The following is a 55873-nucleotide window of genomic DNA, read 5'->3' as shown; positions in this document are numbered from 1 at the left end:
CCGAACTCGTCGACCCATTCGCTCGCTGTCTGCTCGAACCGTCCCCCCCATAGTTTACTCATGGGGCATCAATCCTTTCTCGGCTAACACTTCGGCCTGGACTTTTGTCGGTAGGCCCCAAAGTTTGATGAAGCCGACGGCAGCCTGTTGGTCGAACGTATCGGCTGACGTGTACGTGGCAAGTTGTTCATCATAGAGCGAGATTGGCGACTTCCGTCCGTCGACGATGGCTTGACCTTTGAACAGTTTCATCCGCACCGTTCCGGTCACCGTCTGTTGTGTCTCATCGATGAAAGCGAGGAGTGCTTTCGTGAGCGGTGAATACCACAGGCCATTATAGATCGTCTCGGTCAATTTTTGTTCGACGATCGGCTTGAAATGGGCGACTTCACGAACGAGCGTCAACGCCTCGAGCGCGTGGTGTGCCGTGATCAACGTCATCGCCCCAGGTGCCTCATACACTTCACGCGACTTGATACCGACGACCCGGTTCTCGATATGATCGATCTTGCCAATCCCGTGGGCGCCGGCGGCGATGTTCAATTGTTCAAGGATCGACGTGAACGTCGCTGGTTTCCCATCGAGGGCGACCGGGACGCCTTGTTTGAATTCGATCTCGACGTACGTCGGTTCATGCGGCGTATCCTCGAGCGGCGCCGTCAATTCATAGGCGCTTGCTGGCGGAGCGGCCCACGGGTCTTCGAGGATGCCACACTCGACGGCACGACCCCAAATATTTTGGTCGATCGAGAACGGTTCTGCTTGCACGATCGGAATCGGGATATCGTGTTTGGCGGCGTAGGCGATCTCTTCTTCCCGCGACCATTTCCATTCCCGGACCGGTGCGATGATCTCGAGCGACGGGTCGAGCGCGTGGATCGATACTTCGAACCGGACTTGATCGTTGCCTTTGCCGGTACAGCCGTGAGCGACAGCGACGGCTCCTTCGGCTTGTGCGACCTCGACTAGCTTTTTCGAGATGAGCGGCCGTGATAAGGCGGAGACGAGCGGATAGACACCTTCGTACATCGTGTGAGCCTGCATCGAGTAACGGGCGAAGTCATTGACGAACTCATCAACGGCATCGATGACGACTGATTTGACGGCGCCGACCTTGAGCGCTTTCTGTTGGATATGCTCCAAATTTTTGCCTTCCCCGACGTTCAAACAACAAGCGATGACGTCATACCCTTGTTCGTTCAACCATTTGATGGCGACCGAAGTATCCAATCCACCTGAATAAGCTAATACGAGTTTTTGTTTCATTTCGTTGCACCCCTTATACATAATTATTCATCTGTTTTTATAAATATACAACTTACATTAAAGGATGCTGGGGTGGAAAGCAATGGTTTTCCTAAAAAAAAAAGAACCACTTATGAAAAGTGGTTCGTCACTGAATGATCTCGAGTTCTGGCATCCATTGTTTCATATGCTCGCTCGTCTCGTTGAATAGCTCAGGTTTGGCGGACTGGAGAGGGACGACCTCGAAATGGCCCGCGCTCGATTGCCGTGTGAACGTCGGATAGAACATCGGGTTCGTGAGCTCAAACGTCGATTCGCCGTCGATGGTCGTCTTGACGATGTCGATACCGACGATGCCGCCCGTATTCCGCTCATCGCCTTGCTGGCCAGACAAGAAGTTTCCGAGTGAGTAGGCGACGAACGTTCGATTGCCTGCAGCGCCGTCGACCCAGGCCGTCGGCTGCAGGACGTGCGGATGATGGCCGATGATGATATCGACACCAAAATCGGACAGTTGTTGGACGAGTGTTTCTTGCGATTCGTTCGGGAGCGGCTCGTACTCATTCCCGAAGTGGAGTGCGACGACGGTCAGCTCGGCGGTTTGTTCGGCTGCCTCGATGTCTCGTTTCATCGCTTCGACGTCAATGTAATTGACGTGATACGGCTGCTTCGGTACGACACCGTTCGTCCCATACGTGTAGGCGAGGAACGCAAACGAGATGTCGTTCGCGGTCAGCGTCCGGACGTTGGCTTTATCTGCTTCGGATAAGAACGAACCGGTATACGGCATATCAATTGAGTTCCAGTAGGCGATTGAATTCTCAATCGCTTTCACGCCGCGGTCGAGCGTGTGATTGTTCGCTGTCGTCACGAGGTCGATGCCTGCTTCTTGCAACGCATCACCGATCTCGTAGGGGCTATTGAAGGCGGGGTAACTCGACAACCCGATGTCACTGCCGCCGATCATGCTCTCTTGGTTGGCAACGGTAATGTCGGCCTCGGCCAAAGCGGGCGCAACTTTTTCAAACGCGGGGGTGAAGTCATAGCCGTCACCGCTCTTGGCGGCGTTGTAGACGGAGTCGTGCAATAAAATATCGCCGATCGCGTAAATGGACGTCGTCGTCACGACCGGTTCCGGTTCTTCGGGCACGGTCTCAAGCGGTTGTTCCGTCTCGACCGGCGGATTCTCAGTTTGCTCGGGTTGCGTAGTTTCGACATCGGCTGAGGTGCAGCCGAACAGGAAAAGGAGGGACAAAAGTAGGGCAGGTTGTTTTAGCAAGATCACTCGTTTCAAGTGAGTGGTCACTTCCTTTCGTTTAAAATCGAATGTGTATATAGAGGAGTTCGGCAAAAGCGCTAAATCTCCTTTTGTCACGACAGACAAAAAAGTACCGGGGTAGTGGATCCCGGTACTTTGTGCGGTTCAGATGCCTTCTTTTTTCAATATGTGCTCCATCTGTTCAAACTCGTTCGTGATTGTCGTGCTCGGTGGCGGTGTCATCAAGCTAACGACATAGATGGCAAGCGCCGATAAGAAGAACGCTGGAACCATCTCATACAGTTCACCGACGGTCCCGAACCAGTCGCTGGCGAAGTTCTTCCAGACGATGACGATGAACGCGCCCGTCAACATGCCGGCGAGTGCGCCTTGGCGCGTCGTCCGCTTCCAAAACAAGCTGAACAAGATGAGCGGACCGAACGAGGAACCAAAACCGGCCCAAGCGTAGCCGACGAGGTTCAAGATCGTATCATCGGCACCGAAGGCGAGCCAAATCGAGACGACCGAGACGAGAATGACGGTGATCCGGCCGACCATGACGAGTTCACGGTCACCTGCCTGTTTGCGGAAAAACTTCTGATAGAAATCGGTCGTCGCCGCACTAGACGAGACGAGCAACTGCGACGAGATGGTCGACATGATGGCGGCAAGCAGTGCCGCGAGTAACACGCCCGTGATCAAGTCGATGAATAATAGGTCTGATAGATTGATGAAAATATTTTCTGGATTGTCGATCTCAAGTCCTTGCTGCGTGTAGTAGGCGAGACCGATCAATCCGGTCGCCATCGCCCCGACGACGGTGAAGAGCATCCACGAGATGCCGATCCGGCGGGCCGTCTTAATATCTTGTAATTTTTTGATGGCCATAAAGCGGACGATGATATGTGGTTGTCCGAAGTAACCGAGCCCCCAGGCGAATAAAGACACGATCCCGATGAACGATTGGCCCGTCCACGGATCGAGCAGCGCCGAATCGATATCACCGATCGTTTGGAGCGCGTTCGAGACGCCATCGGTCGCCGTGATCGCGATCGCCGGGACGAAAATGAGCGCGAACAACATGATCAGTCCTTGGACGAAGTCCGTCCAACTGACAGCGAGGAACCCGCCGATGAACGTATAGAGGATGATGATCGACGCTAAAATCAAGACGCCCGTCACAAATTCGATGCCGAAGACGGCGTTGAACAACCGGCCGCCGGCCACGAAGCCGCTCGTCGCGTACAGTGTGAAGAAAATCAAGGTGACGGCGGCTGAGAACGTCCGCAGTGTGCCCCGAGAATCTTTGAACCGCTTCTCGAAGAAGTCTGGGATCGTGATCGCATCCTCCGACAAATATGAATACGTGCGTAAACGCGGGGCGACGAGGAGCCAGTTCAAGTAGGCGCCGATCGTCAACCCGATGACGATCCACCCACTCGAGAGGCCGGTCGCGAACATGGCGCCCGGCAAGCCCATCAGTAGCCAACCGCTCATGTCAGATGCCCCGGCCGACAAGGCGGCGACGCCTGGACCGAGCCCTCGTCCTCCGAGCATATAGTCGCCGATGCTCTCTGTCCGGCGATAGGCGACGACGCCGAGTACGACCATGAGCACCATGTAAATCGTTATGGAAACTAAAATCCCGTTCATGTAACAGCCCCCTCATTCAGTTGTGAAAACGTTTTCAAAATCTATATCTTATACCTTGACAAGATTTTGTCACAAAATTGAATCGGCTGCACGTTTATTTTTCGTCATTGACTAAAATAACAAAAAATCATTTAGCGGGGCAGTTGATCAGATGGTCGTTGACGAGACCGGTCGCTTGCAGATGGGCGTAAACGGTCGTCGGGCCGAGAAATTTAAAGCCGCGTCGTTTCAAGTCTGTGCTCAAGCGATGCGATAGCTCCGTCGTCGCCGGAACCTCTTCGACCGACGTCCAGTCGTTGTTGATGACGCTCCCGTCGACGAACGACCAGATGTACGCATCGAATGTACCGAACTCGTGCTGGATCTCGAGAAATCGTTTGGCGTTGTTGATCGACGCTTCAATCTTGCGGCGATTACGGACGATGCCATCGTTTGACAGCAGCCGTTCGACGTCGACATCAGTATAGTCGGCGACGCGCGTGACATCGAAATCGGCATACGCGCGCCGATAGTTCTCACGCTTCCGTAAGATGGTGATCCAGCTGAGCCCTGCCTGCGCGCTCTCGAGCGTCAAACATTCAAAGTGTTTTTTGTCATCATGAACCGGCTTGCCCCATTCCTCGTCATGATACCGAACGTAGTCCGGGTCTGTGCCGCACCAAGGGCAGCGTGTTGTCTCTTCCATGTCGGTTCAACTCCTTGTCGTTGTCGATTCATTTTAGCACGTCGGAACGATTGCCGACGTTCATGGACGGGTATAATACGTCATATTGGAGGTCGATGGATTTATGCGAGATTGGATGATCAGTATCATTGAACAATACGGTTATTTCGGCATCGCGTTCATGATCTTTATCGAGAACGTGTTCCCGCCGATCCCGTCAGAGGTCGTCTTGCTGTTCGGTGGGTTCTTTGCTGTCAAAACAAATTTGATCGTCTGGGTCGTCGTCTTGGCGGCGACAGTGGGCGCCATTTTAGGAGCGGTCTTGTTGTATGGGATTGGAGTGTATTTAGACGTCGAACAGATCGAACGGTGGACGAAACGGCACGGGAAGTGGATTCGACTCGATATCGATGACGTCCGAAAAGCGGACGCGTGGTTTGACCGCTATGGCGGCTGGATGGTCTTTTTTGGTCGGCTGATGCCGGTCGTTCGGAGTTTGATCTCACTGCCGGCTGGTATGTCGAACATGCCGTTCCTTAAATTTTTGCTGTTGAGCACGGCCGGAACGTTGATCTGGAATTCGATTCTGATTTATATCGGAATTCGGGTCGGGGAGAACTGGGAATCGATCTTAGACTATCTCGACGTGTATTCATACGTGATGTACGCGCTTCTCGTCATCGCGATCATCGCTTTCGTCGTGTGGCGGAAGCGGAAACGGTCAAACAAAGCGTCATCGTTTTGACGGCGACTAAAAAACGGGTCCTCCTAAGAGGGCCCGTTTATTGATGAAGTTCAGGATGGTCGTTCAGAATCTGTACGCGCAACTGCTTCATCTTCGTGATGATTTGCGAACGTGTCTCCCGGAACGCTTCGATCGGCTGACCGGAAGGGTCATCGAGCCCCCAGTCGTCCCGATATGTCGTCGGTACGTACGGACACTCGACCCCGCAACCCATCGTGATCAAATAGTCGAGCCGGTCCGGAATCTCGTCAAGCCGTTTCGGATGTTGTCCCGACGGATCAAGACCGATCTCCCGGACGGCCTCGAGTGCGAGCGGCTTTACTTCCGGATAATCTTCCGTGCCGGCTGAATGGACGCGGGCGATATCTCCGAGCACATCGCGTCCGATTGCCTCTGCCATTTGAGAGCGGCATGAATTATGAATACATACGAATGCAACTTCAACCATGAGTTTTCAGTCTCCTTTATCGGTTTGGTCAGATTTTCTATCGGTTTCCTCGGGCAAGACTCTTTTGAGCGTCTGCTCCATCTTCGCTGCTAAACTTTCAGAGAAGCGGAACAAGACGATGCCGATGATGGCGGAAACGAAAATGTATAACCCGACGAACAAGTTGATGGCCCCGTTCGAGAGGGCGGTGAAAAGAATCGAGAATTCGCCTCGAGGTGCGAGCGAGAAACCGGCCTCGTTCGCTTGAATCCGCGTCAAGCCGTACAGCCTGCCGCCGACACGCCCGACGATCCACTTCGACAGCACGCCCCAGACGATCAACACAAAGAAGAGAGTGTTGATGATCACTCCTTGCTCGAGGTTGATTGAGATTCCGAATGAGATGAAAAAAATCGGTAAGAATAAGTCGCGGACCGGCACGGTCAGACGTTTTAACGGTCTGACGTCGTGAATGCCGGCCAACATGATTCCGGCGATGAACGCCCCGAGTATCTCCGATAATCCGAATATCATGCCGATGCCCGCGAAGAACAAGATCAAGCCGATCAAGCCGATGCTCGCATCGTCCTGAAGTAGCATATGCTTCGCGATCTTCGGTTGTTTCGTGACGAAGCGTGAGCCGACAAATAACAAAACACCGAACACGAGAAAACCGACGAACACTTTGCCGATGTCAGAGAAAGCGATCGGTTCGTCTTGAATGATGAACGGAGCGACGGTCAAGATGAGCGGTGCGAAGATGTCTTCAAAGATGAGCAAGGCGAGCACGAATTCTTTAATATCTTCGTGCTTGTCCGTGTTCCGTTCGAGCAACCGGGCCGAGATGGACGAGCTCGTCGCATAAAGGACGGCCCCGATCAAGAAAGCTTGCGAAAAATCGAGCCCGAACAGCAAAGCGATGCCGATGGTGACACCGAACGCGAGCGCGATGTCTAAAACGCCTGCTTTCCACACTTGTTTCATCCGCTTGACGAGCTCTGTTAACGGGAACTTCAGTCCGAGCAAGAAAAACAATAAGATGATCCCGATCTCACCGGCGACCTTGAACACTTCGTTCCCATCCCAGAAGAAGCCGACGGCGACCCCAATCGCGATAAATGCCAATATACTCGGGAAGAAAAATCGCTCGAAGATGAGGCTAAGAACGGAGATGACGGTCAGTCCTAAACCGAGTAAAATGATAATATTCAATAAATCCATACGTCACCCCTTTGTGACTAGTCGCCGTCCGCGGCGACTAGTCTTGATTCCACTGATATTCCATGCCGACCGATTCCGGCCGCGAGTAGTCAAAACCGAAATGTTTGTACAGCCCGTCGGCCGGGATATCGGCAATTAAGCTGATGATGGCCGTTTCGTCCGCTTCTTTCAAGATCCAGTCCATCAAATGTTCCATAATCAGCTTCCCGAGCCCAAGGCCTTGGCAATCCGGGTCGACGACGATATCGGCCAGATGGAATACCATCCCCCCGTCCCCGACGACGCGACCCATGCCGACCATCTCATCGTTTCTATATAAGCACACACCGAATAGCGTGTTGGCCAGTCCTTTGATTGTCCCTTTGTCTGAACGCTTTGGCATTCCCGCCTTGACCCTGAGCTGTTGATGTTGCTCCGGTGTCGGTGTTTCAATCCTTACCTCGACTTCGTTTACCATAAGATGAGTCCCCCTCCACACAAGTTGTAATCGTTTTCCCGCTATATTGAATTCATAAACCTTGATTTCATAAAGCCTTTGTCCGAATAATGAAAGAAAATGGAAAGGGTGTGGCGGCTAAATGTTTGAGAACCAATCGATTTTGCCCGCGCTTCGTGATATGCGAGATGTGGAAATTTTTCTAAAAAGTGAATTCGCCATCGGCGTCTTGCTCGAGATCCACATATCGCGTCTCGATGCGGTCTTTCAGTTGCTTGAGACGCACGGCAAGCAGGTCTTCGTCCATCTCGACTTGATCCAAGGATTGAAGGCCGACGAGTTCGCGACCGAATATATTTGTCAGTCGTATAAACCGTACGGTATCATCTCGACGAAAGGAAATGTGATCCTAAAAGCGAAACAAAAACATGTCAAGACGGTGCAACGCCTATTTTTGATTGATTCGAGCTCGCTCGAAAAAAGCTATCGGTTAATCAATCGGACGCAACCTGATTATATCGAGGTCTTGCCGGGACTCGTCCCTAAGTACATCCGGCTCGTCAAAGAACAGACGGGGATCCCGGTGTTCGCGGGCGGCTTGATTTCGTCGCTTGACGAAGTTGAGCAAGCACTCGCGGCCGGAGCGACGGTCGCGACGACGTCCGATCAAGCACTTTGGCGTGCGGCAGGACTTAAGTAAGCACATTCCGGGTAAATGATGTCGAGGAGGGATAGAAGATGAAACAGACAATGATCATTACAGGAGTCAGTCAAGGGATTGGTTACGCGCTCGCGCATCATTTTGCGGAGTCTTATCGCGTCATCGGACTCGACATCGGAGAGGACCCGTTGCTTCGTGATGTGACGTTCATGCAGATGGATTTAGGCAACCATGAGGACGTGTCCAACACTTTCAAGAAGATTGGACAAGACTTTGGTGTCGCGCATATTCTCATCAATAATGGGGGCGTGTCGTCACTTGAGACCCCGATCGAAGAGTTGGACGTCGAGACGTTTAAACATGTCATCGATGTCAACCTTGTCGGGACGTTTGCTTGTTCAAAAGCATTTTTGACGCTAAATAAAGGCGCGGAGTATGGACGCATCATCAATCTCGCTTCGACGCGTGCGCACCAAAACGAACCGGACTGGGAAGCGTACGGAGCGTCAAAAGGTGGGATTGTCGCATTGACCAATTCGATGGCCGTCTCGCTCGCGGCTCGACCGGTCACGGTGAACGCGATCAGCCCAGGTTGGATCCATACGTCCGACGACCCGTTGCGAGACGTCGACCATCGTCAACATCCGTCGGGCCGGGTCGGTACGACGACAGATATCGTCCGTGCCGTTACGTACTTGATCGATCCGATGAACGATTTCGTGAACGGACATAACCTCGTCGTCGATGGTGGAATGACAAAGAAAATGATTTACGAGTCTTGATGAAGTCTGCCGGTAGGACCATTACCCTATATTTTAAATGCGGATGTGAGTGATAAGTCCTAGTCATGGGTATAACAGGAAGGAGTGAGTAAACAAATTTGAAGGGGGAAACGTCGTGCACCAGCTGATCGAAGAGGCTTTACGCTTTGCGGCCGTCCGTCATGACGGGCAGTTTCGCAAAGGGACGAACATTCCGTATGTGACCCACCCGGTCGCCGTCTCGATGTTGCTCGTCGAAGACCGACAACCGATTCCGGTCGTAGCGTCCGGACTGCTCCATGACTTACTAGAAGACACGCTGACGACGGCCGAGGAGATTGAACAGGAGTTCGGACGAGAAGTCGCCCGGTTAGTCCAAGCCGTCTCGGAACCGGGGAAGCATCACTCGTGGGAAGAACGTAAGCGGATGACGATTCAGAAAGTGCACACGCTCCAGTATGATGAAGTCGCGCTTCTAGCGGCAGACAAGTTACATAATCTGCGCTCGATCCGACTCGACATTGAGCGTGAAGGCAAGCAGGTGTGGGGACGGTTCAAGCGACCGCTTCGTGATCAGTCTTGGTACTATCATGAGCTGCTCCACGCGCTCCAACCTTTCAGTCAGACGACGAGTTTGATCGATGAATTTGAGATCGAGTTGAATTTGCTGTTCTACGGTGTCGAAGAAGGCCGTGACGAGAAGTTGAACAAACTGTTCGATGTGATCGGGCATGGGTTCCACGAAGACGATTGGCTCCAAGAGTCGTCGACGCTTTGTCAAACTGCTTACGAGTTGAACGAGTCGATGCGGGAAGGCTATCGTCACGGCTCTGAAGCGGAACAGGTCGAGCTCGAGATGCTGAAAGACCAACTGCAAGCAAGCGGTCTTAGACAAGACTTGTCAATTCCCGTCTTGCAAGCAATCAACGAATTATCTTACCGGGCCGCGCTCCGGTCTGAGGACGTCATCACGTTGTTGAAGTGAAATGATTGTCAAGTGACCTTGAACGTGTTATATTCATCGTGAACATGAGAAGGGGAGTAGCGACCACGAACGTGGTCGATGGGTCGTCATTACGGTGCATGTGCACTCGGTCCATCGAGCTTCTTACCAAGTCCGCAAGACCTTTTTATGGATGCTTTTTTGGCGTCCATAAAAAGGTCTTTTTGAATTCATGAAAAGGGGAGAAAAATTTATATGGTATTTATTTACTTTATTTTGGCCGCTGCGATTACAGTGTATGCTGCCATCAAATTATCGACGTACGCTGATGTCATCAGTGAGAAGTCGACGATGAGCGGGATGCTCGTCGGGACGGTCCTGTTAGCCGGGGCGACGTCACTTCCGGAAGTGACGACGAGCGTATCCGCCGTCTTGATCAACAACCCAGATATCGCCATCGGGAACATGCTCGGTTCGAACTTGTTCAACATCTTCATTTTGGCGATGTTCGATCTATTTTATCGTCAAAAGCGGCTGTTCAATGACGCGAGTCGAGACCACCTATATACGGCCAGTCTCGGATTGATGTTGACGCTCGTCACGATGGTCGCGCTTCTGATCCGGATTGATTATACGGTACTAGGAATTGGCATTGACGCGATATTAATTGCCGTCTTGTATGCGATTGGGATTTACTATATCGGGAAGCGGCCTCAAGAGCCGACGGCCGAACGCGAAGTCGAGCAAGAAGTCGGTGCGAGTGTCACTGATACGATTTCAGTGAAACAAGCCGGCGTCGGGTTCGTTATCGCGGCACTCGTCATCATGGCGGCCGGGACGGCGCTGTCGATCACGGGTGACCAGATCGCTGTCGTCACAGGACTCGGCTCAAGCTTCGTCGGTAGTTTCTTGATTGCGGCGTCGACGTCGCTGCCTGAAGCGGTCGCGGTATTCGTCGCCTTGAAACTCGGTAACGTCAACTTGGCGTTCGGCTCGATCCTAGGGAGTAACATCTTCAACATGCTCATCATCGCCATGTCGGACGTATTTTATCAGAACGGGTCGATTTTAGCGGATGTGTCGGCATCACACTTGGTCACGGCCATCGGGATCACGATCCTATCGATTTTGGTCATGTACAGCGTGCTTCGACAAGACGTGACATCGAAAGTCAGATACGCCCTTCCTTCGGTTCTCGTCGTTTTTGTCTACGCCGTTTCTTCCTATCTCATCTTTACCGGATGAATCATCAGCTCGTTGATTTGACGTGATGGCGCAAAGCCATCACGTTTTTTTCTTGTCCCGGTATCACTTTCGTCTGACTGGGGTATAAGAGGAAAGAAGGAGGGGTGGCGATGCAAATGCATGCCGTGGAACGTTTAGACGACTATGTCGTGTTAATACCGGCCTATAACCCTGACCAGGCGCTCGTCACACTGGTCCGGGAGTTGAAAGACAAAGGGTTCGTCCATGTCATCATCGTGAACGACGGTAGTGCCGATACGTGCCGCGTCGTGTTCGATGACGTAAAGGCGGACGTCTCCGCTGTGCTCGAGCATGAACAAAACGCCGGCAAAGGCGCAGCGCTAAAGACCGGGCTCCGTCACATCGTCGACGCATATCCTGAGACGACCGGCGTGATCACCGTCGATGCGGACGGACAACATCTGCCGGCGGACGTCTGTAACCTGTACGATGAAGGGGTGAAGTGGCCGCATCATCTGATCATGGGCTGTCGTGATTTCTCGTCGCCTGCGATTCCGTTCCGGAGCCGGTTCGGCAATCAAATGACGAGATTTGTTATGTTGCTCGGCAGCGGTCTCCGGCTGAACGACACACAGACCGGACTTCGGGCGATTCCGCTCCGCTACGCCAAGCAACTGATTGATATTCCGGGCAACCGCTATGAGTTCGAGATGAACATGTTGACGTTCACGAAACGACTGCAAGTACCGATTCATCAAACACCGATCGAAACGGTATACATTGACGAGAACGCGTCCTCACATTTTCGTCCAGTCATCGATTCGATTCTTATTTATCGAATGTTTTTGGCCTATTCCCTATCATCAGTCGCTTCATTCTTAATGGACATCGGCGTCTACGCGTTGTTGATCTTCTTATTGAATCCATGGTTCGAATCAGTCCATGTCATCGTGGCGACGGTTTTGGCGCGCATCGTGTCTTCGTTATTCAATTATTACGTCAACCGGAAAGTCGTCTTCAAATCGAAAGCGAAGCGCTCGATGTTGAAATACTTTGGGTTGGTCGCTGTGCAGATGGCGCTGTCGGCGAGTCTCGTCTACGTGTTGTTCCTTGTGTTTCGGGACGGCGAGGTCATCCTCAAGGTCGCCGTCGACAGCGGATTGTTCGTATTGAGTTACTACGTCCAAAAGAGATGGATCTTCAAACGCTGAAAGGCCCGACAGCTGTCGGGCCTTTCGTCAATAAGCGAGCGTTCCGAGTTTGACCGACGTGTAGCGGTGCAACTCGCGCACGTCGGCGATCCCGGTCTTGACCATCATATCGCGCATGAGCAGGGCGCAGACGCGGGCGTCCTCGGCGGCATCGTGGTGGATGAACGGAACGTTCAAATGCTCGGCCATCGTGTTCAACTTATGGTTCGGTAGCCCCGGATAGAGCTTGCGGGACAACTTGACGGTACAGCCGTATTCAATCGTCGGGAAAGAGAACAAGTCGTACTTGGCGATCGCTTTTCGGAGCGCGCCCATGTCGAACGCGGCGTTATGGGCCATGACGACGTCGACGGCGTTCAGAATCGGGTAGAGCTGTTCGAGCACTTCGGGTAATGCTGGGGCGTCCCAGACGTCGCTCGGGCGAATCCCGTGGACGCGAATATTGCCTTGGTCAAAGTCTTCCTCAGGATTGACGAGCCATTGGTTCGTCTCGACGACTTCACCGTCTGTCAGTAGACTCCAACCGACAGAGCAGATGCTCCGACTGTCGCGATTGGCCGTCTCGACATCGATGGCTAGAATAGAATGTGGCATAAAAGTTCCTCTCTTCTCAAAAAATCTGTACAAAAAAAGTCTAACACAAGGTTAGACGGGAAAGCGATCATGCGGCCGAGAGATGCCGGCACGCCTCGGCGCAGCGCAAGCAAGCTTCAGAGCAACGTTGGCAATGGTCGTACAAGTGACGCCCGCATTCGACGGCACACGTATCACACACTTGCGCACAGAGCGCCGCGATCGGTCTTGTGAACGCCGAGTCGGTTTCGAGCGCGTTCAAGGTGAGCGTGGCGACTTCGGCGCATTCTTTCGTCAACCGGATGCATTCCGAGACCATCAGCAGATCTTCTTCTTGTAAACATTTCGAGAAGCAATGATTGCTCGCTCGGATACAATCGATCACGGCCAAAATCGTCTCTTCGACAGCGGCTCGGTTCATTGGAAGTCCCCCTTAAGATAAATGATGTCTTACAATCATTACCCGGTTCGTGTCGACTTAAACCGAGGCGGGGACACGAAAAAAGTCGGTCCACATCAGTGGACCGACTTAAGGAATGGAGCATAGCGGGCTCGAACCGCTGACCTCCACGCTGCCAGCGTGGCGCTCTCCCAGCTGAGCTAATGCCCCGTTGGAAATTATTATATCATTCTAATAAATGATTTGGCAACAAGAAAAACGAAAGAACTTTGAAAATCATTTTTGAAGTTTATTGGGCGCTAGAGCCGGGAAGAACAGACAGAATGTTATATTAAGAAAGCAGGTGCAACATATGGAGATGATTTTGCTGGCGCTACTGCCCGCACTCATGTGGGGGAGTATCCCGCTTATCGTATCTATTGTCGGCGGCAAGCCGATTCAACAATTGGTCGGCACGACGATCGGCGCGATGGTAATGGCGACTGTCATCGCGCTCGTCTTCAAACCAGAGTTCACGACGCTCGCGATCGTGACTGGTTTCATATCGGGTGTGTTCTGGGCGCTCGGACAATACCTTCAATTCCAGTCATTCCAAATTTTGAGCGTCTCGAAAGCGATGCCAATCAGTACAGGGATGCAGCTTGTCGGGACATCACTGTTCGGGGTCATCGTCCTTGGGGACTGGAAGACGCCGACTGAACTATGGCTCGGCTTCTCGGCCCTCGTCTTGATCATCATCGGGGCCGTCATGACGTCATATCAACAACATAAAGAATCTGACAGCAGTAGTGCTTTGAAAAAAGGGCTACTCGTGCTGCTCGTTTCGAGCATCGGTTACGTGACGTACGCCGTCCTCACCAACTACTTTGAGGTCGATGGCATCACCGCCATCCTACCGCAGTCACTCGGGATGTTCATCGCCGCGCTCTTGTTCAGTCTTCGTGAAAAAGATGTGAAAAAGTTTGATCCGAAGACGTTCAAGAACATCTTCGCCGGGCTTGCCTGGGGGATCGGGAACTTCGGGTTGTTCGTCTCGAGCGGAGAAGTCGGCATCGCCACGTCGTTCGCACTGTCTCAACTGAACGTCGTCGTCGCGACACTCGGTGGCATTTACTTGCTAAAAGAAGAAAAGACGTCGAAAGAACGCGTCTTCGTGTTTATGGGGATCGGTCTGATCGTGGTCGCCGGTTTTATGTTAGGGCTCGCGAAGAGCTAAAAAAACGACGGGTATGAGGCCCGTCGTTGTCAGCTTGTCCACGTCTGGTCGATGAACTCGTCACGGCCAGATTGTTTCCGGTCCGCTTTATAGTGGGCCGGATTTTTTTTATGATAATCTTGATGATAGTCTTCGGCCGGGTAAAAGACGTCAGCCGGTAAGATTTTCGTCACAATCGGTTGTTTGAACTTTCCGCTCGCAGCGAGCGCGTCGCGGCTCTGTTCTGCTTTCACGCGTTGTTCTTCCGTATGATAGAAGATGGCGGGCGCATATTGTTGCCCGCGGTCTTGGAACTGGCCGCCGTCGTCGGTCGGGTCAGTCTGAATCCAATACAGTTCGAGCAAGCGCTCATACGCGAACTGAGACGGATCGAACGTGATCTCGACGACCTCGTAATGACCGCTCGTGCCTGTCTTGACGTCTTTATACGTCGGATTGTCGACGTGTCCGCCCGTATAGCCGGATACGATGCCTTCGATGCCTGGCTGTTCCTCGAACGGTGTCACCATGCACCAAAAACAACCGCCTGCGAATGTAGCTTTTTCCAAAATAAAATCCCCCTCATGTTCATTCCAAAAAAAGCGCCCATGTCATCGACATGAGCGTTTTGTCATATCGTCCAAGGCGATGCCTTGCTGGAAGTAGCACCTTGCCGAAGCAGGTTGCTGTGAAGTCATAGAGCCAGGTCTCTCGTTCACTCAAGATATCGATATGTAGTTGGTGACAGCATCATATCATCTGTCTCGTTTAAACGTCAACGATTTGGTGTGCGCCGAAGTTGAAATAGCGTGGCACCAACAATCAAGATAATGAGGGCGATGGACGCAGGGAATGCCCACGGCAAATCATCCCCGAACAATTGTAGAAAGAACAGGGCGAACACGGACAGTAAAACAAGGATGTAAGAGCGGGACATGGCTACCTCCAATAACGTTTCTTCTAGTGTATCAAGTTGCACATCCAATGGCGATAAAAAGAAGGGGATTCGATGCATTCAGCGAATACCGAATAACATTGCCTATAAGGAGGGAATTGGATGCAAGACTTATTTGAACTAGACATCGAGACCGCACAGTGCGGCTATAAAGAAGGGACGTTCACGGCCCGGGACGTGACGGCCTACTATTTGACACGGATCGCTAGCTTGAACGATAAACTGAAAGCGGTCATCCAAGTGAACCCGGACGCGTTGTTCGAGGCGGAGGCGGCCGACCGTGCCTACCGACGCGGAGACCGGCTGCCACTCCTCGGTATTCCCGTTTTACTCAAGGACAACATCGAGACGGCGGGACTCATGAGGACGACTGCCGGCGCCGTGGCGCTCGAGCATCACTTTGCGGGTCGTGACGCTGAACTCGTCCGCCGCCTCCGTGAGCATGGGGCGGTCATTCTCGGCAAAACCAACTTATCGGAATGGGCCAATTTTTTGACGGAGGACATGCCGAACGGATGGAGCGGGGTCGGTGGCCAGACGCTCAATCCGTATGGTGACAATCTCGACGTCGGCGGTTCGAGCTCTGGCTCGGCGGCTGCCGTTGCGGCGAACTTGACGATGCTCGCCGTCGGCAGCGAGACGAGCGGGTCGATCATCCATCCGAGCGTCCATAACGGCATCGTCGGCATCAAACCGACGGTCGGGCTCATCAGCCGGAGTGGGATTATCCCGATTTCGCGGTCGCAAGATACGGCCGGTCCGATGGCGCGGACGCTCCGCGACGCGGTGCTCGCACTAGAAGCGATGTGCGGGGAAGACGACTCGGACCCGGCGACGACACATCTGCCGGCCGGTCCACCGTACCGGACGTGTCTCGACGAGCGTCAAGCCGTCGGCATGCGCGTCGGTTTCGTGAAGGCGGAACTGTCGGATGAAGAACAGACGCTCTATCAAGAAGCGCTGGCGTTACTCAAAGCGAGCGGGGTCGAGCTCGTCGAAGTCGACCTGCCGTCAAACGACGGACTTGACCAAGGCGACGTCCTCTACCATGAGTTCAAGCTCGGGATTGAGGCGTATTTGGCGACGACAGCGCTCCCATATGAAACGCTCAAGGACTTGATGGACTGGAACAAGCGTCACCCGGAAACGATCCCGCATGGACAAGTTACGTTCGAGAAAGCGAATCAGTTATTAGGGCGTTTGACCGAGTCGAGCTACCTAGAGCGACGCTTAGCCGACGTCCGGCACGCGAAAACGGACGGCCTCGATCGTTTATTGATGGAACAAACGCTTCACGCCCTGGCGTTGCCACACGACTTGAATTACGATATGGCGGCGAAGGCAGGGCACCCGACGGTCACGATCCCATACAAGCTCAAACAGAGCGGGGCACCTTTCGGGCTGTCATTCACGGGTACGAGCTATGCGGAACGAGACCTCATCCGCATCGCCTACGCGTTCGAACGCCACGTGACGCGTCCGATCCCGCCTATGTAAGAACGTTGCACCTGTCGCTCACGTCCGCTACAATGGTACGTATGCGGATTGAAGAAAGGACAGATTACAATGAAATCATCTATATATGGGCTGACATTTGATCAGCTGTCGGACGCTTGCGTATCTTGGGGATACAGTGCCTACCACGCCAGACAAATATGGGACTCGCTTTACATCGACCGTGTCAGACGGCTCGACGAGATCGCGGTTCGTCCCGAAGTGCGCGAACAGCTTGAGGCGAACTATGCGCTGACGACACAAGAACTGTTCGTCAAACAAGAAGCGGGTGACGGCACGGTCAAATTCTTACTTAAACTGCACGACGGGCATTATATCGAAACGGTGCTCATGCGCCATAAGTATGGACGTTCCGTCTGTGTGACGACACAAGTCGGGTGCAACATCGGCTGTAGTTTCTGTGCGAGCGGCCTCTTGAAGAAAACACGCGACTTGACGGCCGGCGAGGTCGTCGAACAGATCATGACCGTCCAACACTATTTAGACGAGGTCGGTGAAGATGACCGCGTCAGCCACATCGTCGTCATGGGAATCGGGGAGCCGTTCGATAACTTTGATAACTTGGTCGACTTCCTCCGTGTCGTCAAAGACGAGCGCGGTCTCGCGATCGCTCCTCGTAAAATCAACGTCTCGACGAGTGGGCTCGCCGACAAGATCTACAAGTTCGCGGACCTTGACCTGCGCATCAACTTGGCCCTCTCGCTGCACGCGCCAAACGATGCGCTGCGGACGAGAATCATGAAGATCAACCGGGCGTTCCCGCTCGATAAACTGATGCCGGCGATCCGTTACTACGTCGAGAAGACGAATAAACGGATCACGTTCGAGTACATCTTGCTCTCGAAAGTGAACGACTTGCCAGAACATGCCGAAGAACTCGCGGCGTTGATCAATGACATCAAAGACAAGTCTTACGTCAACTTGATCCCATACAACCCGGTCAACGAGCACATCCAGTACGAACGGAGTACGACCGAGGACATCATGGCGTTTTACGACGTCTTGAAAAAACGGGGCATCAATACGGGCGTGCGTCTCGAGCACGGGACCGATATCGATGCGGCATGCGGTCAATTACGCAGTAAACAAATGAACGTCGAAGGCGCCAAATAAACGAGCGCTCCGAATCGAAACCGATTCGGAGCGCTTTTATCGTGCCCGGGCGTATAATGCGTCAAACGAGAAATATCTTTAAACATTTTTGTGAATGATGAATAGTCCTTACCCCCTCAGGGAATAGTCTTTTGATATCAAAGCAGAGAGTGGAGGCAATTCAATGGAGACAGTAAACGCTACGTTATGGATTCGAGTCAGAAACACGCTCGGGGAAGGGCCTTGCTGGGACGCTGAACTGAAGCGGTTCTACTGGGTCGATATCGAAGGGCACGCGCTCTGGTGGTACGATGAGAAAGAAGATGAATTATCTTCGTTTGATATGGGACAGCAGGTCGGGTTTGTCGTCCCTAAAGTGACCGACGGCGTGATCGTCGGATTGAAGGATGGTATCTATGAGTGGGATGAAACGTCGAAACAACTCGATAAACTCGTCGAACTTGATGACCCGGAAGGTGTCCTTCGCTTCAACGATGGGAAAGCCGACCCGTACGGTCGTGTCTTCGCCGGGACGCTCCACTTAAAAGACGAGTCTGAGCAGGCGACGTTGTTCCGCTTGAACCGCGACGGCACGACCGAGGTCATGTTGAGCGGATTGACGTTATCGAACGGGTTGACGTGGTCACCTGACCATACGTCGTTTTACCATATCGATACGCCGACCGAGACGGTTCGCAAGTTCCCGTTCGATTTGAAAACGGGCACGCTCGGGGAAGGTGAGGTCGTCATTGATTTCAAGAATGAGGACGGGTTCCCGGACGGCATGACGTCGGATGAAGACGGCTTTTTATGGATTGCCCACTTTGCAGGCGGGCGCGTCACGCGGTGGAATCCGGAGACGGGTGAAAAAGTGCTTGAAGTCATCGTCCCGGCGCCGAACGTCACGTCGTGTAGTTTTATCGGGGATGACTTAAAACAATTGGCAATCACGACGGCACGGGAAGGCATGGACGACGAGGCGCTCGCCGCTCATCCGGATGCGGGTTCGGTCTTCAAGATCGATACGGACGTGAAAGGGATGCCACTTTATCGGTTTGGTCGTTAAGGAGGGAAGGCTATGGTGAAGCGATTGCTCGTGCGAGCGGGAATCGGATTGGCACTAGCGGCGGTGGCTCGGGTCGGGATTCAAAAGATATTGGACGACCGGGCCCGGAAAGAAGACCATACGTATCTTGAACCAAAGTGGGACGAGACGCCGAGTGTGGATGCCGATAAGGATGATGACGAGGTCGGATTGACGCAACTTGATTCGATTTACCGGGCCGATTGGCAAGCGAACACGTATCCTCGCTCTGAGGCAGAACGGAAAGCGTTAGAAGAATAACCGGTACGAAGAACATATCCAGAGCTTTTTCTTCGGCCGTCGAGGCCTCAGAAAAAGACATATGGCCGCTAGATGGCGACCGTTTGCGTTGCTCGTTCGATGGCGCCCCGACTCCCGCAGGAAAGCAATCCAACGGAGACCCAGCAGCGACGCGAGTCGCGATGCGGCTCCGGGATTGCCTGCGGAAAGCATGGGCGCCGGAAGGACGAGCGATAACAATCATGTTAGTCAACAAGAAAACACGCTCCTTTTGAGCGTGTATTTTTGTTGACAACGGACGTGATCCCGTTCATTATCTAAAAAGTAATGATTACGATTTAAAGGTGGTATACATCATGAAACGAATTCCGATCACAGTCTTGTCCGGATATTTGGGAAGTGGCAAGACGACGTTGCTCAATCATATGTTGAACAATCGGGACGGTAAAAAATATGCCGTCATCGTGAACGATATGAGTGAACTGAACATCGATGAGCGATTGATTGAAGGGGCGGGCTTTTCGCGGACGGACGAGAAGTTGGTGGAGCTGTCTAACGGTTGCATCTGCTGCACGTTGCGAGAAGATTTACTCGAGGCGGTCAGCGAGATCGCGACTGACCGACAGCTCGACGGCATCATCATCGAGTCGTCAGGCATCTCAGAACCGATCCCGGTCGCGCAGACGTTTACATATGCGGATGAAGCCTTGGGTATCGACTTGACGAGCCGGGTGTATGTTGACGCGATGGTGACGGTCGTCGACGCATATCGATTTTTAAAAGATTTCAATTCGGGCGAATCGCTGCATGAACGTAAACAGGCTGTCGGCACGGATGACGTCCGTGAAGTCGTCGATCTACTCGTCGACCAAGTCGAGTTTGCCGACATCATCGTCCTCAACAAGGCGGACCGGGTCACGGAAGCCGAACTGAATGAGATTGCGGGTCTGCTTCGTGCGCTAAACCCAGCAGCGAGGTTACTGACAAGCACATACGGCAACGTGAGTTTGTCTGACATTTTAAACGTGAACCTGTTCGACTTTGACCAGGCGATGCACGCCGCCGGATGGATCCAAGAGCTCGAGACAGACGACCATACCCCTGAAACCGAAGAATACGGCATCAGTTCATTCGTCTATCGCCGCCGCCGTCCGTTCCATCCCGAGCGGTTGCTCGCGTGGATCGAACAGTTCCCGGAAGAAATCGTCCGGGCCAAAGGGTTTTTATGGATCGCTTCTCGGAGCGACATCGCCTGCTTGTTCTCACAAGCGGGGTACGCGTCGACGCTCGAACACGCCGGCCGCTGGTTGGCGACACTCCCGGAAGTAGAGCGACAGCAGATGTTTGCCGCCGAACCAGAGCTCGAGACGGATTACATCGAGCCGTATGGGGATCGACAGACCGAGCTCGTGTTAATCGGTCAGCGGATGGACCGTGAGCCTGTCGAGCGTGAACTCGACCGTTGTCTGCTGTCGGATGAGGAGATGGCGTCAGATTGGTCGACGCTCTCGGACAACTTGCCGGGATATGACGCGGTACGGACATACGAATAAGAGACAAAACAGGACGACTCATTTCGAGTCGTCCTGTTTTGTCTCTTTCAAGATCTTAAATTTCGGTTTGATCGATTCGTTATTGAACGCTTCGAGTATCGTATTTTCGTTGGCCATGCGAATTTGTTGCGGTTCGCCTTTTGACGTCGTACCGATACAATACATGCTCGCCTCATGCTCGGCGAATAACGTCTTGTACAGTGTGGAATGGTGCATGAGGCGTCCGGGTGAGCCCCAACCGACGATGATCATGCCGCCGCTCGTCTCGACCTCGTCGAGCGTCTCTTCCACGTAATGAAAATTCACTTCGTCGAGTTGGGACTCGACGTAGGGTAGGTTGTCATTGATGGCGAGCGTCGGGACGAGACTGATGACGCGCATCTCGCGGATCGGTTTGTCCAAATGGTTCCGCATGAGCATGTAGGCACGTTGAGATGTCGTACCTGATAAGAACGCATCGCTCATCCGTGGAGAATAGATGATGACGGCACAAATTACCCCATCGACGACATCGGTGAATTCATACGTTCGCATGTAACGCTTTGTCTTGTCTTCGTTAAATATCGATTTGACTCGAATCGTCACTTCCTCGATATGCGTGTTCATGTTGTTTCCTCACTTTAACCAAATAGTGCCGGGTCATGCCCAGCCTGCGAACCAATCGAGATACCGGATCGTATACCGGGCGACCTGCTGCGTTGTCGTCGTCGCGTCACCAGGCAGTAACGACAGCTCGTCCTGGTACTGCTCATAAAAGGACATGACGTCTGACACGTACTGGTCACTCCGGTTGTATTCAAAGATGGCGTTTTGAATCGAGTCGACCGAATCAGTCGTCTGCCCGCCGTGCTCGCTCAAATAGTAAGCGGCGGCATGGGCCGAGTCGACCAAACTATGAGGGTCGGCCTTGCCGTCATCATCCCCGTCTCGGCCTAAGCCGCCGTACTGCTCAATCAGCGTCAAGTCGGTCAAATCGACTTCGTCTTCCGGGACATCACCTTTTTGGTCATCCGTATCGTACTGCCAACCGAGCCACGTCCGCGGCATAAATTGGAACGGTCCGATCGCGCCGACCGAAGAGCGCATCGATGAACTGTGCGAGAAGATCGTCTCGACACGGTGGACGGCGGCGAGTAGCCGCCAATCGACGTCATAGGTGGCCGCGGCTTCCTTGTAGACGTCTTGGTGGACCGCCGGGATACCGTGGTCACCGTAATAGGCCCGGTAGAGGGCGTTGTTCACTTTATCATGTTGACCAAACCAGCCGATTGCGCCGAGGCACAGCACGATCACAAGCATTACGCCGGTCAGTCGCAGCATCATTCGTTTCAAGATTCCGCCTCCTAGCTTTCTAGACAATACCCGAATAGTGTAGCATATAGCTAACAGGAAGGACAGGAGAGGATATAGATGCTTGAACAGGTCGTCTTTACGATTATTCTTGCGTATTTATTGATCGTACAACTATTCAACGCCCGGCTCGTGAAGCCGATGATCGAGGCGCTCGGGAGAACCCGTGTCTATGAAGAGACGATCAAGTCGGCATGGGGGCTGAGCCTGCTCTTACTAGCGCTCGTCTTCTTGTTCCAAGTCCCGCCGGAAGCGGTCGGTCTCGGGTTCGCGCCGCCGGATGGGGACGGGCGCGCCTGGCAGTATTTCTTCTTTTCGACCATAGTCATCTCAGGTCTCATCGCGTTCTATTTGCTCGTCAAGACGTCGGCCGCGTTACGGACAAAGCTTCGGCCGTTTTACGGGCTTGAGATTGAACGGTTGCTCCTTCCGCGCACGACCGACGAAGCGAGGGCGTGGGGCGCAGTATCGTTCACGGCCGGGGCGACCGAAGAGTTCATATTCCGCGGCGTCCTCTTGTATACGATTTCTTTATACACGGACGTCCCGGATGCGACGCTCGCCATCATCGGGGGCGGGCTGTTCGGTCTGGCCCATGCGTACCAGGGTCCGAAAGGGGTTGTCACGACGGGCCTTGTCGGTTTCCTGTTCGGCTATTTATATTTGGCGATGGGAATGTTGTGGCCGCTGATCCTCATCCATACGTTGCTCGACTTGATCGCCGGGCCGATTCACGTCACCGACGCAAAAACTGACTGACAGCGTTCTCGTAGGCAGGTTGGTCTTTTAAGATGCAATTCGTATGCTCGGCACCGTGAATGAGTGCGAGCGCGTTCTGACGGTTGAGTGCGTTCATCTCGACGGACATCCAGGTCGGGACAAAGTCGTCTTTCGTGCCATGGATGAACAGCACCGGTGCAGTGATTGATGCGAGCGCTGCTTTTGGTCGGACTTGCCGCATCGTGAACCGGGCCCGACTCCACAAGAAGTAATCGATACCGGGCAACAACAAGTCACCCGGTAAGCGATGCAGCACGTTCAATTGGTAGCGCATGAGTTGCCTCATGTCATCGAACGGGCACTCGGCAATCAAAAAATCCACATCAGTGAGCGGGCCGGCCTGAAGAATCGTCGCGGCACCCATCGATACGCCGTGGAGCCCGACTTGATCGACCGTCTCATGGTCACGTAACCACTCGACCCAGTCGACGATGTCATGTTTCTCGTGGTATCCGTACGAGGCGTACACCCCTTCCGACTCTCCGTGTGAGCGCAAGTCGACCGCAAGCAAGTTATAGCCGAGCCGGTGGAACATCGCCAAGTGCGGTGCCATAAAGCTGTGGGAGGCCGTATAACCGTGGACAAAAACAACCCACTTTTTATGATTATTGTTCCGATAGACCCGGCCATACAGACGGTAGCCGTCACGGGAACGGAGGGAGACGTGCTCGAACGGCACGTCGTGATAAAAGGATTGATCTTCTTTCGTATAGGGTGCTAAGAGCATCTCGGGCGTCTTACGTTTTCCGCGAGTCATCCGCTTGAACGCGTAATAACTGACGGCGTAATAGCCTGTGAACAAAGTCGCGAGACCGTACTTCCATTTTTTCTGCATATAAAACCGCTCCCTTCTCCATTATTGTACCCGAAACGAATCGTTTCGTTCACGTTCGAGTTACTAATGTCCGAGCATATGTGACCGAATTGTCTATGGAAGTGTGAACAAGGATATTTGCCCCGTGAGTCGTTTGACATTATGCTGAAACGGCAGAAACGAAGGAGGCGGATGGACGTGACGCGTGAAGCGATGTATCGGATGATTCAAGCTTGTTTAATGGGGCGGACGGATTACGTGACCGAAGAGGGGATCAGCATCTATCACCGGGGGACGCACGAGACCACACATTTGTCGCCTGTGCTCGATGCGTTGATCGAATGTTACTTGACCGGGACAACTCGCAGCATTCATCTGTCGCTACATACGCTCGCGGTAACCGCAGGCGTCAAACCAGATGAGGCGATGCGGGCGCTCCTGGCGTTATCCGACGTCTTCCTCGTCTCACACCATATCGAAGAGAGGCTCCTGAAGATTCAACAGATTGACACCGATGTGATGCGTACGTTATCCGTTCACATCACGTTCAGCGCCTGGTTGTCCTATCATCTCGACCTCATCCGTCATCCGGAAAAGCATCGGGTGGGTTGATGAACACTTCAACACGCGGTCATAGATACTGAAAGAAGAGGAGCGTCATCCCTTCCGGGTCGGCGCTCCTCTTCTCATAATCAGTTAAAGTTTTTCAATCTCCCCGATCAGAAGCGGGGATTCCCCATGCTAGCGCCCCCGATTAAGCCGTTAGTGTGCGAGCATGTTACAGCGTTTCGAGCTGACCGTCTCGTAGACGGAGCACCCGGTCGCACACATCAAGCATGCGCTCATCGTGGGTGATGACGATCACTCGTTTGTTCCGTTCATGCGCCGCTGCGGCGAGACGCTCCATAACGAGGCGGCCGTTCGTATAATCGAGACTTGCTGTCGGTTCATCAGCCAACAGGAGCAACGGGTCATTGATGAGCGCGCGGGCCACAGCGACCCGTTGCCGTTCGCCGCCGGAGAGACGATTCGGCAACTCGTTCAATCGATGGCCGAGTCCGAAATCTGTCAACAGCTGTTTCGCGTCGCCGTCTGTGTCACTTTCCGCCTGAATGAGTGCAAGTTGTTCAATGACCGTCAAATACGGGACGAGGTGGGCGTCTTGAAAGACGAACCCGATCTCATTGAGGCGTAACTTCCGTCTCGCTTCTTCGTCGAGTGTAAATACATCGACCGTATCGAGATAGAGTGCCCCGGCATCCGGCTGTTTCAATAACCCGAGAATTTGCAGGAGCGTACTCTTCCCGCTACCGCTCGGTCCGACGATCCCGATGCACTCACCAGGAGAGACGGTCAAGTCGATCCCAGACAAAATCGGTTGTTCATATGCGTGATGAATGCCAGTCAGTTTCATGTCATTCGACCTCCTAAGGCGTCAGCTGCGTCGAGCCGGCGTAGTGTTTGTAGTGGCAAGATCGTCCCAAGGAGCGAGATGAGGACGAAGAGTGCGCTAAAGAGCATCACGTTCGCAAGCTCAAATTGAAATGGAATCGCTTCTGGGACGATACGTGTCGACAGCCATGTGATCAATGACGCGACGCCGCTCGCAAAGACGACGGTGACGAACACTTGGCTGACTAGCGCTGTGCCGATCGAACGTGTCCGAATGCCGATTGCTTTTAAAATCCCGAGCTCTGGCAACTTTTGTAGCGTCACCATATAGAAGAATGCTGTCAAGATGAATGCGCCGATTACTAATAGAAAACCGCGCATCATATCGAACGTGCCTTGTTCGGCCGAATAGCCAGGAACGGACTCGATGATTTCTTGTTTCGTGTACGCGGAGAGGGACGTGTCGCCTTCTCCAAGTAAAGCAGACACGTAAGTCGGACCACCGGCCGCCTGTTGATAGGCGGCCCATGTCTCCATCGTCGTCCAGACGACCGGGGCGTGGCTGAACCGTCCATCCGTCACGCCGGCGATGGTGAAGCGATACCCACTCGTGAAATCTTCGACCGTATCTCCAACGACAAATGTCTCAAGAAAACTCGGGTCGACGAGCACTTCCCCGACGGCGAGGTCGAGTGACGGTCCAACCGACGAATCGGCCGGCAAGGCGAAAACGGTCGCATCGACTTTCGTCTCGTTCACGAACGTGAGCGGTTTGACGGCAAGGGGTGTCAAACCGTCCGTTGGCGCTTGTTCGATGAACGATCGCGTCAATTGACCTTCCGCGTCAGCGGACAAGTGAAACGTGTCTGTATCAAGTTCACGTACGGTCGCACCGTTATCGTAAGCGAGCCCATCGGCGAGTCCGGTGATCAGCGTCGTCAACAAGACGATGAGCAGCGTGATCACAAAAATGAGCGAGAACCTCCGTTTTTGACGCCACATTTCTTTCAGTCCTAACTCCATAAAAAAACCTCCTTCATGTCGATGAAGGAAGCATAGCTGACGAACATGAACGGAATATGAACAAACCTACAAGCGAACGATAAAGACGCTGCCACGCCCGAGCTCTGAAGTGACGAGGAGCTCCCCGCCGTGCAAGCGGACGATGTCATTCGCGATCGCGAGCCCGAGTCCGGTGCCGCGACTCGTCCGGGACAGATCGGCTTTATAGAAGCGTTCGAACAAGCGAGCCTTTGTCGCATCGTCCATGCCGACACCTTCGTCTTGGATCGAGACGGTCGGACGTGTCTCCTCGTAGGCCCGGATCGTGATCATCCCGCCCTCATGTGAGGCATGAATCGCATTGGACAACAAGTTGGACCAAACTTGCGACAACAAGACGGGGTCGCCTGTGACGACGAGCGACGCATCGAGATCCGTCGTGACGGCGACTCCTTTTTGATCGAGTTCGAACGCGTGCATGCGAATCACGTCTTCGATGGAGCGGCTAATCGCGACCTCGGTCTGGAGAGACACGTTGGCCTCATCTAGACGGGCGAGCATCAACAGCTGTTTGGTCAACCCTGACAGACGTTCCGTCTCATTCCGGATGATCGTCGCATATTCTTTCGCCTCGCCTGTGGACTGATCGGCCAGAATATTCGCATAGCCTGTGAGTGAAGTGAGCGGTGATTGGAATTCGTGCGATACGTTCGAGACGAATCGTCGACGTTCACCTTCTGACTTTTCGAGTGAATCGACCATGTGGGCGAAACGACGTGCGAGCGTACCGATCTCATCATGACGATTGAGCGGGAGCGAGCTCGGGCGCTCTCCGGAGGCGACAGAGCTCGTCGCAGCCGTGAGGATTTTAAGCGGCCGGACGAGCAGCGTGGTCGCCAAGGCGATCAAGATGAAAGCCGAAGCGGTCAGAACGGCGAAAAATAGTCCGACGAACAGATGAAGCTCACGAATTTGGGCACCTAAGTCCGGACGTAGGAAGACGGCATCATCCCCGTCAGCCCCTGCGACGTTGAAGCCGTACGTATTGATGACCTCGTTATCGAACAGACCGAGCAAAAACAAATGGAACGGGTAATCGCGCATCCCTTCATAGGCGATGCCCGAGCGGACCGCATCGATCGTTTCGTCATCGATCGTCTCGTCCCGGAACGTGCCACCGTAACGCATGATGCGATCGTCAGGTTTGACGACGAACAGTTGGTAGCCGCTTTGAGCGAGCAACGAATAAAATGCGGTCTCGTCCTGATCGGTATGATTGTCAAAGTAGCCGCGCGCGGAACTTGCCATCTGTTCAGTCTTCGCGCTATACGATGGCTGCCACCATGTGTAATAGGCGACGTTACTGACGAGCAGGGCGATGGCACCCGACAAGAGTAAAATCATGAACACGGTCACGACGATTCGCGAATAGAGCGATCTCATGGCTTCACCTCGAGCGTGTAGCCGATGCCCCGGACGGTTCGGATCATGACCGTCTCATCAGGTAGGCGGCTACGGAGCCGTTTGATGTGGACGTCGATCGTCCGGTCGTCACCGTCAAACTCTAACCCCCACACGTTCTCGATCAGCTCGTCGCGACTGAACACGCGTCCCGGAAAGGCCGCGAGCTGATACAACAGCTCAAATTCGCGTTTTGGCAGGTGAATCGTCTCTTGATTAAAGGTGAGGCGATGTTCCCGGAGATTTAACGTGAGCGGCCCGGCCTTGATCAATGAGGCGGCGACTTTTTCATACCGTTTCGCCACGGCTTGAAGCCGGAATAATAGTTCTTCCGGAATGAACGGTTTTGTCATGTAGTCATCGGCGCCATGCTCGAACCCGCTCCGTTTGTCTTCCCATTCCCCGAGCGCCGTCAGCAAAATGACGGGGATGTCCACGAGCTCCTTCAAGCGATGACACAACTGTCGCCCGTCCATCCCGGGCAACATGATGTCGATGACGGCGGCGTCGGCCGGGTTCGATAAAAACAATTGCTCAGCCGCGTGTCCGTCCATGGCGACCGACACGTGATGTCCGGCCTGCCGCAGCGTCCCTTCAATGAGGCGCAAGATGGCCGGGTCGTCTTCTACGATCAATACGTGCATATCCCTCTTCCTTTCCATATGGCGACCACGGTGAAAACAGGTGGCTTCGGATTACCCGAGGCCACCTGTCAAGACACGGTCACGTCGCTTTCGTCAATTCGGTGTGAAGTGATCGCAGCGCCCGTAAAAAGGCGTCTTTAAAGTATTTGTCTTCTTTCACTTCGAGTGTCTCGACGGCGGCCGCGTCACCGGCGCTTGCTTTGACGAGCAGGTTGACGACCGTATTCCAGCGTTTCACATGTTCAGGTCTAGGATGGTTCAATGCTTGGGTCAGTGTGAACCAATACGGCTGGTCGCGTCGTTGTAGCGTGGCGATCATTTGTTTGGCCGTCTTCGCTTCGTCTTCGGTCGGCAGGGTGGCCGTATCGAACCAGCCGAGCAGTCCCGCGCTCATCGCCTCGAACTGGACCAACATGTCGGCGTCAATCGGTTCGCGCCCGAACTCGGAAATATTGACGAAAACGAGCCGGTCTTTGCGGTCGAGATGGGTGATCCAGCCTTTGACGGATTTAAGCTTGTCTTTTTCTTTCGACTGGGCTTTGATCGTGTACCCGTTCAATTTCCCGATATAGATGCGGAATTGCCCGCGATCGAGTTGTTTGTCGACTTTGAATTCGACATCTTGTCCGATCGTGAACGGTGAGTTTTGCTTGTTTAACGTCTCACCTTTCTTCAATTCCGGACGTCTGACGATGTAACGGAGCGCTTCCTGCTCGGTCCGGTCGTCGAGCGTCCATAAGTTATGAGGGGTAACATTTTTAAAGCGATGGCGGCGTACGAAAATGTACTGGTCGAGCGCCTCGACGGCGTCCGCGGCAGGACGTTTTCCGGACAAGTAGTCGTCTGCGATGTCGCGAAGTGTCAGCGATTCGAGCCGGTCGATATGTCCGGCGTAAGGGACGCTCCCGACGACAAACAGGGCGGTCGCGATCAATTCGCTTTCACGAGGGGTCAAAGGGCGTTTGGCCATAGTGCACTTCCTCTCTTGATTCATATCTTTAGTATAACAAAAACAGATTTCATCATGTTGTGCGAATCGAGCCGTTGGAAAATTTGTACAGGTATACAGGATTTCGGCATTTTATTCCGAATAGTTGTTAACATAGACGGATCAGTGGAGATTGAGATGAGGTGAAGAGATGAAGCTGTCGATTGAGTCTGGGGATTATGTCGTATTGATCGAAATCAATAAAGAAGTGTTGAAATGTACGTCGCTTGAACAAGCCGATTATGTGGACCGGGATCGCTATGAATTGGTCGGACGGATGAGTGAACGGCTCCCGGCTGAAGTGATCGTCCCTTCGATCATCGACTATATCCGCTTTGGAAGTGGCTATATCGGTGACAATATCGTCTGGAATAAAGAGACGGAGTCATTCTTCTGTCAACAGTTTGAAACGATTGACGGTTCGCCGCTCGGTGAAGATTTAGATGGTTTTACACCGGACCCTTACCGGACGGAGTTGGCCCGGTATTATACGTACTTGACGATCGGTAAAATTATCGATTTTGAGATGGAACATCCTGATGAGCCGGACTACTGGTAAACCGTCAGAAAAATGTCACAACCTTTTTTTAAGAAAAAAGGGAAATCCGTCGTAAAATTTGAGATAATGGGTAAATCTTAGGAAGTTTGGAATGGAGCGTAAGGCGATGAAAAAAATTCTTCTACTGACGGCTTTGACGTTACTCGTGCCTTCGACTGCCGGTGCGTCTAAGCCGGTGTTGTTAGAGAAGCATGGGTACGTTGTGACAGAGCCGCGGGTCGGGAACCAATATTACATCAAGCAGACCGGTACCGATTTAGCGTGGAACACGACCCGTGGGGCGTCAGACATTGTCGTCGCCTTGATCGATTCATCTGCAGACCGGAGCCATAAAGAGCTCTATAACGTACCACGAGTCGTCAATTCGATTAAAGGGCCATACAGTGTCGACTATCACGGCACGCACACGGCCGGAATCATGTCGGGACTGCACAATAAATTTGGGATGGCCGGTCTCGCACCGAACGTCCGCTATCATTTCTATAACGTCTTCTACGGGAAGAACTCAGAGTTCACGGATTCGTGGACGGTCGCCAAAGCCGTCGACACGGCCGTTGCCAAAGGTGCGAACATCATCAATTTGTCACTCGGGGGACAGGATTACGATAAAGTGCTCGCCGACTCGATCCGCCGGGCCCGGGCGAAAGGTGTCGTCATCGTCGCCTCGTCTGGAAATGACGGCGCGAAGACTTCTTTCCCCGCCAATATGAAAGAAGTCATCGCCGTCGGAGCGGTCGATGCGAATCGCCGTGTCGCCTCGTTCAGCAACATGGATAGCCAAGTGAAAATCGTCGCACCGGGCGTGAACATTTTATCGCTCGGCGTCAAGAACAGTTTTATCTACATGGATGGGACATCGATGGCGGCGCCGATGGTCTCGTCTGGGCTTGCGCTCGTCAAGTCGGTCAATCCGTATTTGACACCGGCTGAGATCGAGGGACTGCTTCAAAAAATGCCTCGCGTCAGCGGGAAGACGTACACCGAACTGAACACGAAGCGGTTGCTTGACGCGACGCCGCGTCCGGTCACGATCACGTCACCAGCGACGCTACGGAACCGTTATGTGACGGAGGCGAAGCTGGCTCTTTCGAACAAACCGAACTTGAAGACGTCTTATTACCTCTATCAGGGAACGCGCAAAGTGAAGACGTTGACCGCAAACAATCCGGCTTTTACCATGTTCGCCGGTGGGGACTGGCTCCCGAGCGGGCAGTACCGTCTAGCCGCGGTCGTGACGGACGGGAAATTTAAACGTTCAGCCAGTCGTTCGTTCACGTACGTGAACCCGGTCAAACCGTCCGTGGCGATCAAAGTGGCCGATGCGCAGACGTTCGAACTGACGACGACGCGCAAAGGGACCGTCACCGTGCTCGATAAAGACAATCAAGTCGTCTATGAGGCACTGCATATACCGGGAACGTTTCCGGTTCGTAAAAGTACCGCCGAAGGCCTTACCGTCCTCTTGAAACCGACCGACATCTCCGAAAAAGTCGTCTCGACGAAGTATGCCCCGGCATTACCTGTCGTCGAAGAAACGACGGACACGACTGAAGAGATATAAAAAAATGCCCGCATCTCCGACAGACGAGTCGAAAGATGCGGGCGTTTTTCATTCAATCCATTATTGGTCGATCGTGATGGCTTCACCGCTCCAGCGGATATTCGCTTCTAAGACGTTGCCGTTGTCGTCGATGTGTTCAAAACTTAGCTTCCCGTCGATGATGATTTCACATAGACCGACGCGAACGGCGTCGCTCCAAACGCGTCGCGTCTGTTTCGACGCGTCGAATAAAGGAATCGATTCAGGAAAACGTTCCTGTAAATGGGCCAAGTTATGGTGATCGAAGTGATAAGCGCGTTTAGACAATTCATTCGGTCCTTTAATGTCAAACGGCTCAAATCCTCGGACGAGTCGATTTTTACGGTAGAAGGCGAATACGCCGTTGTTCGGGTGGAGCGCTTTAATGTCATCGATCTCGATCACATAGGTCAGTCGTTGGATCCAACCTTTCTTTGCATCTTGACGCATCAAAATCCCTCCTTGTTCAATGGAACACGCCTTATTTTAGCGCTGACGCCAATGAAAATCAAGTTCGGCTTCTTAGTTGTCATATTTGGCAATATCCGCTACAATGATTAAGTGACTATGAAGTCTGGACAATCGCGGGACGCAAGTCTTGAGGAAAGTCCATGCTCGCACAGCCTGTGATGGCTGTAGTGATCGTGCTACACGAAAAGATAAGTGTAGGCAACGCAAGTTGACGGCAGAAGAAGCACCTAAGTCCTCGGATACGGTGCAAGCTTCTTGAAAGTGCCACAGTGACGGAGTCTGTTCGGAAACGTTCAGAGTGGAACGAGGTAAACCCCACGAGCGAGAAACCCAAACTATGGTAGGGGAACTTCCTGACTGGAATCGAACGGGACGGAAGGCGCCAAGCGGCGCAGATAGATGATTGTCACTCCATCGTGCCAGGGAAACCGCTACGAGCACCGGAGTACAGAACATGGCTTACAGGGCAGCATAGTCTCAACTTACATTGACAAGGAGTTCAAGCAATCTTACTTGAGCTCCTTTTTACTTGACCATTTTACGCTTAACAATTACGAATTAGGAAAGTAGGGATCATATGGCAAAACGAAAACTGATCGCAACTGCAGCGATGGGCATCGAGGCGCTCGTCGCTAAAGAAGTACGTGACCTCGGTTACACGTGTGAAATCGAGAATGGACGCGTCTACATCGACGCCGAGATGGAGGATATTCCCCGTTTGAACATTTGGCTCAGAACGGCCGACCGCGTCAAACTCGTCGTCGCCGAGTTCAAGGCGACGACGTTCACGGAACTATTCGACGGTGTCGTCGACTTGCCTTGGACAGAGCTGATGCCGTGGGACGCCCGTTTCACCGTCGACGGCCGCTCGGTCAAGTCGCAGCTGTTCTCAATCCGCGACTGCCAAAAGATCACCGAGAAAGCGATCGTCGATGCGATGCAACGCGGCTACAACAAACCGGATGAATGGCTTCCGAAGACGGGTGCGATCTATCCAATTGAAGTCGCACTCTTGAAAGACGTGGCGACGATCACGATCGACACGTCGGGTGACGCGCTCCACCGTCGCGGCTACCGCGAGCTTCATTCGCAGGCACCGCTCAAAGAGACGATGGCCGCAGCGATGATCAAGCTGACGAACTGGAAGCCGGATATGCCGTTCTATGACGTGTTCACAGGCTCTGGGACGCTAGCGATCGAGGCCGCACTCATCGGTCGCAATATCGCACCGGGATTAAACCGTGAATTCTGTTCGCAAGATTGGCCATGTGTACCGAAGAAAGCTTGGTACGAGGCAATCAATGAAGCGAACGAAAAAGCCGAGTGGGACAAGCCGCTCAAGATTTACGGCATCGACCTCGACCCGCGCATGGTCAAACTCGCCAAAGACAACGCCGACCTCGCCGACGTCCGTGACGCGATCACGTTCGTCCACACCGATGCGGCGGCGCTCAAGCCGACCGAGGATTACGGGATCATCATCGGCAACCCGCCTTACGGTGAGCGGTTGCAGACGGAAGACGAAATCATCGAACTGTATGAGCGGATCGGGCAGCAATATGCCAAGTATCCGGGTTATAGCGTCTATATGTTGACGAGTTACGAAGACTTCGAGAAAGCCTACGGCCGCCCGGCGACAAAACGCCGCAAGCTGTATAACGGCAACATCGAGACGCAGTACTACCAGTTCTTCGGCAAGCGTCCGCCGAGACGTGCTGTCGAGCCGACTCCAGAAGGTAAGTAAGTCGTCATTGCACATGAATTGCACAATTTTTATTTTCTGTCATAGACACACGAAAACCGCTCTCTAGAGCGGTTTTTAGCTTGTTGACCAACATGATTGATATCGCTCGTCCTTCCGGCGCCCACGCTTTCCGCAGGCAATCCCGGAGCCGCATCGCGACTCGCGTCGCTGCTGGGTCTCCGTCGGATTGCTTTCCTGCAGGAGTCGGGGCGCCAGCGGACGAGCAACGCAAACGGTCGCCATCTGGCGGCCGTTTGTCTTTTTCTGAGGCCAAGACGGGCGAAGAAGAAACCCTGAATATGTTCTTCGCCGCCTGAGCCCATCTGGCCAATACTTGTACCGTTTCCGTAACTTTTAGTGAGAGGCTGCTGCTTCGCTTTCGGACAAAATCTGTAGCGTTCGATTATACTCTTCAGCCTGCGCGAGCATAGTGATTTCAAGCGTCTGGTCGAATTCCTGTTTGATGACGTTTGCGACCTCATCGATGTTGACCTTGAAGAACTCCTTTCGGAAGTTCACTTGGTTCACGCGCCGGTCGGCGAACCGTTTGTGGAGTTTGTTCTCGAGATTTGGAGCATCCTCCGAGAAAATCATGGCATGGATGTCGAAGGTGAATGGAACTGAGGCACTCCCGAGCTCACGGATCCGATCGAGCGGCTCCAGACGTCGCGTCATGCCGATCTTGTAGACATGCTCCCCGAAAGATCCGATGTTCGAGATGACATAGACGTAACCGGCTCGCGTATTGCGCTCGCGGTTCTCGATGTCTCCTTTAATCTCCTCGACTTCTTTCAGCTTGGCCTCGAGCTCGGCAATCTTCGCTTCGAGAGCCGTGCGCTCAGATTCGTTCGCATTCTCAATCTTGGTGCGTGCTGCGAGTAGGGCTGCCTTGAAATGGTTCTCTTCTTTCTCGACTTTCTTACGAGCCTCCTCGATTTCTTTCAAGACACGAGCTTCTTCTCGCATCTGCTCTTTGATGGCCTGCTGCTCTTCCTTCTCTTCTTGCTTCTTCACGCGGTACCTATGCATGATTTGAAGTTCTTGAAGTTTCAGTCTGAGATATTCGTCCGTCATGAATACAGACTGCATGTCGGTCAACGAGTTCAATTGTTTGAAGCTCTTCGCGATCCTGTCAATCGACCGGTCGTGGTTCGTATGCTTCACGCCGGCGATGATGACGTCGCATTCGTTGTTGAATGCTCGTAAAATCAACTTGATCGTGTCATTCACGAACTCTTTACCTTTCTTCTTGTCCCCGTCGACTGTATATCCGGATGGATGTGTCGTGGCGCGTTTTTCCTTAATCAATACCTTTTGTTTCGAGCGTACCGCGTCTAGCTTCGCTTTTAACATCTCGGAAGTATCTTCATCAGTCAGGTAACGAGGTGGGGAGAATAAGCCATGTTCGAGTGCAGACAACCGGCCTTCGTATTCGTTTATGCTTAGTCCGAGCTGATCACGCGTCCGTTTGAGTGTCTCAATTTCTTTTTCAATAGAAGAGCGCTCTTTCTCGATACTTTTTTTGAACTTGTCTAATTCGTCGCGCAGTTCAGTTTGTTTGATTTCATTATGCTTTTCTATGGTTTCGATTTCTCTTTTGAGATCGATGTATCGAACCTCTTCCTTTGTCAATTCAATTCGTTCAATCTCTTTCGTCAAACGCTCGACTTCCTCTCGGTTCTGCCGAGCGTTAATGATATCTTTCCACCAACCCATTCATTCCATCTCCTCTCAAATAAATTAAAATAGTATACGAAGCCACAAATTCTCATCTCTCATGTCCCATGTACGCTATCGAGTTTGACCTCGAGCAGAGACATGAACTTTTCAATGTTGTTCGAACCTATGCGTATTATTTTTATGTAACTATCTGCTGATTGTATCATGTAAGATTATTCCATTCCTTGATTTACAAATGAAAACCATTCGACAAAATAATATTACTTTGGGAAATATGTCAGTCGTTCAATATCAAATTTAAAACTACATACGAATATCGTTTTAACAAAAAGAAACGCTCTTCCTCTAATTAGAAAGAGCGTCACCACATAGACTATTAGATCGTCGTTTCGAAAAGTTGACTCACGCGGGGAGGTTACGTGTTATTCGCCGACCATTCCATCCCCGTCATTATCCCGCATATGCGGGTAGAGCCAGTGGTCGCTCGTGATCGGCATGCTGAAGCCGGCGTCTTTCGCTTCCTGGATCGTCACTTGCCCGTTCCCGTTCGCATCGACGCTTGATACGTCGCCAACCGGCTCTGCAGCAGGAGCGGGAGTAGCCTCCGGTTCTGGTTCACTTTCGGTCAATCCGAGCCCTTCGTTCACCTCGTCCGGGTTCACATTGTCGAACTTGTCGACGATGACATTGCCATTCAACGTGTATGTGTATTGATAGCTCGACGGGATTTGCGTCTCGGTATCCGGATACGTGATGATGGCCTCGAAATCGGTCGCTCCGCCCGCACTACGGATCACACTTTCCATATAAGCCTGGTCCCCGTGCCGATTGAGCGTGCTGTCTTGCGGGGTGATATTGAAGGCGTTAGAGACGCCCCCAAGCGAATCGGCGATGACATGTCCTTCATCTAACGAATGATGTTCAACGCCGGGGACTTTCGCCTCGTCCCAGTAGTAGCGTCCTGACGAGGTGACGTCCTCGCTCTCATCATCTTGTAGGATGATCTCGTCAGCTGTCACTTTCACGAGTTGCCCGTGATCGTTCGTGAACGCCCAATATTCACGGTCCCCGAAACCGACGTCGACGACAACATTCGCCTCGCGATGCCCAGACAAATCACCACCGTCGACTTCGACACGTTCATAGCCGGAGAAGCGATCGCTAGTCGGTTGTTGTTCCTCCGCTTCCGTCTCGACAGCAGGTTCTTCTTGTGAATCGGTCACTTCAACGGATTCTGCTTGAGACTCAGCCATATCGGACGATTCTTCTTGCGAATCGGTCACTTCAATCGTATCATCGATAGGAGACGTCTCTTCTTCGGTGCTACATCCGGCCAGTAGAAACATCGCCAGCGGTAAGGCTAAATAAGTAAATCGTGCTTTCATTTAAAAACTCCTTTAATCACTTGGTACATACTTGTTCATTCTAGGAATCTTTGAATGATTATACAAGGCTTAAGATTGGAAATTGTAGGATTTCTGAATATATATAACATGAACGATTTGACTAGGTGTACTTGAAGCGTTTCAATCGTTCGGTTACAGGTTATACATACGTATACATAGTGGAGAGGAGACGTCTCATGCAACTATACACGATTGAATATGCGTTTCAAGACAAGGAGCAGACGACACGAACGTGTGAAGTCGAGCTTGATCGAACGCCGGACTTGAACGATAACGAGCAACTCGCTGATCTTTATCAAATCGTATCGGACGCCATTCGTAAGCCGATCACAAGTTTTGAAATTTTAGCGGTCCATTAAATGAACCATCGACCCCGGGCCGACGCTTTGGGGTTTTATGCAGTCAATCGAAAGAGGAGTGATGTTGAAATGAAATTAGTCGTTGTTGGTTTAGGTGATGTTGCCAAGAAAGCGTATTTACCGGTCTATGCCGGGCTAGATGGGGTAGATGTTTATCTTGTCTCGCGAGATAAGGAGAAAGCGGAACAACTCGTCCGTCAATATCGATTCAGCGGTCACTTCCGAACGCTTGAGGACGTCCCGCTCGGTGAGATGAATGCGGTGTTGATCCATTCGACGACGTCAGCGCATGCCGGACAAGCCGAGTACGCCCTTCGGCAAGGCGTCCACGTCTTCATTGATAAACCGGTCACGTTCACGCTCGAGGAGACCGAACGTCTCGTCCGGCTCGCAGACGAGCACGAGGTCGAACTCGTCACCGGCTTCAACCGTCGTTTTGCGACGGCGACGGCGGCGCTCAAAGAAGTCGAGAACCCGAACCTCGTCTTGATCCAAAAGAATCGTACATATCAGCCGGCGACGCTGCGTGAGTTCATCATCGAGGACTTCGTCCACGTCGTCGACACGCTCCGTTACTTGACCGGTCTCAATCCGGTCGAGGATTTGTCTGTTCGGACGCGTTATGAAGGGGATACGCTCAAGCAGCTCCAGATCAATTTCACGGCCGGCGGCGTCGAGGCGGTCGGCATCATGAACCGGGACAACGGCTGCACCGAAGAAGTGATGGAAGTGATGTCACCGGGTCTAAAACGCGTCTCTCGAGACGTCGAGCGCGTCTACGACTTTACGCCCGACGGCATGCTCGAGCGCGCCTTGAGCCCGTGGGAGTCGAATTTGACGCGGCGCGGCTTTACGACGATGATCGACGCGTTTCTCAAACTGTTGAACGGGAAGCCGAACGGTTGTGTTCGCGCCGAGGACAGCTTGACGACCCATGCCCTTTGTGAACAAATACTAGACGCGGCAACACGGTGACGAAATCGTTTCTGGCGGGGCTAGACAGGGTAAGAACTCCCTAAAAGGAGGGGATGCGCAGTGGATGTCCGTGAATTGGTCATGCAAGCGAACGACCTGTTATGGACGTATGTGCTTATTTTTGTATTGATTGCCGGTGGGATCTACTTCACGATCCGGATGGGATTCGTGCAGTTTAGAATGTTGCCGGAAATGTTCAAGTTATTGTTCATCAAAGGGCTCAAACATGAGAAAGGGCAAGTATCCTCGTTCCAGGCGTTCGCCATCGGGACAGCGGCACGGGTCGGCACTGGAAATATCGCCGGTGTCTCGACCGCGATCGCGCTCGGTGGGCCTGGGGCCGTGTTTTGGATGTGGCTCATCGCCTTGATCGGTTCAGCCTCGGCTTTCGTCGAGAGCACGCTCGCCCAAGTGTACAAAGTGCATGACGGCAAGGCATGGCGCGGCGGACCAGCCTATTACATCGAGCGGGCGCTCGGTCAACGTTGGCTCGGGATCGTCTTTGCGATCCTCATCACGTTCGCGTTTGGCTTTGCCTTTAACTCCGTGCAAGCGAACACGATCGCGCTTTCTGTCAATAACGTCTTCGCCATCGATACGGTCTGGGTTGGTGTTATCTTGGCCGTTGCGACGGGGATCGTCATCTTCGGCGGGATCCGGTCGATCTCGACGCTGTCCGGGATCATCGTCCCGATCATGGCGGGTGGGTATATCTTGCTCGCGCTCTGGGTCGTGCTGACGAATCTCGACGTCGTTCCGGCCGTGTTCTCGGCCATCTTCTCAGAAGGTGTGCTAGGCTTCCAAGAATTGTTCGGCGGGGCCGTCGGAGCGATGGTGCTTCAAGGTATACGGCGCGGCTTGTTCTCGAACGAAGCGGGGATGGGGTCGGCGCCGAACGCCGCCGCGACCGCCGAGGTCAGCCACCCGGTGAAGCAAGGGTTGATCCAATCGCTCAGTGTCTTCGTCGATACGCTGTTCATCTGTACGGCGACCGCGATGATCGTCTTGATCTCCGGAGTTCCCGGTTCTGAAGACTTCCAAGGTATCGAGCTCGCGCAAGAGGCACTGTTGACGGAGATCGGACCGGTCGCGACGACGCTCATGACGATCGCCATCCTGCTGTTCGCCTTCAGCTCGATTTTAGCGAACTATTACTACGGAGAGACGAACATCGAGTTCATCTCGGAACGGAAAGTGTATGTTGTCATCTATCGTATCGCCGTGCTAGGGATGATCATGTTCGGCTCGGTCCGCTCGGCCGGACTCGTCTGGTCGATCGCCGACATCTTCATGGGATTGATGGCGCTCGTCAACATGTACGCCATCTTCCGTCTCAGCAAAGTCGCTAAGCTGTTGCTCGACGATTACGTCGCCCAAAAACGGTCCGGACGGGATCCGGTGTTCTCGCGCGATGACGTCGATCTGCCGGGCAAGGAACATCTCGAGGCGTGGGAATCGAAACGAGAACACATCAGTTAAGGACGAGGCAAGAATAGGCAACGACTGTCGTATTCTTGCCTTTCAAGCAACAATATTATTATTTCACATACCGCATTTATATTAAATAAATTACGAAAAGAGTAAACAGCATGATACAGACGTTTAAAGTTTTATTCAAGCGCTTTTTTGCCGAACGTTTTTTCGATCAAGCCGCGATGTTGGCTTATTATTTCATCTTGTCGACGTTTCCGTTCTTACTGTTCGTCCTCGGCATTGTTGGATGGCTCCCGTTCACGAGCGGGGACGTCATCTCGGCGCTGTCCCTCGTCATGCCGGAAGCGAGCTACCGACTGCTAGAAGGGAACATCGAGGCGATATTTGATGACTCGAGGCTGCGTCTGGCGTCGCTCAGCATTTTGCCGGCACTGTGGATTTCATCAATGGCTGTCCAGTCGCTCGTCCGATCATTGAATGATGCGTATCGCCTCATCCGGAACAAGTCGTTCTTAAGAGGGGCTCTCCAGGACATCGCCGTCACACTGGCGCTCATGTTCGTTTTGCCGTTCTCATTGGTCATCCCTGTCGTCGAGACCGCGTTGCGCGAACTGTCGACGCGGATCATCTTTGTCGACGACATCGTTGCGGGATATGCGCAAATATGGTTTTACTTCCGCTGGGTCGTCGGGACGCTCGTCATGTTTGGTGTCTTCCTGCTCGTCTACAAATGGCTGCCGAGTCATCGCGGGACGTTCCGTGACAGTTGGGCCGGAGCATCACTCGCTACTATCGGCATATTGACAGTTTCCAACGTCTTCAGCTACTATTCTCAATATGCCAACTACGAACAGTTTTACGGTCAGCTCGGTGCGTTTATTATCTTGTTGGTTTGGTTTTATTTGGCGGCTTCCATCATCCTCCTCGGAGGGCTATTGAACGCCACGCTCATTGAACAAAAAGAAATTTCCGATTGACCTGCAAATGCTTGTTATCATTCAACGATTGAGGGAATGATACCGTTAAGACACATCTTTTAATCGGAGGTGGGAAACATGGATATGCAACGGCTCGTACACAATCGTCGTTTCATCGATCAAACATTGTTTTACCTCGCCTTACAATTATGGAAGTGGGTCATGTTATTACCGGTACTCTTTTATTTGGATATCTCAATGAGTACCGCTCCATTTTCGCAATACTTGATGGTCAGCCTCCTGCTGTACGTCACGTTTCGTGTCATCCAATACGTGGTCGCCAGCCGGGCTTCCTTGATGGAGCTGTTAGAATTCGGCTATGCGGTCTTGTCGCTCGTGCTCGTCCTGTTTTTACTGATCGAGCTCTCCGCTTCTCCTGGTGCCATCGCTTTGATCGTCGGAGTGTTCTTGGTCCACCCGTCGTTGGCACTGCACCACTATCGTGACTTCACGGAACGAAAGTGGTTGAACAAGCAGTTCCAGCTGTTCAGCCCGATGCTACGGGAAGGGGAGGTCCCCGTTCACGTGCTCGTCTTGACCGAAGATGAGATCGTGATCACGGCCGAGAGCGGCAAGGAGTTCACGTATCGACATATTTACTGGGGTGGCTTCTATTTCGAAAACGTCTCATGAAGGTGGTAAGGTGATTGAATAATATAATTGTTATTGTGTTTTGGGTTGTCACGTTCGTCGCTTTTTTTAAAGGGGCTTACGACATGTGGCGCGAGTACCGTGCCACGAAACAGAAATCGGTGCTCTACTTCCTGCTCGTCTTGATCCTCACTTGGTTTTGGTTCAATCCCTACGAATTGACCGCGCTTCATCCGTTCGTCTTAATGGCGTATTATTGGAACCGAAATCGATGGATGAGAAATGCCATGCTCGCACTCGTGCTCGCCACGTTCTTACTCCAACTTTGGGTGATGGCGGGGACGATGTACTAAAGAAGTACAACCGACAAAAAACGCTCGACCCGTGAATTGGGTCGAGCGTTTTTATGTGACTTAATCTTTTCTAGCGGCAGCAAGTTCTGTTTCCATTTCACTGAACTCACGGCTGATCCGTTTTTGTTCGCGTTGGCTCGTGAACGTGCTGACGAGAACGATGGCAAGCATACTCAAGAAGAAGCCTGGCACCATCTCATAGATGACGCTCGAGAGTCCCGTGACGATCCAAAGGATGACCGTGATGGCACCGACGAGGATACCGGCGAGTGCGCCTTGGCGAGTCATCTTCGTCCAATAGAGCGACAAGAGGATCGTTGGACCGAAGGCCGAGCCGAATCCGGCCCAAGCATAACCGACGAGCGTCAAGATCGTGTTCGATGGGCTGAGCGAAATGAGTGTCGCCACGACACCAACCGTCAATACGCCGATTCGACCGGCGAGTACCATTGTTTTATCGCTTGCATCTTTGTTGAAGAACTTACGATAGAAGTCTTCAGTCAACGCCGACGACGTAACGAGCAATTGCGACGATACAGTCGACATGACGGCTGCGAGGATCGCTGCGAGCAAGAATCCGGTGATGAACGGGTGGAACAAGACGTCAGAGAAACGGATGAACACCGTCTCCGGGTCTGCTAGCGGATTGCCTTGACCACGGAAGTAGGCGATACCGACGAGGCCGGTCATGACCGCACCGATGATCGAGACGGTCATCCAGCCCATACCGATCCGGCGTGCCGCCTTCAATGATTTCACATCTCTGATCGCCATAAAACGAACGATAATGTGCGGTTGGCCAAAGTAACCGAGTCCCCAAGCGAGGAGACCGATGATCCCTAGCGTTGTCGTCCCTTTAAACAAGTCGAACAGGTCGGTGTTGATCGCTGTCGCCGTGTTGACGGCGTTCGTCATGCCACCGACGTCTGTCAAAGCGACGAACGGTACGAGTACGAGTGCGATGAACATGATGACGCCTTGGGCGAAGTCTGTCCAACTAACAGCAGTGAACCCACCGAAGAGCGTGTAAAGAATGACGACGCTGATCGTGGCGATGACACCGGTCTGATAGTTGATCCCGAACGAGCTTTCGAACAACTTCCCGCCAGACACAAGTCCAGCTGACGTATAGAACGTGAAGAAGATGATGATAACGGACGCTGATAGGATCCGTAGCCAGTTCGAGTGATCTCGGAACCGATTCTCTAAAAAGTCAGGAATCGTGATCGAGTCATTTGCCATCTCCGTGAAGACACGTAGACGGGGAGCGACTAACAAGTAGTTCAAGTAAGCTCCGATGACCAATCCAACGGCTAACCAAATCGCTGATAATCCTGTGGCATACATTGCCCCCGGAAGACCCATTAACATCCAACCACTCATATCCGAAGCTCCGGCTGACATGGCGGTAACACCCGGCCCCATTTTGCGGCCGCCTAACATATAATCTGATGAGTCGGTCGTTCGCTTATAAGCGACGTAACCGATAGTTAGCATCATCACGAGGTAAAGCGCGATGGATACCCATTCTTGCCATAACATTTGATTACCTCCTGTACGCTTTCAATGTTGTTCAACAGTTTTGGTTTGAAATGTGGGAATCCTCCCATAAAGATGACGAACCCAAACTGATAATCCGAACTTGTCACTAACCTTAACGGACCTTCAGAGTGATTGCAAACTGTCATCTTTTCATAAAAACGGCTCTAAAGCCTATTATACCAACGGATAAGCAAGGTATTTTTCATTCAAAAAGTTTAAATATTCTGACGATTAGAAATATTGAGGCAATGCCTCTGTAATCTCCCTGTAATATAAGCGGCTGTTTTGAAGACGAACACGCCACAAAAAAAGACCTGAACCGATCAGTTCAGGTCTTCGTCATATGTAACGTTCATTCAGCCTGACGTCCGAATGCGAGTTGTTCGACGAGCCGCATCGTCGGGAACGTCTGTCCGGAACGCGCCTGCATCGTCACGAGCGCGTACTGCTTGCCTTGATGCTCCATCAAGAACACCATCGTGTAGCCCGATTCGTCGGTATAGCCGGTCTTCGTCGCCTTGACGAGGTCCGAGTAGTGGATGCTGCGGCTGTTGATCGCCGACCCGAGGTGATACCACCATCGTCGCTTCATCAGTCCATCTTTGTCTTCGAACTTCGCCTCGTACTCATACGTTCCAGCGATTTCGATGAGTTCGGGATACGTCCCGAACGCATAAGTGATTTTAGCCATGTCGCGTGCCGTCGTATAGTGGTCCGGGTCCGAATAGCCGTGGGCATTTTTGAAGTTCGTGCCAGTCAAGCCTAGGACGCGGGCCCGTTCATTCATCAGTTCAACGAATTCCGCCGTCGAGCCGCTCACGTACTCCGCCAAGCTATTGGCGGCATCGTTGCCTGATTCGAGCAGTGTCGCGTAGAGCGCTTGCCGGACGGTCAGGCGGTCGCCGACGGCGAGATGGACGATGTGACTGTCCCAGGGGATGTCGAGCGTCGTCGCGTACACTTCGACGACGGGGCGGTCCAGTTCGCCGGAGACCGCCGCTTTCTCATAGGCGAGCAATGCCGTCATCAGCTTGGTCGTACTGGCCGGGTATACACGCTCCTCCCCGTGTTTGTCCAACAAGACGACACCGTCCGTCAAATCAACGAACGTCATCGCCCCGACAAGAACCTGTTCCGGGTCGGCGGTCAAAGTGGAATCTTCTGCCCATTCTTGGATCGGGATATCCGGGAAAGATGGACCTTGTTTGACCGGTTCGACCATCGGCGCCTTCGGATCAGATGTCACCGGTGTTTCTTGCTTGAAGCCGATGAGTGCCGGAATGATCGCGATCATTCCGACAAGCATCAATCCGGCAGTCAAGCGTCTCATTATATAGGTCTGTCTACGATGTCTACGGGTACGTTTCACTTTGCAATCGCTCCTTCATAGTTTACTTTTCTACCATAATGGATGTCGGGCAATGAAATCGTCTTTAAAATCGAGAAACAGGTCAATATTTATCGAGTGATGAAACAGAAGGGAATGGGTATACACATAAGCAGACACGTTCATTCCTAAAGGAGGTATCATCATGCATCGCTATCCATTCACGAATTCATTGTGGCGACAACACGATCGCACCCTACAGTATCCACGACTCGAGAGTTCCGTTTCTTGTGACATCGTCGTCATCGGGGCGGGGATCGCCGGACTCGTCACCGCCTATGAGCTTCAGAACCGGGGCAAGCAGGTCGTCCTGCTCGAAGCGATGGAAGTCGGCCGCGGCACGACCGGGCACACGACGGCCAAATGTTCCGTCCAGCATGGCGCCATCTATTCGAAATTGATGCAGACGTTCAATGAAGAGACGGCACGTCTTTACTATGAGTTCAACGATGAGGCACTCGACTATTTGAGACGTCAAGTCGAAACCGGATTCGACATCGATTACGAACTGAAAGATTCATATCTCTATACGATCGACAGCTCGAGTCAGCTCGCCTCCGAGATCGAGGCGTATCAAAAAATCGGGTTGAATGGTGGGGATGCGACGAACGAGGTCAACGCAGTCTTTCCATTTCCGGTACAACAAGCAGCCGTCATCCGCGACCAAGCCCAGATTCATCCGGTGAAATATTTGAACGAACTGGCGCGTCGCTTTGTCGAAGCGGGCGGGAAGCTTTATGAGAAAACACGGGCGACGGAGATCAGCCAAAGTCCGCGTCCGATCATCACGACATCGACCGGGCGCCGTGTCCAAGCCGATCAAGTCGTGGTCGCGACGCATTATCCGTTCAACGACATCCGTGGACTATACTTCTCGAAATTTGAGGTCGAACGATCCTACATCGTCGCTTGCGAGACGAACGGTCCCGTGCCGGACGGCATGTATTTGAGCGTCGATTCGCCGAGCCGCTCGTTCCGGACGTTCGATGACGGCGATCGCTCGTACGTCCTCGTCGGAGGGGAGGGGCATCTGAGCGGTCACGTGACAGAGACGCGCACGCGCTACGACCGGTTGGAGCAGTTCGCGAATGATGCGTTCCGCGCTAAAAAATCAAGTTTCCGTTGGTCGTCCCAAGACTTGATCACGTTGGACCATCTTCCTTACGTCGGTCAAATGTTCAGTCGTGAACCGGACATCTTCGTTGCTACCGGATTCGCCAAATGGGGTATGACGAACGGGATCGCATCCGGACTGTTGCTCGCCGACCTACTGACCGGTCACGAGAACCGGTTTACCGAACTGTTGGATCCGCTCCGTTCGAAGTTCAAACCGGCGGATGTCGGTCAGTTCTTGAAGACGAATTTGGACACAGCTGCCCAATTCGTCAAAGGAACGCTCGAGAAGCCGGGATCGCTCGACGACCTCCAACTCGACGAAGGTGGGGTCGTTCACGTCGATGGCAAGAAAGTCGGCGCTTATCGGGATCTCGACAACAACTGTCATCTCGTATCGACCCGTTGCACGCACATGGGTTGCGGCGTCAATTGGAACAACGCGGAGCGGTCTTGGGACTGTCCATGTCATGGATCGCGCTTTGACACGCAAGGAAACGTCCTTGAAGGTCCGGCGACGAAGCCGCTCCACTATGAGCGAAAAGTGGATGTGTCGAAAGAATAGGCATTTTTCGTCACATCGATTAAAGTAGAGAGGTAAGGAAACAACTGTCATAGGGGTGGGAATCAGATGGAAATTACAAAGCAATGGCGTGAACATTTCAAACAGTTACGTGCGTTCGATGAGGCGATCTCGCTACTATATTGGGACATGCGGACACAGATGCCGGAACAGTCGGCCCCGCTTCGTGCCGAGACGATCGGTTACTTGTCGACAGAGGCGTTCAAACGTCAGACGAGCGATTCGTTCGCGGAACTGCTCGCCGAGATGACGGCGACCGAAGAGTTGACACCGACCGAGGTCCGCTCGGTCGACGTGGCGAAGATGCAATATGAACGGAACGCCAAGATCCCTCCGGCGGAGTATCAGGCCTACGTGACACTTGTCTCTGAAGCCGAGACGGCATGGGAAAAGGCGAAAGACAAGAACGATTGGGGCACATTCGCCCCGTATTTAGAAAAAATCGTCGCGTTCCAGCGTAAGTTCGCGGAATATTTCGGATATGAGACGCACCCGTACGATGCGTTGCTCTATGATTACGAACCGGGTATGACCGTCGAACAACTCGACGAATTGTTCCAGACGCTACGGGACGAGCTCGTCCCGTTGATCCGTCAGTTGAAGTCGAGCAAGCATGAACTCGACTGGTCGATGGAGGCGGCGGTGCAAGAACAGATCTGTCACGATTGGATGCGGGTCGTCGATTATGACTTGTCCCGTGGTCGCCTCGACGCGACCGTGCATCCGTTCGAGATCACGATCAACCGCCGAGACGTGCGGATCACGACGAAGTATGATGAGTCGGACTTCCGCAACGCCCTGTTCGGGACGATGCACGAGGCGGGCCACGCGACGTACGAGCAACAGATCGACGAGGCGCTCGATGAGGTCGGACTCGGGGGAGGCGCATCGATGGGTATCCACGAGTCACAGTCGCTCTTCTTTGAAAACTTCGTCGGGCGTAGCGAAGCATTTTTACGCAGCGTCTATCCACGGCTACAAGAACGGCATCCGGCGTTTCAAGATATCGACTTCGATACGTTCTACGCGGGCGTGAACGAGGCGAAGCCATCGCTCATCCGGATCGAGGCGGATGAACTGACGTATAGCCTCCATATCATCATCCGCTACGAGCTTGAGAAGGCACTCATCCAAGGTGATTTGACCGTCGCCGAGCTGCCGAGCGCTTGGAACGAGAAATATCGAGAGTACTTAGGCGTCGAGGTGCCGAATGATGCGAAAGGTGTATTGCAAGACGTCCATTGGGCCGGAGGTTCATTCGGCTACTTCCCAAGCTATGCGCTCGGATTGATTTATGCGGCGCAGTTGACCGAGACGCTCAAATCGGAACGGTCCGACTTTGAGACGTTAGTGCATGAAGGCGAGTTCGGTCCGATCAAACAGTGGCTCGAGACGAACGTCCATCGCCACGGCAAGTCGCTCACCCCGAACGAGCTGATCAAGCAAGTGACCGGGGACGATATCTCGGTCCGTCCGCTCGTCCGCTATTTGACGAAAAAATACGTCACCGAGTAAGGAGTCTTCCGATGAAGCTATTCGCGCACCGTGGGGTGATGAACCAGTTCCCGGAGAACACGATGGCGGCGTTTCGCGCGGCGCTCGCCGCCCATGCCGACGGGATTGAAACGGACGTCCACTTGACGAAAGACGGTCGCCTCGTCTTGATTCACGATGAGACGATCGACCGGACGACAGACGGGTCGGGTCGTATTGCCGAGATGACGTTGTCCGAGCTCGGACGATACAACGCCGGTGTCTTATTCGACCTCGAGGAGCGCATCCCATCGCTAGACGACCTGTTAAAATTGGTAAAAGAAACGAACGTCTGTCTCAACCTTGAAGTGAAGACGGACATCGACCGGTACGAGGGGATCGAAGACCGACTCGTCGAGACGCTGCGAGCCCATAGATTCCCGGCCGACCGCGTCCTGTTCTCTTCCTTCAATCATGAGACGCTCTACCGGTTGAAGCGGTTAGCACCCGAGTACGAGTCTGCCGCGCTCATCGCCCAACCGCTGTTCGACTTGGCCGGTTACTTGAACAAGTTAGGGGCGACAGGCGTTCATCCAAGTGTCCGAACGATGACCGATGACGAGATCAAGCTCATTCAACAGACCGGTGTCAAGGTCCGTCCGTACACGGTCAAGACGACCGAACAGCTGAAACGGTTCGAACGGATCGATGTCGATGCGGTCTTCGTCAACGATATCGAATGGGCCCGAGCACATTTAACCCCGTAACATGTCGTTACGGGGTTTTTAAATTTATGGAAACGGGAAGGAAGACTATGTAAAGAAAACGGCAACAACCAAATGTGCCGACTGGCATATTCGAAGCACACCGTCATCTTTACGCCATTGTCCTGTTGTCTTAAGTTTAAGATGTCACCAGCTACATAGCAATCAGATGTAGCACACTATGCAGCATCGCATCAAACTTGTCGTATGCAGTCAATCGGTCAACCCAAGGAAAAAAAGGAGGAAATTTCACATGAAGAAATTGATGTCTTTACTTGGTACACTCGCTCTAGCGTTCGCGTTCATCCTGCCAGTCAGTGCAGATGGACACGAGAACGCGATGGTCCGTGTGCTCCACGCTTCGCCTGACGCCCCTGCGGTGGACGTCTATGTCAACGGTGAAGTCGCAGTCGAAGGCGCGGAGTTCAAAGCGCTTACGGATTACTTGACACTACCGGCTGGTGACTACAACGTCGAAATCAAACCAGCAGGCGACACTGAGACAGTCGTCGTCGCAGCCGACCTTTCAATCGAAGCTGGTAAATTCTACACAGCGGCAGCGATCGGTCAACTTGCAAACATCGAGATCGCAGCGATGGAAGATGACGCCAACTTTGAAGATGGCAAATCGAAAGTCCGCGTCGCTCACTTCGCACCTGACGCACCTGCAGTCGATGTAGCTCCAAAAGGTGGAGACCCACTCTTCTCTAACCTCGAGTTCAAAGCAGTCAGTGACTACGGTACACTCGATGCTGGAACGTACGATCTTGAAGTTCGCCCAGCTGGCGCGACTGACGTCGTAAAAGCGCTTGACGGCGTCGCCCTCGAAGGCGGTAAAAACTATACGGCATTCGCAATCGGCCTTCTTGAAGGGGAACCGGCTTTCGAAGTACTCCTCGCAGCTGATGGTGGAGAAATGGCCGAAGCTCCTGAGACTGGTCAAGGCGGTCTCGCTCAGACAGCTTCAATGAACTGGTTGCTAGCAGCAGCAGTACTTGGCGCAGCAGCAGCTGGCTTCTACGTCTTTCGTCGTCAGAAACAAGACGCTTAAGCTACTTTTGATCGGAACGTTCTCGTTCCTCATGGTAGCACCAGTAGCGGATGCCCCGGACGTAGATGCGAAACTTTCAACTGTCGGATTCGCAGAACCGCTCGTGTTGGCCGCTACTGAAATCGATCGTCAGTCCTTTCACACCGAGACGTTCGTTCCAGAACGACTGAAGATTCCGTCTATTGAAGTCGATACTGTCATCCAACCGGTCGGTAAAGACCGATACGACCGGATGGACACACCGGCTGAAGCAGACAAGGTCGGCTGGTATCGTTACGGGGCGAAAGCAGGAGCGAAAGGCAACGTCGTCTTATCCGGACATTTAGACGATTTACAAGGCCCGGCCATTTTCGCTAATCTTGATCAAATACGACTTGGAGAGCAGGTGACGCTCCAACGTAACAAGCAAGTGATCGAATATGAGGTCGTGTCAGTCGAACGGTACCGGGTCGAAGATGTTCCGCTCGCCTCGATTTTCGCGGCGACACAATCGGTTCGTCTTCAACTCATCACGTGTGCGGGTCCTTATGACCCAGAACATGGGTATCGAGACCGGATCGTCGTCACGGCGATTGTTAAGCAATAGCACAATTTTTCAACTCGGGATGAAAATCATCCCGAGTTTTTTGATATATTATAAACTGTCGGAAAATTGATTGAATAAATTGACGGGGGATTTAACAGAGCGTGCTAAAAAGAAAACACATCGCCAATGTAGGACTGTCCATTATTTTTTGGTTAATCAGTTATGAGAGAGTTGGAATGGCAGCGGCAGTTTCCTACTTGCGATCGGCATATATTTGACTTGGCAGTTCGTGTTAGGTCGTGACTCAGTGAAAGAGAAACGGGAACTGAGTAAGAAAATGAGAGAAATGTGTCTCCATAATGAGCAAGACTTATTTTTTGAAGAGCACCGAAGATGGAATGAAAAGATGAGGGCGCGTGAACAGGCAGCCGATCAGGCGCGGCTAGGTGAATGAATCTGATATCTAAAACAAGCAACAGGTCCCGATGATTCGGGACCTGTTGCTTGTTTTAAGTCGTATTCACTATAAAGTCTGGTTCGCCTTAGGCGTCCATGCGGTCGAGCAACTTCGAGAGAAGGACCAATTCTTCGTCTGAAAAATCGTCGAACACGTCCATCAAGTATTCGATTTTCATGTGTTCGAGCGTTTCGAACAAGACACGGCCTTCCTCTGTCGCTTGAAGTTCGACGACACGACGGTCGCGCTCGCTGCGTTCGCGCGAGATCAAGCCTTTTTTCGTCAACTCATCAGCAAGGGCCGTGATCATCGAGGCCGAGAATTGAAACTCGTTCGATAAAGCCGAGGCGATTTGTGGACTATTTTGACAGAGCGATCGGAGGATGAAGAATTCGTTACGCGTCAAGTATTGCGAAAACATCGAGCGGAGGTTCTTTTTCACTCCGCGGTAGTTCATGCGAATCCCACGCTCAGCGTCTGCGACGAGCTGGCGACGGGATGCCGTGTGTACAGGTGTTGTCATCCTCGAAAGTCCCTTCTATAAAAAATCATTATTTGCATATATTTCAGTACATAGAAACATTCTACAACAAAAACATGAAGTCTGTAAAGTTATGATGGCTCTTCTTGGATACGCAATTCTTGAATGATTTCGTCGTAATGCTTCAAGTCCGGATAAAACCGACGGAAGAAGAATTCGATTTGTTGATCATCGCCTTCCGCGAGCAGTTTGGCGAGGACAGCATAGACGACGCCCATCCCTTGACGCGGCAGCAACGAGGACGGCAGTAGCGTCGCGCATTGAACGGCTCGATTGAAGTAACGATCGAGCGTATCCCTCAAATCTTGGAACGTTCGGATCTCGGCATAATGGAACATGCGCGTCAGCTCGACGATGGTCGACAAGTCGGTCTCGAGCAGCCAGTCGCTTTGGAAGATGGCGTTATCAAGCTTCTCGACGGTGACGTCGTTGGCGATATAGTAGTTCAAGTTATCGCGGGTGATCGTGACTTTTTCCGGTGACTCGACGATCCGTTCGACCGTCTCTTGTTCGAACGTGCGCAACTGTTTGCGAATATTGACGAACTCCGAGTCCGCGATCTCGAGCAGTCCGGCGACACGGCTGAAGCTGCGCTTGATCTCCGGTGGGACCGCGTTCGGATTCTTATAACCTAAATCGTGCTCGATCTCGGCCCAGGCGTGCTGGAGGATCGAGCGGACTTGGATCTCGGCCTCTTTCTCCTCAAAACGGCGATATTCACCGAGAGCGAGCCGTTTATCGCTCAATCCGACGACGTAATGGACGGACAGGTATCCGAACTCGTTCGGGTCGAGCAACGTCGACTTGTCGATCGACTGCTCGCGGTCGATTCGAAACTCTTCTTCAAGAATATGGGCGACGGCGCGGACGTCATCATGAAAATAAGTGACGATCCGGATCCCGGCCAAATCTTGGACGTCACGCAGCGACCGGTACTGGTACGGCTTGCGGGACAGTTTCGCATATAGGCTCTCGGCTTCTTTCGCTCGGGCGACGATCGAGTGGAACTGGATCCCGGCATCGTCCAACAGTTCGCTCAGTAGCGACTTCAGCTTGGCGGCGAACGCCTCATAGTCCTCTTTCTCATTCATATAGTCGAGCATGATTGTGTTCATATCCTGTCTCGGCATCTCAATCACTCCTTGTCTCATTGTTCTTATTATATCATCAATGAAAACTTGATAGCACGGCGGTACTTCCCGGTTGATATGATACAATACGTCAGAGAAAAAGGGGAAGGGAGAATGTTATGAAAGTGTCGCATACGTTCAAATCGCCTGAGCGCGAGAAACTTGAAATCGTTTCGGGCCTGTTGCAACAGGCCGGGTACAAAGTCTCGAAGCTCAGTTCGCAACCCGAGCTGTTCCGGATAAAAGTCGGACGGGAAGGGGTGGAGACCGAAGCCGGGGAGCGACAGCGCATCCAAGGGCTCATCGACCACTTCGAAATCGAATATTGGTCTTACACGATACATTGACCTCTTGTTAATAAAACGATTCGTCCAATCGGGTTTTATGACTCACTTTTCGGGAATAGTATATTATTCGATTTTAGAAAGCGAATGTTTAGGAGGATGAAAGATGTTAGAAACGAGAATTGTGCCAGATATGACTTCGGTCGACCATGAAGTGAATGGAATGGTGTCGGGCGGATGCGTCAATGAGAGCATTTACTTATTTGCCAAAGATGAAGAATTGACGATTCGACTCGCTGCCGAAGCGGGTGTGCAGCCTTACCGCATCACCGAGAAAGGCATGTGGGAATCACTCGTGTCAAAATTCACGAAAAACTCGGATGACCGCCTAGACCAGCTCGAGAGCCTCGGGTTGACGAAGCAGATGGTCGAATCACTTGAAAGTGAGATTCAGGACGGTAAAATCGTTCTCGTTTGCTACAAAGGTTGAGTGACATCAAAAAAACGGACCTGACAAATTTGTCAGGTCCGTTTTTTGATGTCACTTCGTATCGTAGTAGGCATCGACGATCCGGCGGAGCGACCGTTCATCCAAATCAAGCGGCTTATAGCCAGCATCGGCCAAAAGTTGCTTCGTATTTTGATCGTTGAAGACGATATTACGATTTAAATAAGGATTGAACACTTTCACCATCTCGTTGAACGTGTGCTCAACGTTGCTGAGCTTTGAGGATTGAGTCTCGGTGATCTTGAGATGCGGGAACGCGAGCGCCTGCTTCATATACTCGAGCATCGTCTCGTTCCGGGGCGGGGCATCGTTCGTCACGTTATAAATCATGTTCGGGCGGGCGTGCTCGATGGCGGCGAGCAACACGTCGGCCACGTAATCGACCGGCACGAGGTTAGACGTACCGGTCTCCGAGCCGAGCAGACGGATCGGTTCGGCCGGGGCACCTCGACGCTCGAGGCGGCGCTTGAACACCTCGAGGGCGCGCATGTAACCGTACATCGTGAACTTCGAGTCGGCTTCCCCGGTTTTCGAGTCGCCGACGATGATGGCCGGCCGGAAAATGGAGACGGCGAGGTCGTGTCGGGCCGCCCATACTTCGCGTTCGGCATGGGCCTTGCTCTCCTCATACGGATTATGGAACGGTTGGTCCGTCGCATATAGCGTCTCATCCCCTGCTTCACGAGCCCCGAGCGTGTAGGCCGTGCTGACATGGAAGAAGCGGGGGCAGTGCAACGCCTTCGTCAAAGCGAGGGCCTGTCTCGTCCCCGTCAAGTTCGTATCGAACAGCTCCTCGCGCAATTCTTCGTCGAATTTGACGAGCGCCGCCATGTGGAGCACCAAATCGAATTGATCAACGTTTGATTGGATAAACGCCTCGTCCGCTCCAAGGAGCGGAGCCGTCAAATCACCGGCGAGCACGTCAATCGAACGAAGTTCACTCTTCGTAAACATCGCCGTCACTTTCTGTGGCGTTCGGGCCAAGACGCAAAGTCGGTGTCCTCGGGCAATCAGTTCGCGGGCGAGCCGCCCTCCTAAAAATCCGGTCGCACCGGTCATAAATATATTCACAGCGTTCTTCCTCTCTGTTCAGTCTCTACCCATCATACCAAGCGTCACGAGAATGAGCCACTTCGAACTCAGATTTTTATAGCAGCATCAACGGTCTACGCGGTCCGCCACGAGTAAAACAAACGCGCGAGCGGGGCCGCGCACTTCCTTCCCGAGCAGCGTGCTCATCGATGCCGAGACGCTAAAATCGAAAGAATAGGGGTTTAACTTTTTAAAAAGTAGGTTATGACTTAAGGAGAAGCGTACGTATGGTACGTCATGACAGTGATGACCTGTCAAATAAATTAAGTGAGGTTTTTAAGAATCATGGCAAATCTATTCGGAACTGATAAGGACGGCAATAGGAAGAAGCAAGAAGAGATTGAAAAAACGGTCCAAGAGAAAGGGATTACGCAAATCCACATGTATTTCTCTGACGTGATCGGAGACTTGAAGCTGTTGACTCTTTCTGCAAAGTTGTTGCCGGAAGTTTTTGAAGGGAAGACGATGTTCGACGGCTCGTCAATCGCCGGTTTTTCTTCTATCAAAAACTCAGACCTATTCTTGAGACCGGATTTAGATCGACCACGCTACGAACAAGACGGTGACGAGAGCATCCTCGCTTTCTTCTGTGACGTCTGCACACCAGACGGCGAACGTTACGAGTTCGACCCGCGCAACGTGTTGAAAGACGCGTTAGAGCGCGCTGCCCGTGACGGTTACTCCATCTTCGTAGGGGCCGAACCAGAATTCTTCATCTTTGACGAAAACGGCGAGTTTTATGACGAGGCCGGTTACTTCTCGACACGTTCAGAAGATAAGGGCTACGAAGTACGCCAACATATCGCCAACCGCTTGAGCGAGGTCGGCTTCAACATCGAAGCGGTCCACCACGAGGTCGCACCGGCCCAACACGAGATCGGTATCAAATACGACACCGCCTTGCACACGGCGGACAACATCCAGTTTTTCAAGGAAGTCGTCCAGCTCGCGGCGCAGGAAAAAGGGGCAAAAGTATCGTTCTTGCCAAAACCGCTTCGTGACGTCAACGGATCAGGGATGCACTTGAACATCTCGGTCTGGAACAACGATAAAGATGGCAACCCGGTCGATAACGCCTTTGAAGAGCCGAAGTCTGACTACGGGCTCTCGCTCACGGCCCGCCACTTCATCGAAGGGATCTTGAAGCATGCCCGGGCGACGGCCATCTTCACGAACCCGCTCCCAGAATCATACGAGCGCCTCGTCCCAGGGTTCGAGGCACCGGTCAATATTTGTTGGAGCCCGTCGAACCGTAGCTCGATGATCCGCATCCCGGCTTCACGCGGCAGTTCGACGCGTGTCGAGGTCCGTAACCCCGACCCGAGCGCGAACCCGTACTTGGCACTGGCGGCGCTCATCTACGCCGGTCTTGAAGGGATCGAGCAGAAGATCGAGCCGTCGGCACCGAACGAGGACGACTTGTTCGAGTACTCGGCGAAACAGATCGAGAGCCAAGGTATCTCGTCGCTCCCGGCGACGTTCCATGAGTCGATCCAAGCGTTGAAGCAAGACCACTTCCACGACTACTTCAACCACGACATGATCGACCGTTACTTGTCGCTCATCCAAGTCCGTAAGTAATCCGATGGATAATAAAACGCCATTCCTCGCGCGAGAGGGCACTGAAAAACCTCCGCTCTATCCGAGCGTGAACAGAAAAAAAGGGCGATTGGACCGACTCAAGTCGGGACAATCGCTCTTTTTCCTTGCCCTTATCCTGTTTTTTCTTTTGAGAGGGTGATGATCCGCTTCAGGTTTACCGCGATGATCGCCATCACGCTCTGTAACGTCATGCCTTTCAGGTCTGACGTTTTGTTTCGCGCCA

At 52.7% G+C, this 55873-nt stretch carries 59 protein-coding genes, 1 tRNA gene, 1 other RNA gene and 1 riboswitch (1 of these 62 cut by a window edge); of the genes, 32 read left to right on the top strand and 29 right to left on the bottom strand.

Annotated elements, in window-relative coordinates:
• The 5 genes from argH to EVJ26_RS07050 all read right to left on the bottom strand — a co-directional run.
• On the bottom strand, positions 1-62 hold the start of the coding sequence (argH, locus tag EVJ26_RS07070) for an argininosuccinate lyase (RefSeq protein ID WP_131458719.1). Its footprint begins 1324 nt before the window's first position; 62 of the gene's 1386 nt are visible here — the first part of the coding sequence; the start codon lies at positions 60-62; the stop codon falls past the left edge of the window.
• Positions 55-1266: an argininosuccinate synthase gene (locus EVJ26_RS07065; RefSeq protein ID WP_070327175.1), complete on the bottom strand. Its 1212-nt coding sequence runs from the start codon at positions 1264-1266 to the stop codon at positions 55-57. The genes argH and EVJ26_RS07065 overlap by 8 nt, the downstream gene beginning before the upstream one ends.
• Before the next feature lie 127 nt (positions 1267-1393).
• A complete protein-coding gene (locus tag EVJ26_RS07060) occupies positions 1394-2530 on the bottom strand; it encodes a CapA family protein (protein WP_236634063.1) in 1137 nt (378 codons plus the stop codon).
• A 138-nt stretch (positions 2531-2668) separates the two neighbouring features.
• Entirely contained in the window at positions 2669-4156 is a 1488-nt protein-coding gene (putP, locus tag EVJ26_RS07055; RefSeq protein ID WP_131458721.1) for a sodium/proline symporter PutP, read from the bottom strand.
• 127 nt (positions 4157-4283) lie between these two features.
• Entirely contained in the window at positions 4284-4841 is a 558-nt protein-coding gene (locus EVJ26_RS07050) for a DNA-3-methyladenine glycosylase I (RefSeq protein WP_131458722.1), read from the bottom strand.
• 103 nt (positions 4842-4944) lie between these two features.
• Here EVJ26_RS07050 and EVJ26_RS07045 point away from each other — a divergent pair, with 103 nt between their 5' ends.
• Positions 4945-5565: a DedA family protein gene (locus EVJ26_RS07045; RefSeq protein WP_131458723.1), complete on the top strand. Its 621-nt coding sequence runs from the start codon at positions 4945-4947 to the stop codon at positions 5563-5565.
• 37 nt (positions 5566-5602) lie between these two features.
• On the opposite strand, the gene EVJ26_RS07040 is transcribed toward EVJ26_RS07045, so the two are convergent.
• Genes EVJ26_RS07040 through EVJ26_RS07030 form a run of 3 tightly spaced genes read right to left on the bottom strand, consistent with a single transcriptional unit; the run spans position 5603 to position 7670 of the window.
• On the bottom strand, positions 5603-6013 hold the full coding sequence (locus EVJ26_RS07040) for an arsenate reductase ArsC (protein WP_131458724.1): 411 nt from the start codon (positions 6011-6013) through the stop codon (positions 5603-5605).
• 6 nt (positions 6014-6019) lie between these two features.
• Positions 6020-7213 (bottom strand): cation:proton antiporter, encoded by a 1194-nt coding sequence (locus tag EVJ26_RS07035; protein ID WP_131458725.1) that lies wholly within the window; start codon positions 7211-7213, stop codon positions 6020-6022.
• Between the two features lie 37 nt (positions 7214-7250).
• Entirely contained in the window at positions 7251-7670 is a 420-nt protein-coding gene (locus EVJ26_RS07030) for a GNAT family N-acetyltransferase (RefSeq protein WP_070327182.1), read from the bottom strand.
• A 121-nt stretch (positions 7671-7791) separates the two neighbouring features.
• Here EVJ26_RS07030 and EVJ26_RS07025 point away from each other — a divergent pair, with 121 nt between their 5' ends.
• From EVJ26_RS07025 to EVJ26_RS07005, 5 genes are all read left to right on the top strand, one after another.
• Complete coding sequence (locus tag EVJ26_RS07025) at positions 7792-8349, top strand: glycerol-3-phosphate responsive antiterminator (RefSeq protein ID WP_131458726.1); 558 nt, start codon at positions 7792-7794, stop codon at positions 8347-8349.
• A 38-nt stretch (positions 8350-8387) separates the two neighbouring features.
• Positions 8388-9092: an SDR family NAD(P)-dependent oxidoreductase gene (locus EVJ26_RS07020; protein WP_131458727.1), complete on the top strand. Its 705-nt coding sequence runs from the start codon at positions 8388-8390 to the stop codon at positions 9090-9092.
• 115 nt (positions 9093-9207) lie between these two features.
• Positions 9208-10056 (top strand): HD domain-containing protein, encoded by an 849-nt coding sequence (locus EVJ26_RS07015; RefSeq protein ID WP_131458728.1) that lies wholly within the window; start codon positions 9208-9210, stop codon positions 10054-10056.
• Positions 10057-10269: 213 nt separating this feature from the next.
• Entirely contained in the window at positions 10270-11259 is a 990-nt protein-coding gene (locus tag EVJ26_RS07010; protein ID WP_131458729.1) for a sodium:calcium antiporter, read from the top strand.
• A gap of 110 nt (positions 11260-11369) precedes the next feature.
• Positions 11370-12431, top strand: a complete 1062-nt coding sequence (locus tag EVJ26_RS07005; RefSeq protein ID WP_131470164.1) for a bifunctional glycosyltransferase family 2/GtrA family protein — start codon at positions 11370-11372, stop codon at positions 12429-12431.
• A gap of 27 nt (positions 12432-12458) precedes the next feature.
• On the opposite strand, the gene EVJ26_RS07000 is transcribed toward EVJ26_RS07005, so the two are convergent.
• The 3 genes from EVJ26_RS07000 to EVJ26_RS06990 all read right to left on the bottom strand — a co-directional run bounded on the left by EVJ26_RS07000 (position 12459) and on the right by EVJ26_RS06990 (position 13614).
• Positions 12459-13025, bottom strand: a complete 567-nt coding sequence (locus EVJ26_RS07000; RefSeq protein ID WP_131470163.1) for a 3'-5' exonuclease — start codon at positions 13023-13025, stop codon at positions 12459-12461.
• Positions 13026-13092: 67 nt separating this feature from the next.
• Positions 13093-13425, bottom strand: coding sequence for a four-helix bundle copper-binding protein (locus EVJ26_RS06995; RefSeq protein ID WP_131458732.1), 333 nt, complete (start codon positions 13423-13425; stop codon positions 13093-13095).
• Positions 13426-13541: 116 nt separating this feature from the next.
• Positions 13542-13614, bottom strand: a tRNA-Ala gene (locus EVJ26_RS06990).
• A 142-nt stretch (positions 13615-13756) separates the two neighbouring features.
• Between EVJ26_RS06990 and EVJ26_RS06985 the strand changes: the two genes are divergently transcribed.
• A complete protein-coding gene (locus tag EVJ26_RS06985) occupies positions 13757-14620 on the top strand; it encodes a GRP family sugar transporter (RefSeq protein WP_131458733.1) in 864 nt (287 codons plus the stop codon).
• 29 nt (positions 14621-14649) lie between these two features.
• Here the strand turns inward: EVJ26_RS06985 and msrA are convergent, their stop codons facing one another.
• The gene (gene msrA / locus EVJ26_RS06980; RefSeq protein WP_131458734.1) at positions 14650-15168 is read right to left on the bottom strand and encodes a peptide-methionine (S)-S-oxide reductase MsrA; all 519 of its coding nucleotides are present in this window, start codon (positions 15166-15168) and stop codon (positions 14650-14652) included.
• A gap of 62 nt (positions 15169-15230) precedes the next feature.
• A riboswitch (SAM riboswitch) is annotated at positions 15231-15330 on the bottom strand.
• 44 nt (positions 15331-15374) lie between these two features.
• Positions 15375-15536: a hypothetical protein gene (locus EVJ26_RS14465; protein WP_173647367.1), complete on the bottom strand. Its 162-nt coding sequence runs from the start codon at positions 15534-15536 to the stop codon at positions 15375-15377.
• Between the two features lie 120 nt (positions 15537-15656).
• Here EVJ26_RS14465 and EVJ26_RS06975 point away from each other — a divergent pair, with 120 nt between their 5' ends.
• From EVJ26_RS06975 to EVJ26_RS06955, 5 genes are all read left to right on the top strand, one after another.
• Positions 15657-17051: an amidase family protein gene (locus EVJ26_RS06975; RefSeq protein ID WP_131458735.1), complete on the top strand. Its 1395-nt coding sequence runs from the start codon at positions 15657-15659 to the stop codon at positions 17049-17051.
• Positions 17052-17120: 69 nt separating this feature from the next.
• Positions 17121-18182: a dual-specificity RNA methyltransferase RlmN gene (rlmN, locus tag EVJ26_RS06970; RefSeq protein WP_131458736.1), complete on the top strand. Its 1062-nt coding sequence runs from the start codon at positions 17121-17123 to the stop codon at positions 18180-18182.
• 163 nt (positions 18183-18345) lie between these two features.
• Entirely contained in the window at positions 18346-19227 is an 882-nt protein-coding gene (locus EVJ26_RS06965) for an SMP-30/gluconolactonase/LRE family protein (protein WP_070327194.1), read from the top strand.
• A 12-nt stretch (positions 19228-19239) separates the two neighbouring features.
• On the top strand, positions 19240-19506 hold the full coding sequence (locus tag EVJ26_RS06960) for a hypothetical protein (RefSeq protein WP_131458737.1): 267 nt from the start codon (positions 19240-19242) through the stop codon (positions 19504-19506).
• A gap of 335 nt (positions 19507-19841) precedes the next feature.
• Positions 19842-21038, top strand: coding sequence for a GTP-binding protein (locus EVJ26_RS06955; protein WP_131458003.1), 1197 nt, complete (start codon positions 19842-19844; stop codon positions 21036-21038).
• 18 nt (positions 21039-21056) lie between these two features.
• Here the strand turns inward: EVJ26_RS06955 and EVJ26_RS06950 are convergent, their stop codons facing one another.
• Positions 21057-21644 carry a DUF1643 domain-containing protein gene (locus EVJ26_RS06950; RefSeq protein ID WP_131458004.1) on the bottom strand — a complete coding sequence of 196 codons (588 nt, stop codon included), beginning with the start codon at positions 21642-21644 and terminating at the stop codon, positions 21057-21059.
• A gap of 33 nt (positions 21645-21677) precedes the next feature.
• Complete coding sequence (locus EVJ26_RS06945) at positions 21678-22361, bottom strand: lysozyme family protein (RefSeq protein ID WP_236633385.1); 684 nt, start codon at positions 22359-22361, stop codon at positions 21678-21680.
• Positions 22362-22448: 87 nt separating this feature from the next.
• Here EVJ26_RS06945 and EVJ26_RS06940 point away from each other — a divergent pair, with 87 nt between their 5' ends.
• Positions 22449-23147: a CPBP family intramembrane glutamic endopeptidase gene (locus tag EVJ26_RS06940; RefSeq protein ID WP_131458005.1), complete on the top strand. Its 699-nt coding sequence runs from the start codon at positions 22449-22451 to the stop codon at positions 23145-23147.
• On the opposite strand, the gene EVJ26_RS06935 is transcribed toward EVJ26_RS06940, so the two are convergent.
• Positions 23125-24003 carry an alpha/beta hydrolase gene (locus EVJ26_RS06935; protein WP_131458006.1) on the bottom strand — a complete coding sequence of 293 codons (879 nt, stop codon included), beginning with the start codon at positions 24001-24003 and terminating at the stop codon, positions 23125-23127. The genes EVJ26_RS06940 and EVJ26_RS06935 overlap by 23 nt on opposite strands.
• A gap of 171 nt (positions 24004-24174) precedes the next feature.
• Here EVJ26_RS06935 and EVJ26_RS06930 point away from each other — a divergent pair, with 171 nt between their 5' ends.
• Positions 24175-24594, top strand: a complete 420-nt coding sequence (locus tag EVJ26_RS06930; RefSeq protein ID WP_131470162.1) for a hypothetical protein — start codon at positions 24175-24177, stop codon at positions 24592-24594.
• A gap of 166 nt (positions 24595-24760) precedes the next feature.
• Here EVJ26_RS06930 and EVJ26_RS06925 read toward each other — a convergent pair whose 3' ends face one another.
• The 5 genes from EVJ26_RS06925 to EVJ26_RS06905 form a co-directional block, all read right to left on the bottom strand.
• Positions 24761-25396 carry an ABC transporter ATP-binding protein gene (locus EVJ26_RS06925; protein WP_131469444.1) on the bottom strand — a complete coding sequence of 212 codons (636 nt, stop codon included), beginning with the start codon at positions 25394-25396 and terminating at the stop codon, positions 24761-24763.
• On the bottom strand, positions 25393-26397 hold the full coding sequence (locus EVJ26_RS06920) for an ABC transporter permease (RefSeq protein WP_131458009.1): 1005 nt from the start codon (positions 26395-26397) through the stop codon (positions 25393-25395). Before EVJ26_RS06920 ends, EVJ26_RS06925 begins: the two co-directional genes overlap by 4 nt.
• A gap of 66 nt (positions 26398-26463) precedes the next feature.
• Positions 26464-27819 carry a sensor histidine kinase gene (locus EVJ26_RS06915; protein WP_131458010.1) on the bottom strand — a complete coding sequence of 452 codons (1356 nt, stop codon included), beginning with the start codon at positions 27817-27819 and terminating at the stop codon, positions 26464-26466.
• A complete protein-coding gene (locus EVJ26_RS06910; protein ID WP_131458011.1) occupies positions 27816-28481 on the bottom strand; it encodes a response regulator transcription factor in 666 nt (221 codons plus the stop codon). Before EVJ26_RS06910 ends, EVJ26_RS06915 begins: the two co-directional genes overlap by 4 nt.
• Positions 28482-28560: 79 nt before the next feature.
• Positions 28561-29451, bottom strand: a complete 891-nt coding sequence (locus EVJ26_RS06905) for a hypothetical protein (protein ID WP_131458012.1) — start codon at positions 29449-29451, stop codon at positions 28561-28563.
• Positions 29452-29620: 169 nt separating this feature from the next.
• On the opposite strand from EVJ26_RS06905, the gene EVJ26_RS06900 reads away from it, so the two are divergent.
• Both EVJ26_RS06900 and EVJ26_RS06895 read left to right on the top strand, forming a co-directional pair.
• The gene (locus EVJ26_RS06900) at positions 29621-30028 is read left to right on the top strand and encodes a hypothetical protein (RefSeq protein ID WP_070327208.1); all 408 of its coding nucleotides are present in this window, start codon (positions 29621-29623) and stop codon (positions 30026-30028) included.
• Positions 30029-30134: 106 nt separating this feature from the next.
• Positions 30135-31589, top strand: coding sequence for a S8 family peptidase (locus EVJ26_RS06895; RefSeq protein ID WP_236635524.1), 1455 nt, complete (start codon positions 30135-30137; stop codon positions 31587-31589).
• A 60-nt stretch (positions 31590-31649) separates the two neighbouring features.
• On the opposite strand, the gene EVJ26_RS06890 is transcribed toward EVJ26_RS06895, so the two are convergent.
• Positions 31650-32057, bottom strand: coding sequence for a hypothetical protein (locus EVJ26_RS06890; protein ID WP_131440798.1), 408 nt, complete (start codon positions 32055-32057; stop codon positions 31650-31652).
• 120 nt (positions 32058-32177) lie between these two features.
• Between EVJ26_RS06890 and rnpB the strand changes: the two genes are divergently transcribed.
• An RNA gene (gene rnpB, locus EVJ26_RS06885) (RNase P RNA component class B) lies at positions 32178-32545 on the top strand.
• Positions 32546-32655: 110 nt separating this feature from the next.
• Positions 32656-33822 carry a THUMP domain-containing class I SAM-dependent RNA methyltransferase gene (locus tag EVJ26_RS06880; protein ID WP_131470161.1) on the top strand — a complete coding sequence of 389 codons (1167 nt, stop codon included), beginning with the start codon at positions 32656-32658 and terminating at the stop codon, positions 33820-33822.
• A 354-nt stretch (positions 33823-34176) separates the two neighbouring features.
• On the opposite strand, the gene EVJ26_RS06870 is transcribed toward EVJ26_RS06880, so the two are convergent.
• Both EVJ26_RS06870 and EVJ26_RS06865 read right to left on the bottom strand, forming a co-directional pair.
• Positions 34177-35538 carry an SNIPE associated domain-containing protein gene (locus EVJ26_RS06870; protein WP_131470159.1) on the bottom strand — a complete coding sequence of 454 codons (1362 nt, stop codon included), beginning with the start codon at positions 35536-35538 and terminating at the stop codon, positions 34177-34179.
• Positions 35539-35924: 386 nt separating this feature from the next.
• The gene (locus EVJ26_RS06865) at positions 35925-36887 is read right to left on the bottom strand and encodes a DNA/RNA non-specific endonuclease (protein WP_131458077.1); all 963 of its coding nucleotides are present in this window, start codon (positions 36885-36887) and stop codon (positions 35925-35927) included.
• Positions 36888-37084: 197 nt separating this feature from the next.
• Between EVJ26_RS06865 and EVJ26_RS06860 the strand changes: the two genes are divergently transcribed.
• From EVJ26_RS06860 to EVJ26_RS06835, 6 genes are all read left to right on the top strand, one after another.
• Positions 37085-37267 carry a hypothetical protein gene (locus EVJ26_RS06860; protein ID WP_016509062.1) on the top strand — a complete coding sequence of 61 codons (183 nt, stop codon included), beginning with the start codon at positions 37085-37087 and terminating at the stop codon, positions 37265-37267.
• A 69-nt stretch (positions 37268-37336) separates the two neighbouring features.
• The gene (locus EVJ26_RS06855; RefSeq protein WP_131469448.1) at positions 37337-38242 is read left to right on the top strand and encodes a Gfo/Idh/MocA family protein; all 906 of its coding nucleotides are present in this window, start codon (positions 37337-37339) and stop codon (positions 38240-38242) included.
• Between the two features lie 60 nt (positions 38243-38302).
• A complete protein-coding gene (locus EVJ26_RS06850; protein ID WP_236634163.1) occupies positions 38303-39721 on the top strand; it encodes an alanine/glycine:cation symporter family protein in 1419 nt (472 codons plus the stop codon).
• Positions 39722-39831: 110 nt separating this feature from the next.
• Complete coding sequence (locus EVJ26_RS06845; RefSeq protein ID WP_131458079.1) at positions 39832-40653, top strand: YihY/virulence factor BrkB family protein; 822 nt, start codon at positions 39832-39834, stop codon at positions 40651-40653.
• A 78-nt stretch (positions 40654-40731) separates the two neighbouring features.
• Positions 40732-41286 (top strand): hypothetical protein, encoded by a 555-nt coding sequence (locus EVJ26_RS06840; RefSeq protein ID WP_070327215.1) that lies wholly within the window; start codon positions 40732-40734, stop codon positions 41284-41286.
• 14 nt (positions 41287-41300) lie between these two features.
• A complete protein-coding gene (locus tag EVJ26_RS06835; protein WP_236635523.1) occupies positions 41301-41597 on the top strand; it encodes a hypothetical protein in 297 nt (98 codons plus the stop codon).
• Between the two features lie 60 nt (positions 41598-41657).
• Here the strand turns inward: EVJ26_RS06835 and putP (EVJ26_RS06830) are convergent, their stop codons facing one another.
• Both putP (EVJ26_RS06830) and EVJ26_RS06825 read right to left on the bottom strand, forming a co-directional pair.
• Positions 41658-43139: a sodium/proline symporter PutP gene (gene putP, locus EVJ26_RS06830; protein WP_131458080.1), complete on the bottom strand. Its 1482-nt coding sequence runs from the start codon at positions 43137-43139 to the stop codon at positions 41658-41660.
• A 352-nt stretch (positions 43140-43491) separates the two neighbouring features.
• Positions 43492-44469: a D-alanyl-D-alanine carboxypeptidase family protein gene (locus tag EVJ26_RS06825; RefSeq protein ID WP_131470158.1), complete on the bottom strand. Its 978-nt coding sequence runs from the start codon at positions 44467-44469 to the stop codon at positions 43492-43494.
• Positions 44470-44671: 202 nt separating this feature from the next.
• On the opposite strand from EVJ26_RS06825, the gene EVJ26_RS06820 reads away from it, so the two are divergent.
• The 5 genes from EVJ26_RS06820 to EVJ26_RS06800 all read left to right on the top strand — a co-directional run bounded on the left by EVJ26_RS06820 (position 44672) and on the right by EVJ26_RS06800 (position 50096).
• Positions 44672-46204, top strand: coding sequence for an FAD-dependent oxidoreductase (locus tag EVJ26_RS06820; RefSeq protein WP_131458082.1), 1533 nt, complete (start codon positions 44672-44674; stop codon positions 46202-46204).
• 66 nt (positions 46205-46270) lie between these two features.
• Entirely contained in the window at positions 46271-47737 is a 1467-nt protein-coding gene (locus EVJ26_RS06815) for a carboxypeptidase M32 (protein WP_131470157.1), read from the top strand.
• Positions 47738-47748: 11 nt separating this feature from the next.
• Positions 47749-48462, top strand: coding sequence for a glycerophosphodiester phosphodiesterase (locus tag EVJ26_RS06810; RefSeq protein ID WP_131469455.1), 714 nt, complete (start codon positions 47749-47751; stop codon positions 48460-48462).
• Positions 48463-48712: 250 nt separating this feature from the next.
• The gene (locus EVJ26_RS06805) at positions 48713-49510 is read left to right on the top strand and encodes a DUF4397 domain-containing protein (protein WP_070327221.1); all 798 of its coding nucleotides are present in this window, start codon (positions 48713-48715) and stop codon (positions 49508-49510) included.
• On the top strand, positions 49455-50096 hold the full coding sequence (locus EVJ26_RS06800) for a class F sortase (protein WP_236635522.1): 642 nt from the start codon (positions 49455-49457) through the stop codon (positions 50094-50096). Before EVJ26_RS06805 ends, EVJ26_RS06800 begins: the two co-directional genes overlap by 56 nt.
• A 482-nt stretch (positions 50097-50578) precedes the next feature.
• Here EVJ26_RS06800 and EVJ26_RS06795 read toward each other — a convergent pair whose 3' ends face one another.
• On the bottom strand, positions 50579-51016 hold the full coding sequence (locus EVJ26_RS06795) for a MarR family winged helix-turn-helix transcriptional regulator (protein ID WP_131458085.1): 438 nt from the start codon (positions 51014-51016) through the stop codon (positions 50579-50581).
• A gap of 89 nt (positions 51017-51105) precedes the next feature.
• Positions 51106-52164 (bottom strand): GTP pyrophosphokinase, encoded by a 1059-nt coding sequence (locus EVJ26_RS06790; RefSeq protein WP_236634165.1) that lies wholly within the window; start codon positions 52162-52164, stop codon positions 51106-51108.
• Positions 52165-52283: 119 nt separating this feature from the next.
• On the opposite strand from EVJ26_RS06790, the gene EVJ26_RS06785 reads away from it, so the two are divergent.
• Both EVJ26_RS06785 and EVJ26_RS06780 read left to right on the top strand, forming a co-directional pair.
• Positions 52284-52511 (top strand): hypothetical protein, encoded by a 228-nt coding sequence (locus EVJ26_RS06785; RefSeq protein WP_131458086.1) that lies wholly within the window; start codon positions 52284-52286, stop codon positions 52509-52511.
• Positions 52512-52614: 103 nt separating this feature from the next.
• Positions 52615-52938, top strand: coding sequence for a YflT domain-containing protein (locus EVJ26_RS06780; RefSeq protein WP_236634166.1), 324 nt, complete (start codon positions 52615-52617; stop codon positions 52936-52938).
• A 51-nt stretch (positions 52939-52989) separates the two neighbouring features.
• Here EVJ26_RS06780 and EVJ26_RS06775 read toward each other — a convergent pair whose 3' ends face one another.
• The gene (locus EVJ26_RS06775) at positions 52990-54027 is read right to left on the bottom strand and encodes an SDR family oxidoreductase (protein WP_131458087.1); all 1038 of its coding nucleotides are present in this window, start codon (positions 54025-54027) and stop codon (positions 52990-52992) included.
• A 306-nt stretch (positions 54028-54333) separates the two neighbouring features.
• On the opposite strand from EVJ26_RS06775, the gene EVJ26_RS06770 reads away from it, so the two are divergent.
• Positions 54334-55629: a glutamine synthetase family protein gene (locus EVJ26_RS06770; RefSeq protein WP_131458088.1), complete on the top strand. Its 1296-nt coding sequence runs from the start codon at positions 54334-54336 to the stop codon at positions 55627-55629.
• Positions 55630-55873: the final 244 nt, after the last annotated feature.

The sequence above is a fragment of the Exiguobacterium sp. SH3S1 genome, from assembly GCF_004337105.1.
In the GTDB taxonomy this organism is placed as follows: domain Bacteria; phylum Bacillota; class Bacilli; order Exiguobacteriales; family Exiguobacteriaceae; genus Exiguobacterium; species Exiguobacterium aurantiacum_A.
The sequence above is the reverse complement of the archived record's forward strand: the minus strand, read 5'-3'. Positions and strand labels throughout refer to the sequence as shown.

What these genes read in the sequence shown, in the direction of transcription:
- EVJ26_RS06965 (WP_070327194.1), top strand. Translation starts at nt 18,346, where the DNA reads ATGGAGACAGTAAACGCTACGTTATGGATTCGAGTCAGAAACACGCTC.
- EVJ26_RS07040 (WP_131458724.1), bottom strand. Translation starts at nt 6,013, where the DNA reads ATGGTTGAAGTTGCATTCGTATGTATTCATAATTCATGCCGCTCTCAA.
- EVJ26_RS06985 (WP_131458733.1), top strand. Translation starts at nt 13,757, where the DNA reads ATGGAGATGATTTTGCTGGCGCTACTGCCCGCACTCATGTGGGGGAGT.
- EVJ26_RS06815 (WP_131470157.1), top strand. Translation starts at nt 46,271, where the DNA reads ATGGAAATTACAAAGCAATGGCGTGAACATTTCAAACAGTTACGTGCG.
- EVJ26_RS06995 (WP_131458732.1), bottom strand. Translation starts at nt 13,425, where the DNA reads ATGAACCGAGCCGCTGTCGAAGAGACGATTTTGGCCGTGATCGATTGT.
- EVJ26_RS06810 (WP_131469455.1), top strand. Translation starts at nt 47,749, where the DNA reads ATGAAGCTATTCGCGCACCGTGGGGTGATGAACCAGTTCCCGGAGAAC.
- EVJ26_RS06960 (WP_131458737.1), top strand. Translation starts at nt 19,240, where the DNA reads ATGGTGAAGCGATTGCTCGTGCGAGCGGGAATCGGATTGGCACTAGCG.
- EVJ26_RS06930 (WP_131470162.1), top strand. Translation starts at nt 24,175, where the DNA reads ATGGACGTGACGCGTGAAGCGATGTATCGGATGATTCAAGCTTGTTTA.
- EVJ26_RS07045 (WP_131458723.1), top strand. Translation starts at nt 4,945, where the DNA reads ATGCGAGATTGGATGATCAGTATCATTGAACAATACGGTTATTTCGGC.
- EVJ26_RS06790 (WP_236634165.1), bottom strand. Translation starts at nt 52,164, where the DNA reads ATGCCGAGACAGGATATGAACACAATCATGCTCGACTATATGAATGAG.
- EVJ26_RS07050 (WP_131458722.1), bottom strand. Translation starts at nt 4,841, where the DNA reads ATGGAAGAGACAACACGCTGCCCTTGGTGCGGCACAGACCCGGACTAC.
- EVJ26_RS06870 (WP_131470159.1), bottom strand. Translation starts at nt 35,538, where the DNA reads ATGGGTTGGTGGAAAGATATCATTAACGCTCGGCAGAACCGAGAGGAA.
- EVJ26_RS06940 (WP_131458005.1), top strand. Translation starts at nt 22,449, where the DNA reads ATGCTTGAACAGGTCGTCTTTACGATTATTCTTGCGTATTTATTGATC.
- EVJ26_RS07005 (WP_131470164.1), top strand. Translation starts at nt 11,370, where the DNA reads ATGCAAATGCATGCCGTGGAACGTTTAGACGACTATGTCGTGTTAATA.
- EVJ26_RS06845 (WP_131458079.1), top strand. Translation starts at nt 39,832, where the DNA reads ATGATACAGACGTTTAAAGTTTTATTCAAGCGCTTTTTTGCCGAACGT.
- rlmN (WP_131458736.1), top strand. Translation starts at nt 17,121, where the DNA reads ATGAAATCATCTATATATGGGCTGACATTTGATCAGCTGTCGGACGCT.
- EVJ26_RS06840 (WP_070327215.1), top strand. Translation starts at nt 40,732, where the DNA reads ATGGATATGCAACGGCTCGTACACAATCGTCGTTTCATCGATCAAACA.
- EVJ26_RS06895 (WP_236635524.1), top strand. Translation starts at nt 30,135, where the DNA reads ATGAAAAAAATTCTTCTACTGACGGCTTTGACGTTACTCGTGCCTTCG.
- EVJ26_RS06890 (WP_131440798.1), bottom strand. Translation starts at nt 32,057, where the DNA reads ATGCGTCAAGATGCAAAGAAAGGTTGGATCCAACGACTGACCTATGTG.
- EVJ26_RS06935 (WP_131458006.1), bottom strand. Translation starts at nt 24,003, where the DNA reads ATGCAGAAAAAATGGAAGTACGGTCTCGCGACTTTGTTCACAGGCTAT.
- EVJ26_RS06975 (WP_131458735.1), top strand. Translation starts at nt 15,657, where the DNA reads ATGCAAGACTTATTTGAACTAGACATCGAGACCGCACAGTGCGGCTAT.
- EVJ26_RS06915 (WP_131458010.1), bottom strand. Translation starts at nt 27,819, where the DNA reads ATGAGATCGCTCTATTCGCGAATCGTCGTGACCGTGTTCATGATTTTA.
- EVJ26_RS06950 (WP_131458004.1), bottom strand. Translation starts at nt 21,644, where the DNA reads ATGAACACGCATATCGAGGAAGTGACGATTCGAGTCAAATCGATATTT.
- EVJ26_RS06910 (WP_131458011.1), bottom strand. Translation starts at nt 28,481, where the DNA reads ATGCACGTATTGATCGTAGAAGACGACCCGGCCATCTTGCGCCTCATT.
- EVJ26_RS07035 (WP_131458725.1), bottom strand. Translation starts at nt 7,213, where the DNA reads ATGGATTTATTGAATATTATCATTTTACTCGGTTTAGGACTGACCGTC.
- EVJ26_RS06770 (WP_131458088.1), top strand. Translation starts at nt 54,334, where the DNA reads ATGGCAAATCTATTCGGAACTGATAAGGACGGCAATAGGAAGAAGCAA.
- putP (WP_131458721.1), bottom strand. Translation starts at nt 4,156, where the DNA reads ATGAACGGGATTTTAGTTTCCATAACGATTTACATGGTGCTCATGGTC.
- EVJ26_RS07030 (WP_070327182.1), bottom strand. Translation starts at nt 7,670, where the DNA reads ATGGTAAACGAAGTCGAGGTAAGGATTGAAACACCGACACCGGAGCAA.
- EVJ26_RS07000 (WP_131470163.1), bottom strand. Translation starts at nt 13,025, where the DNA reads ATGCCACATTCTATTCTAGCCATCGATGTCGAGACGGCCAATCGCGAC.
- EVJ26_RS06820 (WP_131458082.1), top strand. Translation starts at nt 44,672, where the DNA reads ATGCATCGCTATCCATTCACGAATTCATTGTGGCGACAACACGATCGC.
- EVJ26_RS06880 (WP_131470161.1), top strand. Translation starts at nt 32,656, where the DNA reads ATGGCAAAACGAAAACTGATCGCAACTGCAGCGATGGGCATCGAGGCG.
- EVJ26_RS06900 (WP_070327208.1), top strand. Translation starts at nt 29,621, where the DNA reads ATGAAGCTGTCGATTGAGTCTGGGGATTATGTCGTATTGATCGAAATC.
- EVJ26_RS07010 (WP_131458729.1), top strand. Translation starts at nt 10,270, where the DNA reads ATGGTATTTATTTACTTTATTTTGGCCGCTGCGATTACAGTGTATGCT.
- EVJ26_RS06955 (WP_131458003.1), top strand. Translation starts at nt 19,842, where the DNA reads ATGAAACGAATTCCGATCACAGTCTTGTCCGGATATTTGGGAAGTGGC.
- EVJ26_RS06805 (WP_070327221.1), top strand. Translation starts at nt 48,713, where the DNA reads ATGAAGAAATTGATGTCTTTACTTGGTACACTCGCTCTAGCGTTCGCG.
- EVJ26_RS07065 (WP_070327175.1), bottom strand. Translation starts at nt 1,266, where the DNA reads ATGAAACAAAAACTCGTATTAGCTTATTCAGGTGGATTGGATACTTCG.
- EVJ26_RS14465 (WP_173647367.1), bottom strand. Translation starts at nt 15,536, where the DNA reads ATGTCCCGCTCTTACATCCTTGTTTTACTGTCCGTGTTCGCCCTGTTC.
- EVJ26_RS06905 (WP_131458012.1), bottom strand. Translation starts at nt 29,451, where the DNA reads ATGGCCAAACGCCCTTTGACCCCTCGTGAAAGCGAATTGATCGCGACC.
- EVJ26_RS07025 (WP_131458726.1), top strand. Translation starts at nt 7,792, where the DNA reads ATGTTTGAGAACCAATCGATTTTGCCCGCGCTTCGTGATATGCGAGAT.
- EVJ26_RS06780 (WP_236634166.1), top strand. Translation starts at nt 52,615, where the DNA reads ATGTTAGAAACGAGAATTGTGCCAGATATGACTTCGGTCGACCATGAA.
- EVJ26_RS06925 (WP_131469444.1), bottom strand. Translation starts at nt 25,396, where the DNA reads ATGAAACTGACTGGCATTCATCACGCATATGAACAACCGATTTTGTCT.
- EVJ26_RS06825 (WP_131470158.1), bottom strand. Translation starts at nt 44,469, where the DNA reads ATGAGACGCTTGACTGCCGGATTGATGCTTGTCGGAATGATCGCGATC.
- EVJ26_RS06920 (WP_131458009.1), bottom strand. Translation starts at nt 26,397, where the DNA reads ATGGAGTTAGGACTGAAAGAAATGTGGCGTCAAAAACGGAGGTTCTCG.
- EVJ26_RS06855 (WP_131469448.1), top strand. Translation starts at nt 37,337, where the DNA reads ATGAAATTAGTCGTTGTTGGTTTAGGTGATGTTGCCAAGAAAGCGTAT.
- EVJ26_RS07020 (WP_131458727.1), top strand. Translation starts at nt 8,388, where the DNA reads ATGAAACAGACAATGATCATTACAGGAGTCAGTCAAGGGATTGGTTAC.
- putP (WP_131458080.1), bottom strand. Translation starts at nt 43,139, where the DNA reads ATGTTATGGCAAGAATGGGTATCCATCGCGCTTTACCTCGTGATGATG.
- EVJ26_RS06785 (WP_131458086.1), top strand. Translation starts at nt 52,284, where the DNA reads ATGAAAGTGTCGCATACGTTCAAATCGCCTGAGCGCGAGAAACTTGAA.
- EVJ26_RS06795 (WP_131458085.1), bottom strand. Translation starts at nt 51,016, where the DNA reads ATGACAACACCTGTACACACGGCATCCCGTCGCCAGCTCGTCGCAGAC.
- EVJ26_RS06865 (WP_131458077.1), bottom strand. Translation starts at nt 36,887, where the DNA reads ATGAAAGCACGATTTACTTATTTAGCCTTACCGCTGGCGATGTTTCTA.
- EVJ26_RS06860 (WP_016509062.1), top strand. Translation starts at nt 37,085, where the DNA reads ATGCAACTATACACGATTGAATATGCGTTTCAAGACAAGGAGCAGACG.
- EVJ26_RS06945 (WP_236633385.1), bottom strand. Translation starts at nt 22,361, where the DNA reads ATGATGCTGCGACTGACCGGCGTAATGCTTGTGATCGTGCTGTGCCTC.